At 59.7% G+C, this 56,644-nt stretch carries 51 protein-coding genes, 2 tRNA genes and 1 other RNA gene; 43 read left to right on the forward strand and 11 right to left on the reverse strand.

The window, feature by feature from the left end:
• Positions 1-546: 546 nt before the first annotated feature.
• From ssrA to HKN06_07155, 3 genes are all read right to left on the reverse strand, one after another.
• Positions 547-908: a transfer-messenger RNA gene (ssrA, locus tag HKN06_07145) on the reverse strand.
• A 96-nt stretch (positions 909-1,004) separates the two neighbouring features.
• Positions 1,005-1,487: an SsrA-binding protein SmpB gene (gene smpB, locus HKN06_07150; protein ID NNF61091.1), complete on the reverse strand. Its 483-nt coding sequence runs from the start codon at positions 1,485-1,487 to the stop codon at positions 1,005-1,007.
• A gap of 3 nt (positions 1,488-1,490) precedes the next feature.
• A complete protein-coding gene (locus HKN06_07155) occupies positions 1,491-1,793 on the reverse strand; it encodes a hypothetical protein (GenBank protein NNF61092.1) in 303 nt (100 codons plus the stop codon).
• A 110-nt stretch (positions 1,794-1,903) separates the two neighbouring features.
• On the opposite strand from HKN06_07155, the gene HKN06_07160 reads away from it, so the two are divergent.
• Both HKN06_07160 and HKN06_07165 read left to right on the forward strand, forming a co-directional pair.
• Positions 1,904-3,283 (forward strand): sodium-dependent transporter, encoded by a 1,380-nt coding sequence (locus HKN06_07160; protein ID NNF61093.1) that lies wholly within the window; start codon positions 1,904-1,906, stop codon positions 3,281-3,283.
• 5 nt (positions 3,284-3,288) lie between these two features.
• A complete protein-coding gene (locus HKN06_07165) occupies positions 3,289-3,621 on the forward strand; it encodes an RnfH family protein (GenBank protein NNF61094.1) in 333 nt (110 codons plus the stop codon).
• Here HKN06_07165 and HKN06_07170 read toward each other — a convergent pair whose 3' ends face one another.
• Positions 3,622-3,930, reverse strand: a complete 309-nt coding sequence (locus tag HKN06_07170) for an outer membrane protein assembly factor BamE (GenBank protein NNF61095.1) — start codon at positions 3,928-3,930, stop codon at positions 3,622-3,624. It abuts the gene before it with no gap.
• A 77-nt stretch (positions 3,931-4,007) separates the two neighbouring features.
• Between HKN06_07170 and fur the strand changes: the two genes are divergently transcribed.
• Complete coding sequence (fur, locus tag HKN06_07175; GenBank protein NNF61096.1) at positions 4,008-4,439, forward strand: ferric iron uptake transcriptional regulator; 432 nt, start codon at positions 4,008-4,010, stop codon at positions 4,437-4,439.
• A 53-nt stretch (positions 4,440-4,492) separates the two neighbouring features.
• Here the strand turns inward: fur and recN are convergent, their stop codons facing one another.
• Both recN and HKN06_07185 read right to left on the reverse strand, forming a co-directional pair.
• Positions 4,493-6,190: a DNA repair protein RecN gene (gene recN / locus HKN06_07180; GenBank protein ID NNF61097.1), complete on the reverse strand. Its 1,698-nt coding sequence runs from the start codon at positions 6,188-6,190 to the stop codon at positions 4,493-4,495.
• A gap of 6 nt (positions 6,191-6,196) precedes the next feature.
• Positions 6,197-7,078, reverse strand: coding sequence for an NAD(+) kinase (locus HKN06_07185; protein NNF61098.1), 882 nt, complete (start codon positions 7,076-7,078; stop codon positions 6,197-6,199).
• A gap of 132 nt (positions 7,079-7,210) precedes the next feature.
• Between HKN06_07185 and hrcA the strand changes: the two genes are divergently transcribed.
• The 8 genes from hrcA (at position 7,211) to greA (ending at position 17,928) form a co-directional block, all read left to right on the forward strand.
• The gene (hrcA, locus tag HKN06_07190) at positions 7,211-8,245 is read left to right on the forward strand and encodes a heat-inducible transcriptional repressor HrcA (GenBank protein NNF61099.1); all 1,035 of its coding nucleotides are present in this window, start codon (positions 7,211-7,213) and stop codon (positions 8,243-8,245) included.
• Positions 8,246-8,345: 100 nt separating this feature from the next.
• Positions 8,346-8,897, forward strand: a complete 552-nt coding sequence (grpE, locus tag HKN06_07195) for a nucleotide exchange factor GrpE (protein NNF61100.1) — start codon at positions 8,346-8,348, stop codon at positions 8,895-8,897.
• Between the two features lie 62 nt (positions 8,898-8,959).
• Entirely contained in the window at positions 8,960-10,885 is a 1,926-nt protein-coding gene (gene dnaK, locus HKN06_07200; protein NNF61101.1) for a molecular chaperone DnaK, read from the forward strand.
• Between the two features lie 89 nt (positions 10,886-10,974).
• The gene (dnaJ, locus tag HKN06_07205) at positions 10,975-12,120 is read left to right on the forward strand and encodes a molecular chaperone DnaJ (protein ID NNF61102.1); all 1,146 of its coding nucleotides are present in this window, start codon (positions 10,975-10,977) and stop codon (positions 12,118-12,120) included.
• 21 nt (positions 12,121-12,141) lie between these two features.
• Entirely contained in the window at positions 12,142-12,930 is a 789-nt protein-coding gene (locus HKN06_07210) for a 4-hydroxy-tetrahydrodipicolinate reductase (GenBank protein NNF61103.1), read from the forward strand.
• A gap of 164 nt (positions 12,931-13,094) precedes the next feature.
• On the forward strand, positions 13,095-14,225 hold the full coding sequence (carA, locus tag HKN06_07215; GenBank protein ID NNF61104.1) for a glutamine-hydrolyzing carbamoyl-phosphate synthase small subunit: 1,131 nt from the start codon (positions 13,095-13,097) through the stop codon (positions 14,223-14,225).
• Between the two features lie 2 nt (positions 14,226-14,227).
• Complete coding sequence (carB, locus tag HKN06_07220; protein ID NNF61105.1) at positions 14,228-17,455, forward strand: carbamoyl-phosphate synthase large subunit; 3,228 nt, start codon at positions 14,228-14,230, stop codon at positions 17,453-17,455.
• Positions 17,452-17,928, forward strand: a complete 477-nt coding sequence (gene greA / locus HKN06_07225; GenBank protein NNF61106.1) for a transcription elongation factor GreA — start codon at positions 17,452-17,454, stop codon at positions 17,926-17,928. Before carB ends, greA begins: the two co-directional genes overlap by 4 nt.
• On the opposite strand, the gene HKN06_07230 is transcribed toward greA, so the two are convergent.
• The gene (locus HKN06_07230; protein ID NNF61107.1) at positions 17,919-18,191 is read right to left on the reverse strand and encodes a YhbY family RNA-binding protein; all 273 of its coding nucleotides are present in this window, start codon (positions 18,189-18,191) and stop codon (positions 17,919-17,921) included. The two genes, greA and HKN06_07230, sit on opposite strands and share 10 nt — an antisense overlap.
• Before the next feature lie 19 nt (positions 18,192-18,210).
• Between HKN06_07230 and HKN06_07235 the strand changes: the two genes are divergently transcribed.
• The 29 genes from HKN06_07235 (at position 18,211) to pnp (ending at position 47,148) form a co-directional block, all read left to right on the forward strand.
• On the forward strand, positions 18,211-18,828 hold the full coding sequence (locus HKN06_07235; GenBank protein ID NNF61108.1) for a 23S rRNA methyltransferase: 618 nt from the start codon (positions 18,211-18,213) through the stop codon (positions 18,826-18,828).
• A 54-nt stretch (positions 18,829-18,882) separates the two neighbouring features.
• On the forward strand, positions 18,883-20,796 hold the full coding sequence (gene ftsH, locus HKN06_07240; protein NNF61109.1) for an ATP-dependent zinc metalloprotease FtsH: 1,914 nt from the start codon (positions 18,883-18,885) through the stop codon (positions 20,794-20,796).
• 28 nt (positions 20,797-20,824) lie between these two features.
• A complete protein-coding gene (folP, locus tag HKN06_07245) occupies positions 20,825-21,643 on the forward strand; it encodes a dihydropteroate synthase (GenBank protein NNF61110.1) in 819 nt (272 codons plus the stop codon).
• Positions 21,644-21,660: 17 nt separating this feature from the next.
• Positions 21,661-23,001 (forward strand): phosphoglucosamine mutase, encoded by a 1,341-nt coding sequence (gene glmM / locus HKN06_07250; GenBank protein NNF61111.1) that lies wholly within the window; start codon positions 21,661-21,663, stop codon positions 22,999-23,001.
• A 56-nt stretch (positions 23,002-23,057) separates the two neighbouring features.
• Positions 23,058-23,819 (forward strand): triose-phosphate isomerase, encoded by a 762-nt coding sequence (locus HKN06_07255; protein ID NNF61112.1) that lies wholly within the window; start codon positions 23,058-23,060, stop codon positions 23,817-23,819.
• A 5-nt stretch (positions 23,820-23,824) separates the two neighbouring features.
• The gene (gene secG, locus HKN06_07260; protein ID NNF61113.1) at positions 23,825-24,238 is read left to right on the forward strand and encodes a preprotein translocase subunit SecG; all 414 of its coding nucleotides are present in this window, start codon (positions 23,825-23,827) and stop codon (positions 24,236-24,238) included.
• Positions 24,239-24,258: 20 nt separating this feature from the next.
• Positions 24,259-24,343, forward strand: a tRNA-Leu gene (locus tag HKN06_07265).
• A 43-nt stretch (positions 24,344-24,386) separates the two neighbouring features.
• Positions 24,387-24,758, forward strand: coding sequence for an NAD(P)H-quinone oxidoreductase subunit 3 (gene ndhC / locus HKN06_07270; protein ID NNF61114.1), 372 nt, complete (start codon positions 24,387-24,389; stop codon positions 24,756-24,758).
• Complete coding sequence (locus HKN06_07275; protein ID NNF61115.1) at positions 24,728-25,246, forward strand: NADH-quinone oxidoreductase subunit B; 519 nt, start codon at positions 24,728-24,730, stop codon at positions 25,244-25,246. The genes ndhC and HKN06_07275 overlap by 31 nt, the downstream gene beginning before the upstream one ends.
• Complete coding sequence (locus HKN06_07280; GenBank protein ID NNF61116.1) at positions 25,243-25,947, forward strand: NADH-quinone oxidoreductase subunit C; 705 nt, start codon at positions 25,243-25,245, stop codon at positions 25,945-25,947. The genes HKN06_07275 and HKN06_07280 overlap by 4 nt, the downstream gene beginning before the upstream one ends.
• Positions 25,940-27,193: an NADH-quinone oxidoreductase subunit D gene (locus HKN06_07285; protein NNF61117.1), complete on the forward strand. Its 1,254-nt coding sequence runs from the start codon at positions 25,940-25,942 to the stop codon at positions 27,191-27,193. The genes HKN06_07280 and HKN06_07285 overlap by 8 nt, the downstream gene beginning before the upstream one ends.
• Positions 27,190-27,690: an NADH-quinone oxidoreductase subunit NuoE gene (gene nuoE, locus HKN06_07290; GenBank protein NNF61118.1), complete on the forward strand. Its 501-nt coding sequence runs from the start codon at positions 27,190-27,192 to the stop codon at positions 27,688-27,690. Before HKN06_07285 ends, nuoE begins: the two co-directional genes overlap by 4 nt.
• A 5-nt stretch (positions 27,691-27,695) precedes the next feature.
• Positions 27,696-28,997, forward strand: a complete 1,302-nt coding sequence (gene nuoF, locus HKN06_07295) for an NADH-quinone oxidoreductase subunit NuoF (protein ID NNF61119.1) — start codon at positions 27,696-27,698, stop codon at positions 28,995-28,997.
• Positions 28,994-31,150: an NADH-quinone oxidoreductase subunit G gene (locus HKN06_07300; GenBank protein NNF61120.1), complete on the forward strand. Its 2,157-nt coding sequence runs from the start codon at positions 28,994-28,996 to the stop codon at positions 31,148-31,150. Before nuoF ends, HKN06_07300 begins: the two co-directional genes overlap by 4 nt.
• Positions 31,147-32,205: an NADH-quinone oxidoreductase subunit NuoH gene (gene nuoH, locus HKN06_07305; GenBank protein ID NNF61121.1), complete on the forward strand. Its 1,059-nt coding sequence runs from the start codon at positions 31,147-31,149 to the stop codon at positions 32,203-32,205. The genes HKN06_07300 and nuoH overlap by 4 nt, the downstream gene beginning before the upstream one ends.
• A 9-nt stretch (positions 32,206-32,214) precedes the next feature.
• Complete coding sequence (nuoI, locus tag HKN06_07310) at positions 32,215-32,703, forward strand: NADH-quinone oxidoreductase subunit NuoI (protein ID NNF61122.1); 489 nt, start codon at positions 32,215-32,217, stop codon at positions 32,701-32,703.
• Positions 32,703-33,296: an NADH-quinone oxidoreductase subunit J gene (locus HKN06_07315; GenBank protein ID NNF61123.1), complete on the forward strand. Its 594-nt coding sequence runs from the start codon at positions 32,703-32,705 to the stop codon at positions 33,294-33,296. The genes nuoI and HKN06_07315 overlap by 1 nt, the downstream gene beginning before the upstream one ends.
• Positions 33,296-33,601, forward strand: coding sequence for an NADH-quinone oxidoreductase subunit NuoK (nuoK, locus tag HKN06_07320; protein NNF61124.1), 306 nt, complete (start codon positions 33,296-33,298; stop codon positions 33,599-33,601). Before HKN06_07315 ends, nuoK begins: the two co-directional genes overlap by 1 nt.
• 2 nt (positions 33,602-33,603) lie before the next feature.
• The gene (nuoL, locus tag HKN06_07325) at positions 33,604-35,559 is read left to right on the forward strand and encodes an NADH-quinone oxidoreductase subunit L (protein NNF61125.1); all 1,956 of its coding nucleotides are present in this window, start codon (positions 33,604-33,606) and stop codon (positions 35,557-35,559) included.
• A gap of 1 nt (position 35,560) precedes the next feature.
• A complete protein-coding gene (locus HKN06_07330; protein NNF61126.1) occupies positions 35,561-37,078 on the forward strand; it encodes an NADH-quinone oxidoreductase subunit M in 1,518 nt (505 codons plus the stop codon).
• Entirely contained in the window at positions 37,075-38,511 is a 1,437-nt protein-coding gene (gene nuoN, locus HKN06_07335; protein ID NNF61127.1) for an NADH-quinone oxidoreductase subunit NuoN, read from the forward strand. The genes HKN06_07330 and nuoN overlap by 4 nt, the downstream gene beginning before the upstream one ends.
• 49 nt (positions 38,512-38,560) lie before the next feature.
• Positions 38,561-38,637, forward strand: a tRNA-Met gene (locus HKN06_07340).
• Positions 38,638-38,891: 254 nt separating this feature from the next.
• Complete coding sequence (locus HKN06_07345) at positions 38,892-39,347, forward strand: ribosome maturation factor RimP (GenBank protein NNF61128.1); 456 nt, start codon at positions 38,892-38,894, stop codon at positions 39,345-39,347.
• A gap of 2 nt (positions 39,348-39,349) precedes the next feature.
• A complete protein-coding gene (gene nusA / locus HKN06_07350; GenBank protein ID NNF61129.1) occupies positions 39,350-40,867 on the forward strand; it encodes a transcription termination/antitermination protein NusA in 1,518 nt (505 codons plus the stop codon).
• A gap of 3 nt (positions 40,868-40,870) precedes the next feature.
• Positions 40,871-43,366 (forward strand): translation initiation factor IF-2, encoded by a 2,496-nt coding sequence (gene infB, locus HKN06_07355; protein ID NNF61130.1) that lies wholly within the window; start codon positions 40,871-40,873, stop codon positions 43,364-43,366.
• A 2-nt stretch (positions 43,367-43,368) separates the two neighbouring features.
• On the forward strand, positions 43,369-43,749 hold the full coding sequence (rbfA, locus tag HKN06_07360) for a 30S ribosome-binding factor RbfA (GenBank protein ID NNF61131.1): 381 nt from the start codon (positions 43,369-43,371) through the stop codon (positions 43,747-43,749).
• 1 nt (position 43,750) lies between these two features.
• Entirely contained in the window at positions 43,751-44,674 is a 924-nt protein-coding gene (truB, locus tag HKN06_07365; GenBank protein ID NNF61132.1) for a tRNA pseudouridine(55) synthase TruB, read from the forward strand.
• 68 nt (positions 44,675-44,742) lie between these two features.
• Positions 44,743-45,012 carry a 30S ribosomal protein S15 gene (gene rpsO / locus HKN06_07370; GenBank protein NNF61133.1) on the forward strand — a complete coding sequence of 90 codons (270 nt, stop codon included), beginning with the start codon at positions 44,743-44,745 and terminating at the stop codon, positions 45,010-45,012.
• Positions 45,013-45,066: 54 nt separating this feature from the next.
• Complete coding sequence (pnp, locus tag HKN06_07375) at positions 45,067-47,148, forward strand: polyribonucleotide nucleotidyltransferase (GenBank protein ID NNF61134.1); 2,082 nt, start codon at positions 45,067-45,069, stop codon at positions 47,146-47,148.
• 108 nt (positions 47,149-47,256) lie between these two features.
• Here the strand turns inward: pnp and phaR are convergent, their stop codons facing one another.
• From phaR to queF, 4 genes are all read right to left on the reverse strand, one after another.
• Positions 47,257-47,745 (reverse strand): polyhydroxyalkanoate synthesis repressor PhaR, encoded by a 489-nt coding sequence (phaR, locus tag HKN06_07380; protein NNF61135.1) that lies wholly within the window; start codon positions 47,743-47,745, stop codon positions 47,257-47,259.
• 95 nt (positions 47,746-47,840) lie between these two features.
• Positions 47,841-48,785, reverse strand: a complete 945-nt coding sequence (gene gluQRS / locus HKN06_07385) for a tRNA glutamyl-Q(34) synthetase GluQRS (GenBank protein ID NNF61136.1) — start codon at positions 48,783-48,785, stop codon at positions 47,841-47,843.
• 11 nt (positions 48,786-48,796) lie between these two features.
• On the reverse strand, positions 48,797-49,624 hold the full coding sequence (dksA, locus tag HKN06_07390; protein NNF61137.1) for an RNA polymerase-binding protein DksA: 828 nt from the start codon (positions 49,622-49,624) through the stop codon (positions 48,797-48,799).
• Positions 49,625-49,690: 66 nt separating this feature from the next.
• Positions 49,691-50,095 (reverse strand): NADPH-dependent 7-cyano-7-deazaguanine reductase QueF, encoded by a 405-nt coding sequence (gene queF, locus HKN06_07395; GenBank protein NNF61138.1) that lies wholly within the window; start codon positions 50,093-50,095, stop codon positions 49,691-49,693.
• 221 nt (positions 50,096-50,316) lie between these two features.
• Here queF and smc point away from each other — a divergent pair, with 221 nt between their 5' ends.
• From smc to ligA, 3 genes are all read left to right on the forward strand, one after another.
• Positions 50,317-53,826, forward strand: coding sequence for a chromosome segregation protein SMC (gene smc / locus HKN06_07400; GenBank protein ID NNF61139.1), 3,510 nt, complete (start codon positions 50,317-50,319; stop codon positions 53,824-53,826).
• A gap of 30 nt (positions 53,827-53,856) precedes the next feature.
• Positions 53,857-54,660, forward strand: coding sequence for a cell division protein ZipA (gene zipA, locus HKN06_07405; protein NNF61140.1), 804 nt, complete (start codon positions 53,857-53,859; stop codon positions 54,658-54,660).
• Positions 54,661-54,665: 5 nt separating this feature from the next.
• Positions 54,666-56,644 (forward strand): NAD-dependent DNA ligase LigA (ligA, locus tag HKN06_07410; protein ID NNF61141.1); only part of this gene is annotated, 1,979 nt, incomplete at its 3' end.

The raw sequence follows: 56,644 nt of genomic DNA on the forward strand, positions 1-56,644 counted from the left end.
CGGAAGCGACGAGCAACGAGTCGTTGGGTACGCGATTCTAAACATGCTTGCGGCAAATAACGATACTGAAGCTGCATCAATTCGCGAGGAAGCCGCGCAGTCACTGTCTGCACCACAGTTGCGCCGAGGTCAGGAAATCTCGAGGGAAATCCTGTCGGGCAATTTAAGGTCCTTAGGGTCGCTGATCGTGCAATAGGGGCGGGTACCTATCGTTCATCGATATATTTCGACGGCGTTGCAGGCACAGCCGCGACCCTTGCTGCAATTATAGTCGCGGCGAATGCAAGTGTGGAGATGTGCCCTCGACCAAACCAGGGCGCTAATGCGCTGATTACTTGGCTGGCTTGGCCGTACGAATGGCGGAATCAGTAAGCATCAGATTTTGGGGGCACTCATAAAGGGGTGAAAACAGTTGCCCCAAATGTTGCCCCGATTTGGGGGCATCTTGCAATAAACGTCACTGGATACTATAGGACAGGTCTGTCTCGTATCAGCTTGTATTGGATCATAAAAAAAGCCGTCCTGAGACGGCTTTGGGAGTGGTAATGGTGGAGGCGGCGGGTTTCGAACCCGCGTCCGCAAGCCCTACGCAACAGGGTCTACATGCTTATTCTGTCATTAATCTTGCCGCAGGCTACCCGACAGACAGGGAAGACCTACGACCAGTCCGGTACTTTTTAACGCTTCAGCCCCGAACGAGCATCCATCGCGATCCTGTGAATATGACTCCCGGGATCCGAGCGCACAGGCACGCATCGGGCGGAAGACACTAAAACTGGTTTTTAAGCAGCTAGTGCGTAGTTGTCGTCGTTGGCAACTATAAGGTTTTGCAGATGGTTTAACGAGGTAACCTGCACCTCGACATGCACCTGGAGTTTCGCGACCCACGTCGAATCCAAGTCGCCCCCAGAAAGACCAGTCTACGGCAGCAAATCAGCTAATAGCAACAAATCTGGCCGTAACGGGGTATTGAGACAACAAAATTGCGACCAGGTTCACGCCTCTTAATGACGCTTTAGCATGCGTTGTTTCTGCCGCTGCCAGTCGCGGTCTTTTTGTGTCGCTCGCTTGTCGTGTTGTTTTTTGCCCGTGGCCAGGCCGATCTCCAGCTTGGCGCGCCCTTTCTTCCAGTACAGCGTCAGGGGCACGAGCGTTTTTCCCTTGCGCTCGACGGCACCAATCAGGCGGTCAATCTCGCCACGATTCATCAGCAGTTTGCGGGTGCGGGTCGGGTCAGGGTGCACGTGCGTCGAAGCGGTAGGCAACGGCGTGATGTGCGCGCCAAAAAGCCATATCTCGTTATTCTTCACCAGTACATAACTTTCGCTGAGCTGGGCCTTGCCGGCGCGCAGGCTTTTCACCTCCCAACCCTCCAGCACAATGCCGGCTTCAAAGTTGTCTTCGATGAAGTAATCGTGCCGTGCGCGCTTGTTACGCGCGATCGGTGGTGGGGCCTTGTCAGCCGGTTTTTTTCTGCTGGCGGCGATGAGTCAGCCCTCGTCCGCCGGACTGCACGGGCCTGCTTCGTAGTAATACACAGCAGGATCCTGGCACGCCAGGCATTCATTCGGATAAGTGACTTCGTCGGTTGAGTCACACGGCGTGGTGACACAGCGCACGCCGTTGTCACGGGTAGCACAGACCGGGCGCAGTGCCTTGTGGCAGATTTTCGGTCGTGGATTCACGCATTCGGCTCGCGCGGCAGCTTTTTGCGACTCCGGCATTTCGCTGTTTACGCCGCATCCGACCAGCAGCGGGAGCATTGGCAGCAAGAGTAATAGTCTGAACGTCATGGAATTTCCAGCAGGCTTTCGCCGGATTATACGGACAACCCGGCAAGTTGCGGGGGCCTGATTGTCAGCCCCGCCAGATTGGCGCAGAATCGCGACGGCAGGGGGGTGACATGGCGACAGAAAAACGAAAATCGCTGCACGGGCAATGGTCCTCGCGTCTGACATTTATCCTGGCGGTATCCGGATCGGCTGTCGGACTCGGCAATATCTGGAAATTTCCCTATATCGCTGGTGAAAATGGCGGTGGTGCCTTTGTCATCATCTACCTGTTGTGCGTATTTGCCATTGGCCTGCCCATCATGATGTCCGAGGTGCTGATCGGCCGGCGCGGCCGGCGTAACCCCATCACCACGATGAAAATCGTTGGCGAGGAAGAAGCGGGCCAGGGCTGGTGGCAGATTGTCGGCATCAGCGGTGTCGCGGCCGGGATCATTATCCTGTCGTTTTACAGCGTCGTGGCCGGCTGGTCGCTCGCTTATGTAGTCAAAAGCGCCAGCGGCGCCTTTGTCGGCATCGACAGCGCCGGTGTCGGCGAAGTATTCGGCGGCCTGACCGGTAACTGGAAGGTGCTGATGGTCTGGCACAGCGTGTTCATGTTCATGACACTCTTTATTGTTGCGCGCGGCGTGCAGCGTGGCCTGGAGCAGGCCGTACGGGTACTCATGCCGGCGTTGCTCGTACTGCTGGTAGTCCTGTTCATTTATGCGGCCACGGAGGGCGCATTCCGTCAGGGCGCCGAATTCATGTTCGCAGCCGACTTCAGCCGGTTGACCGGTGAAAGCTGGCTGGTGGCGCTGGGCCATGCGTTCTTCACTCTCAGCCTCGGTATGGGCGCCGTCATGGCCTACGGTGCATACCTGCCGGAGGGCACTTCAATTTTTGGCACGTCGGTGGCGGTAGTGTTCGCCGATACCCTGATCGCCCTGCTGGCCGGCATGGTTATTTTTCCGATCGTGTTTGCGCACGGACTGGAAGCGGGGCAGGGGCCGGGTTTGATTTTCCAGACACTGCCGCTGGCCTTTGGCCAGATGACCGGCGGCGTAATTTTTGCAACGCTGTTTTTCGTGTTGCTGTCCTTCGCGGCATGGACGTCATCGATCGGCTTGATCGAGCCCGCTGTGGCCTGGCTGTCCGAGCGATTCCAGATGGCACGGCCGCAGGCTGCCTGGCTGGTTGGCGGCGTCACCTGGCTGCTGGGCGTCGGGTCGGTGCTTTCTTTCAACCTGCTGGCTGACCTGAAAATCTGGCGCCCTGGCAAAGAGCCCGGCACGATCTTCGGCTTTATGGATCACCTGGCCAGCAACATCATGCTGCCGTTGGGCGGGTTGCTGATATCCGTCTTTGCCGGGTGGATCATGTGCCGCAATTCGACAGCCGAAGAACTCGACCTGGGTACCGGGGTGCTTTATCTTGGCTGGCGTTTTCTTGCCCGCATCGTCGCGCCGGTGATGGTGCTGCTGATATTCCTGCGTGGTGTAGATCTGCTGTGAACGCGATGGACGCACCGGATCTCAATGCTGATGTCGAGCTGGAAGTAGAAGTAGCCTACGGGCTGCCGCAGCGCCAGCTCGTTATACGGCTCAGCGTGCCGCAGGGCACCACGGTGCTGGAAACGGTTTTATTGTCAGGGATCGCCGAGCAGTTTCCCGGTCTCGAGCCACTCGAGAGCACGCTTGGAATATTCGGTGAAGTGGTCGATCCGGCGCGCTGTGTCGAGGCAGGTCAGCGGGTGGAAATTTACCGGCCACTGCTGGTCGACCCGAAAGAGGTGCGGCGCCAGCTTGCCGCCGAGGGTCGTACGATCGGGTCGGGTAGTTCGGGCGACTAGTTATTTCTGTTCGTCAATTACCTGCGCAACACGTTCGCCGTCGAAGATAACCACAAAGTGTTGCTGCACATGGCGGCCGGTCTTGCCGCTGCGGAAATAGTAAACGTAATCCCAGCGATCTTCGTGAAACGGGTCAGCGATCATCGGCGTTCCGAGCAGGAAGCGCACCTGGCTGCGCGTCATGCCGGTCTCTACCTTGGCGACGTCCTCAGCGGTTATACGATTGCCCTGGTTTACATTCAGCTTGTAAACACAGCCAGTGCTGCAAATTGCAGCCAGAAGGACTATTGCCAGTAGTTTTCGGTTCATATTCTGCTTGTACGGCCGCCGCGCCGGGAGCAAACTATACCCGATTCCAACCCGTTCAACAGGGCCCGCGGTACCTCATGAAAGCTGATATACGCAAAGCCGGTCTGAAGGTCACACTGCCGCGACTGAAAATCCTCGAGCTGCTGGAGCGTGGCGACCAGCACCACCTTAGCGCCGAAGACCTGTACCAGCTGCTGCAGGGCTCCGGCGAGGAAATCGGGCTGGCGACCGTCTACCGGGTGCTGACCCAGTTCGAGACGGCGGGCCTGGTAACCCGGCATCGCTTCGAGGGGGGTCACTCCGTATTCGAGCTCAACCAGGGCAGCCATCACGATCACATCGTGTGTGTCGAGTGTGGCCGTGTCGATGAATTTGTCGATGAGACCATCGAACACCGCCAGGCGGCTATCGCCGAACGGATGGGCTACGAGATGACCGATCATTCGCTGCACATCTACGGCATTTGTGCCGACTGTCGCGGCGGGCGCAAGGCGGCTCCCGGGACGTAGAAGCGGCCGCAGGGGCGGCCCTGGCCGCGACATCCCCCGCGTCCGTAGTAGCGTTACATACGCGCGACTTTCTTCCTGCGTGGTTTTTTTCCGGCCCGGGCAATCATCTCGCGCGCATGATCCAGCGTGGTGTCAGTGATTTCCACGCCACCGAGCATGCGCGCCAGCTCTTCCACCCGTTCCTTTTCGCCCAGTGGCGTGAGAGTGGTGTGGGTGGTTTTGCCATCGCTGAGCTTTGTCACCCTGACATGGTTGTGTGCCTGGCTGGCGACCTGGGGCAGGTGGGTTACACAGAGTACCTGTGCGGTCTGGCCAACCTGGCGCAGCTGCTGTCCGACGATTTCGGCGGTGCCGCCACCAACCCCCGAATCAACTTCGTCAAACACCATGGTCGGCTTTGTCTCGCTGTCGGCCGCCATCACTTCGATAGCCAGGCTGATCCGTGACAGCTCTCCCCCCGAAGCCACGCGGGCCAGCGGACGCGGGTCCTGGCCGGGGTTTGCACTGACATGAAACTCCACGACATCGCTGCCGTATGCGCCACGGGTTGCGGTGTCGGTCTGGATGACCGTTTCAAAGCGGCCGCCAGGCATGCCGAGGTCCTGGATGGCCGCGGTGATGGCCTTGTCCAATGGCTTCGCTGCCTTGCGACGTGACGCCGCCAGCTCAGCCGCCAGCCGGTCGTAGTCGGCGGCAGCCTCATTCAGCCTTTCGCGCAGGCCTTCAAGGTGGGATTCGGCATCTTCCAGCCGCGCATACTCCTCGCGCAGTTCCTGCGCACGTTCGGACAACGCTGCCGCTGTTACACGGTGCTTGCGCGACAGTGACTGCACCGTGGTCAGTCGCTGCTCCACCCAGTCACGCCGGGCCGGGTCCAGGTTAAGTGCGGCGCAATAATCGGCAAGACCGGAGGCGGCTTCACTGGCGTGGATTTCCGCTTCACCAATCAGCGTGACGATTCCACTCAACGCCGGATCGATTTCGGCAAGCGGCGCCAGCGCCCGGCTGGCTTCGCCCAGCAGCTGTTGCACCGAGGCTCCGTCATCGTCATCCGCCAGCCGCTCAAGGGCGGCGGAAGAACCTTCTACCAGCCGTCCGGCATGCGCCAGACGCTTCTGCTCTTCCGTCAGTTGCTCAACCTCGTTGTCGGCCAGCCCGAGGGCATCGAGTTCATCGATATGAAAGCGCAGCAGGTCCAGCCGCGACTCGCGGTCGTTCTGCGCCTGCTCGAGCTGCTCCAGGTCATCAGCAGCCTGGCGCCAGTCGGCATAGGCGCGGGCGACATTGGCAAGCAGCCTGCGGTTGTTTGCGGCTTCGTCGAGGATGCCGCGCTGCACCGGGCGTCGCGTCAGTGACTGGTGCATGTGCTGGCCGTGGATATCCACCAGCCGCGTGGCCAGTTCACGCAGTGTCTGCAAGGTAACGGCGTGACCGTTTATCCATGCTCGCGAGCGTCCCTGGCGGCTGACGACCCGTCGCACCAGGCACTCACCATCGGCATCGAGTTCCTGCTCGCCGAGCCATTGTGCAACTGTTTCGTCAACGGCAAACGCAGCGCTGACTTCCGCCTTGTCGGCGCCATCGCGAATAACGGCGGCATCTGCGCGATCCCCCAGGACCAGGCCCAGCGCGCCGACCAGCAGTGATTTGCCCGCGCCGGTCTCGCCTGTCAGTACCGTCAGACCGCGGTCGAGTTCGAGCTCCAGGCTGTCGATAACGGCGTAATTGTTTACCTGTATTTCGCTGAGCATGGTGACCTATCGCGATCGCCGCGAGCTGTGCCCCCAGGCCAGCTTCGAGCGCAGGATTTTTGCGTAGTCGTAATTTTTCGGATGCAACAGCGTGGCGCCAAAGGGCGCTACCTCCACGGTCAGCTCATCTCCGGGATGCAGGTCGGCGTAAGGCCGGCCGTCACAGCTTATTTGTCCGCTGAGTCCCTTGCGACCGATGAGCCTGACCGTAATCTCGCTGTCGCCGTCGATCACAATCGGACGGTCGCTGAGCGTGTGCGGGCAGATAGGTACGATGGCCACCGCGTTCAGCGAGGGTTCCAGAATGGGGCCGCCGCAGGAAAGCGCATAGGCCGTGGAACCGGTCGGCGTGGCAATTATCAGCCCGTCGCTGCTGTGCGTGTTCAGATAGGTGCCGTTAACACGTGTCTCAATATCGATCAGCCGGGTATCACCGGCGCGTTGCAGGACGATGTCATTGAGTGCGTAATTTTTGCCGCTGGTGCCGCTGCGCAGTCCCGCCATGAGCATTGCACGGGTCTCACGCAGGTATTCACCGTCGAGAATGGCGTCGATAGACACGCCCAGTTCGTCAGGAGAAATGTCTGCAAGAAAACCGAGCCGCCCGCGGTTTATCCCGACCAGCGGCGTGCCGCGTGTTGCCACCAGCTGGACGGCAAACAGCATGGTGCCGTCGCCACCGACTGACATGACCAGCTCGGCGCGGTTGGCTAATTCGTCTCTGGACACTGCGACGCCGGCGGTGATTTTCTCGCCCCAGTCGTCGCCCAGAACCAGCACGTCGGTGCCGCGGCCCTTCAGGTGCCCGGCAAGGCTCTGCAGCGTCTCGGCGACGCGCTGGTCGTCCGGTGTGCCAACCAGGCCAATTGTCTTGAACTTCGCAGACATGCCGCGAGTTTACCCGCGCGTCCAAGTGCTTGACAGTGCGGCCCGGCGGCTGCGAAGCTAACGTTGGCAGTCGAGGCCAGAGAGTGCTAATACTGCGAAAAATAGCTGGTTTTTACGATTGACGGGCCACAGATGACCGACCAGGCACTAAACGAGCGTGCGCAGGTGTTGCTGAAGACGCTGGTTCAGCGGTACATCCGCGATGGCCAGCCGGTCGGCTCGCGCACGCTGTCGCGTGATTCGGCGCTGGACGTCAGCCCGGCGACCATCCGCAACATCATGGCCGATCTGGAGGAGCTTGGGCTGGTGGCGTCACCACACACCTCCGCCGGGCGCGTACCTACGGCGGCCGGCTTTCGCGTTTTTGTCGATGGGCTGATTACCTACAAGCAGCCGCAAAAGAAGCTCGCCGAGGAAATCGAGAGCAGCCTGGCCGAGGCGATGGCCAGCTCCAAGGAACTGGTCGCGACTGCTTCGAAACTGCTGTCGCAGGTGACGCACCTGGCGGGTGTGGTAACCATGCCGCGTCGTTCTCATGCGCAACTGCGGCAAATTGAATTTCTGCCGCTGTCGGATAATCGGGTGCTTGCCATCATCGTGGTCAACTCACGTGAAGTGCAAAACCGCATCCTGCACCTCGACCGGCACTACAGCGAAAGTGAGCTGCGTCAGGCCGCCAATTACCTGACCGAGCATTTTGCCGGCAATGAAGTGGACGATGTGCGTTCGCGGCTGATCGGCGAGCTCAAGCAGGCTCGTGAGACGATGAACACCATGATGCTCGACGCGATCTCGATGGCGCAGCGGGCGTTTGAGCAGGACAAGGATGATTTTGTCATCGCCGGCAAGACCAACCTGATGGATTTTGCCGAGCTGTCGGACGTCGAGAAGCTGCGCAAGCTGTTTGAGGTTTTTAACCGCAAGCGTGACATCCTGCATCTGCTCGACCAGTGCACCGAGGCGGATGGTGTGCAGATATTCATCGGCAAGGAATCAGGCTACGCGCCCCTGGACGAGTGCAGCGTCGTCAGTTCCCCGTACACCGTGGACGATGAGGTAGTCGGGGTGCTAGGGGTCATCGGGCCGACCCGTATGGCCTACGAACGGGTCGTGCCGATCGTCGATATCACCGCGAAATTGCTCGGAAATGCCTTGAAATCGGCGTGAGAAGCACCATATCGAAAAAGAGCGGCAGCCAGCAGCTGAGAATCGCTCTTAGCTAACTTATTTAACTATCTGAAAATAAAGCAATACTGCGCAGGACAATATGGCTGAGGAAACAGAAAACCCTGAACCGGCTTCGGAGTCGGAGCAGGCCGATGCGACGACGGAAGAGCTGGTCGCCGCGCTGACCGAGGCACAGGCCGAGGCTGCGGCCAATCGCGATCAGTTCCTGCGGGCGGCTGCCGAGCTGGAGAATTTCCGCAAACGCGCCGCGCGCGACGTGGAGAGCGCACGCAAGTTCGGACTGGAGGCCTTTGCCGGCGAGCTGCTGCAGGTGCGCGACAGCCTCGAGCTTGGGCTGGCTGCCACAGACGGCCAGGAAGCCTCTGTCGAGTCGCTGCGTGAGGGCACCGGCATGACGCTGCGGCTGCTCGAGCAGGTGATGGAAAAATTTGGCATCGCGCAAATCGACCCCACCGGCGAGCCGTTTGATCCCGAGCTGCATGAGGCAATGGTCATGATCGAATCAGATGCAGCGCCAAACTCGGTGGTAGAGGTTGTGCAGAAGGGTTACCAGCTTAATGAGCGTCTGTTGCGCCCGGCGCGGGTGGTAGTGGCGCGAAAGGCCGACGAGGAATCCCGGGACACCGCTTGAACCATCCGGCGTGTGTCCCCATTTAGTTTGACAGTTATGAAATTTACTTGTGGAGAAACGGTATGAGCAAGATCATCGGCATCGACCTGGGCACGACAAATTCGTGCGTCGCCGTGATGGAGGGTGACGAGCCCCGGGTAATCGAGAACAGCGAAGGTGATCGCACCACGCCGTCGATGGTTGCCTTCAAGGAAGACGGCGAAGTCATTGTGGGTCAGCCGGCCAAGCGGCAGGCGGTAACGAACCCGCAAAACACGCTGTTTGCAATCAAGCGCCTGATCGGTCGTCGCTTTGAAGACGATGTCGTGCAGAAAGACATCAGCATGGTGCCGTACAAGATCGTCGCAGCTGACAACGGCGATGCGTGGATTGATGTCGACGGCAAGAAGATGGCGCCGCCGGAGATATCCGCGCGCGTCCTGATGAAAATGAAACAGACTGCCGAAGACTACCTCGGCGAGGAAGTGACCGAAGCGGTGATCACCGTGCCGGCATATTTCAACGATTCGCAGCGCCAGGCGACCAAGGATGCCGGCAAGATTGCCGGGTTGACGGTCAAACGCATCATCAACGAGCCCACAGCGGCGGCGCTTGCTTATGGCATGGACAAAAAACGCGGCGACAAGAAAATTGCCGTGTATGACCTGGGCGGTGGCACCTTTGACATCTCAATCATCGAGATTGCCGATGTCGACGGCGAGCACCAGTTCGAGGTCCTGTCAACCAATGGCGATACCTTCCTCGGTGGTGAGGACTTTGACCTGCGCATCATTGAGTATCTCGCGAGCAACTTTGAAAAAGAATCAGGTATCGACCTCAAGAATGATCCGATGCCGATGCAGCGTCTGAAAGAAGCGGCCGAGAAAGCCAAGATAGAGCTTTCGTCATCGCAGCAGACCGAAGTAAACTTGCCGTACATCACGGCCGATGCCAGTGGCCCCAAGCATCTGAACATCAAGCTGACGCGTGCCAAGCTCGAGTCGCTGGTCGACGATCTTGTCCGGCGCACCATCGAGCCGTGCAAGGTCGCCATCAGGGATGCCGGCCTGTCGGTTAACGAAGTGGATGACGTCATCCTGGTCGGTGGCCAGACTCGCATGCCGCTGGTGCAGAAAGCGGTGGAAGACTTCTTCGGCCAGGAGCCGCGTCGTGACGTCAATCCGGACGAAGCCGTCGCTGTAGGCGCGGCAATCCAGGGTGGCGTGCTTGCCGGCGACGTGAAGGACGTGCTGCTGCTGGACGTGACCCCGCTGTCGCTCGGTATCGAGACGCTCGGTGGTGTCATGACACGGCTGATCGACAAGAACACGACGATCCCGACCAAGGCGACGCAGACATTTTCGACAGCGGATGACAGGCAGACTGCGGTGACGATTCACGTACTGCAGGGTGAGCGCGAGCGCTCGGTGGACAACAAGTCGCTCGGTCGTTTTGACCTGGCCGATATACCGCCGGCACCGCGTGGTATTCCGCAAATCGAAGTCAGTTTTGACATCGATGCCAACGGCATTCTGAACGTGTCTGCCAAGGACAAGGCTACCGGTAAGGAACAGAACATCGTCATCAAGGCCTCCAGTGGTCTTGCCGATGATGAAATCGAACAGATGGTACGCGACGCCGAAGCGCATGCTGACGACGATCGCAAGTTCCGCGAACTGGTCGACGCGCGCAACCAGGGTGATGCCCTGTTGCACGCAACCGAGAAATCGCTGGAAGAACTTGGCGAAAAAGTGACTGCCGAGGAGCGTGCGCAAATTGAGTCTGCCAGCAGCGACCTGAAAGAAGCGCTGCAGGGCGACGACAAGGCGCGCATCGAGGCCAAGACCAGGGCTCTCGGTGAAGCATCGGCGACGCTTGCCCAGCGCGTGTACGAAGAGGCGGCAGCGCAGGAGCAGAGTGCAGCCGATGACGGTGACGGCAAGGGCGACAGCGGCGATGATGTCGTCGATGCCGACTTCGAGGAAGTGAAGGAAGAAGGCAAGGGCTGAGCTGCCTGTTAAGGGTATGGCGAATGCCTGGTCGAACCGCAGTTTCCGGCTGGAGATTGCGGTTCGGTCGCGTCTAAACAGAGGTCTTTATGGCAGAGCGTGATCTGTACGAGGTGCTCGAAGTAGCACGCAATGCGTCGGATGCCGAAATAAAAAAGGCATACCGTCGGCTTGCCATGAAGCTTCATCCGGATCGCAACCCGGATGACGACGATGCCGAGGCGCGCTTCAAGGAAGTCAAAAAAGCCTACGAAGTGCTCAGCGACCAGCGCAAGCGTGCCGCCTACGACCAGTTCGGGCACGCCGGCGTCGACGGCGCGGCAGGAATGGGTGGCGCCGGTGCCGGCGGCTTCGAGGGCGGCGACGTTTTTGGCGACATCTTTGGCGATGTGTTTGGCGATATTTTTGGCGGCGGCGGACGTCGTCGCGGCAACCGGGTTTATCGTGGCGCCGATTTGCGTTACCCGCTGGAACTGGACCTCGAGCAGGCCGTTGGAGGCACCAGCGTCAATATTGATGTGCCTACGCTGGTCGGCTGCGAGCAGTGCGACGGTAGTGGCGCCGCGCCTGGCAGCAAACCGGAAACCTGTGGCACCTGCGGTGGTCACGGCCAGGTGCGCATGCAGCAGGGATTTTTCTCCGTGCAGCAGACCTGCCCGCGATGCAAAGGCAGCGGCGAGGTTGTTTCGACGCCCTGCAGCGAGTGCAGTGGCCAGGGCCGTATACGTAAAACGCGGACGCTTTCGGTACAGGTGCCGGCCGGCGTCGATACGGGCGATCGCATACGATTGACCGGCGAAGGCGAGGCAGGGCGCAACGGCGGCCCGCCAGGCGACCTGTTCGTCGAAGTCCACGTGCGGTCGCATCCGTTGTTTGAACGCGACGGCGCGGATCTGTCCAGCGAAGTACCGTTAAGTTACGCCACCGCTGTATTGGGCGGCACCGTCGAGGTGCCCACACTGGACGGCAAGGTGTCGCTGAAGATCCCGGCCGGAACCCAGTCCGGCAAGGTATTGAGGTTGCGCGGCAAGGGAGTCAGGCCGGTACGCAGCAACATGCAGGGCGATCTGCATTGCCGTGTGGTCGTGGAAACACCGGTGCACCTGAACCGTGAGCAAAAGGAACTGCTGGAGAAGTTCGAAGATTCGCTAAACGCCGGCGGCTCGCGTCATAATCCCCGTTCGAGGTCCTGGGTGGATGGCGTGAAGGCGTTTTTCGATGATCTGCGTTCCTGATATTACCTGCCGGAGTGGCGCATGCCTTTGAGAATTGCCGTGCTCGGCGCCGGTGGTCGCATGGGACAGGCGGTGTTGGCGGCAATCGCCGACAGCGACGATGCGATGCTGGCCGGCGCCCTGGTGCGTCCGGGCAGCCAGCACGTCGGTCAGCCCGCATCGGCGGATGTCGCCTATACCGACCAGCCGGTTGGCGCTCTCGATAGCGCCGAAATCGTAATCGACTTTACGCTGCCCGAGGCGTTCAACAGCAACATCAGTGCGTGTCTCGAGGCGCGTTGCCCACTGGTCGTCGGTACCACCGGCTTGTCGAGTGCACAAAGCAACCGGTTACGCGAGATCGGTCGCGAATTGCCCGTGGTGTGGTCGCCGAATATGAGCGTCGGGGTAAACCTTTGCTTTCGTCTCGCGCAGCTGGCAGCGGGTACGCTGTCGACTGACTACGATGCTGAAATTCTCGACGTGCACCATCGTTACAAGCGAGACATACCATCGGGAACGGCGTTACAGTTCGGCGAGCAGATTGCCGGAGCCAGGTCGCAGAAGCTTGACGATGTGATGGAATTTCGCACGCCGGGCAAGCATCGCCAGCGCCACCGCGGTGCTGTCGGTATGTCGGCGATCCGCGCCGGCGCCGAGCCGGGCAGTCACACTGTCTCGTTTATTTCAGAAAGCGAGACGGTCGAGATCCGGCACCGCGCCGCCCACCGGGGAGCCTATGCCGATGGCGCGCTGCGCGCGGCACGGTGGCTGGCCGGTCGGCCGGTCGGGCTTTACTCGATGGCCGATGTGCTTGGCTTTCCGGCGTAATTCGGCGCGCGGGCAGCCTGCCGCGGGCGCGGAGCTTGGGGGCCGGCGACAAGTCGCGTAGAATCCTCACCTCGGGACAGCGCCTCGTCGGCCTGTCCCGTTCGTGTATGTGCAGCCCGCGCGTGCCACGAACTTGCGGGGGAGCGGGCTTGCGAGGCAGTTAGTTGAGCAAAGCGGCAATTCTTGCTCTGGCGGACGGGAGTATTTTCCGGGGTCAGGCCATTGGCGCAGCCGGCACGGCGGTCGGGGAAGTCGTTTTCAATACGGCGATGACCGGTTACCAGGAAATTCTTACCGACCCGTCCTACGCGCGCCAGCTGGTTACATTGACCTATCCGCACATCGGCAATACCGGCGTCACCGCCGAGGACGACGAGTCCGGGTCCGTGCATGCGGGCGGCCTGATCATTCGAGACCTGCCGTTGCGGCATTCAAACTGGCGATCCGAAGGTGACCTGGCACAGTACCTGGAAGCCAATGGCATTGTGGCCATCGCCGGCATCGATACGCGGCGGCTGACACGGATCATTCGTGAGCACGGTGCGCAGGGTGGCTGCATCGCCACCGGCGAGATATCGGCCGACACCGCCGTCGCACAGGCACGCGAATTTCCCGGGCTCGAGGGCATGGACCTGGCACAGGTGGTGTCATGTTCCAGTGCTTACGAGTGGGACCAGCCACCGTGGCAGGAGACCGCGCCGGCAGTCCGGTTTCATGTGGTCGCTTACGATTTTGGCGTCAAGCGAAATATCCTGCGCCTGCTTGTTGCCTCTGGCTGCCGGGTGACGGTCGTTCCTGCCAATACGCCGGCCGCGGAAGTTCGCTCGCTGAGTCCGGATGGTGTGTTTCTGTCGAACGGCCCGGGCGATCCGCAACCTTGCGAGTACGCTATCGAGGCCATTCGCGAAATCCTCGCCGTCGGCACGCCCGTATTCGGTATTTGCCTGGGGCACCAGCTGCTGGCGCTGGCCAGCGGCGCGCGTACCGTCAAGATGAAGTTCGGTCACCACGGCGCCAATCATCCGGTGCAGGACCTTGATACCGGCAAGGTACACATCACCAGCCAGAATCATGGCTTCGCCGTCGACGAGTCGAGTCTCCCCCAGTGTCTGCGGGCGACGCATCGTTCGTTGTTTGATAACAGCCTGCAGGGAATAGAACGCAACGATTGCCCGGCCTTTGGTTTCCAGGGGCATCCGGAAGCCAGCCCCGGGCCCCATGATATTGGTGAACTGTTCATGCGGTTCCGCCAGTTGATGGCCGCTGGGCGGCCACCACAAACCATGCAGGGTTAAACATGCCAAAGCGCGACGACATCAACAGTGTGCTGATTATTGGCGCCGGCCCGATCGTGATCGGCCAGGCGTGTGAGTTTGATTATTCCGGCGCACAGGCCTGCAAGGCGCTGCGTGAGGAGGGTCTGCGCGTGGTGCTGGTCAACTCGAACCCGGCAACGATAATGACCGACCCGGAAATGGCCGATTCGGTTTATATCGAGCCGGTGCACTGGCGCCACGTTGCACGAGTCATCGAGCGGGAGAAGCCCGACGCTTTGCTGCCGACCATGGGCGGGCAGACGGGCCTTAATTGTGCGCTTGACCTGGTGCGCGAGGGAGTGCTGGAAAAACACGGTGTGGAACTGATCGGTGCTTCACGCGAGGCGATCGACACCGCCGAGGATCGCGAAAAGTTTCGTGTGGCAATGGGCGACATCGGTCTGGAAGTGCCACGCGCCCGGCTGGCGCACGATTTGGACCAGGCGTTGTCAGTGCAGCCTGAAATAGGCTTTCCGACCATTATCCGGCCGTCCTTTACCCTCGGCGGTACCGGTGGCGGTATCGCCTACAACCGCGAGGAGTTCGAGGAAATAGTCGCCCGTGGACTGGACATGTCACCGACCACCGAAGTGCTGCTCGAAGAATCGGTGCTGGGCTGGAAAGAATACGAGATGGAGGTGGTGCGCGACACGGCAGACAACTGCATCATCGTCTGTTCCATCGAAAACGTCGATCCTATGGGCGTGCATACCGGCGACTCCATAACGGTAGCGCCGGCGCAGACGCTCACCGACAAGGAATACCAGGTAATGCGCAACGCGTCGCTGGCCGTGCTGCGGCGGATCGGCGTGGAAACCGGTGGTTCCAACGTGCAGTTTGCGGTCAATCCTGAAGATGGCCGGCTGATTGTTATTGAAATGAACCCACGCGTCTCGCGTTCGTCGGCGCTGGCTTCCAAGGCAACCGGCTTTCCAATCGCCAAGGTCGCCGCCAAGCTGGCCATCGGTTACACGCTGGACGAGTTGCGCAATGAAATTACAGGCGGGCTGACGCCGGCTTCGTTCGAGCCGTCAATTGACTACGTTGTTACGAAAATTCCGCGTTTCACTTTCGAGAAGTTTCCGCAGGCCAACGACCGGCTGACGACACAGATGAAATCGGTCGGCGAAGTTATGGCGATGGGGCGCACTTTCCAGGAGTCGCTGCAAAAAGCACTACGAGGGCTGGAAACCGGTTCCGATGGTCTTGACGAGCTGCTGCGGCAGGACATGGAGCCGGGCGAGGCCGACCTGCGCCTGCGCCATGAGTTGCGCCAGCCCGGTGCCGAACGAATCTGGTACACCGCGGATGCATTCCGTCGTGGTATGAGCTTTGAAGAGATCCACCGGCTGACCTGCATCGACCCGTGGTTCCTCGCCCAGCTCGAAGACCTGGTAATTACAGAGCAGGAGTTGCAGTGCCGGTCTGCAGCAGATTTTGATACGGCCCGGTTGCGTGACCTGAAGCGCAAGGGATTTTCTGACCGGCGTATTGCAACGCTTATCGGGTCAGACGAGCACGAGGTGCGTGCGCGCCGCCACGAGCTGGATATCCGGCCGGTCTACAAACGAGTCGATACCTGCGCGGCGGAATTTGCCACCGGCACCGCCTACATGTACTCGACCTACGATGAAGAATGCGAAGCTGAGCCTACTGACAAGCGCAAGATCATGATCCTCGGCGGCGGGCCGAATCGAATAGGCCAGGGCATCGAGTTTGATTATTGCTGCGTCCATGCAGCGCTGGCTCTGCGCGATGACGGTTTCGAGACCATCATGGTCAATTGCAACCCCGAGACAGTCTCGACCGATTACGATACCTCGGATCGCCTATACTTCGAGTCGCTGACGCTGGAAGACGTGCTGGAAATTGTGCACCGTGAGCAGCCTGTCGGCGTCATCGTGCAATATGGCGGGCAGACGCCACTGAAGCTGGCGCGTGATCTGGAAAGTGCCGGCGTACCGATCATTGGCACGTCACCAGACAGTATTGACCTGGCTGAGGATCGCGAACGTTTCCAGCAGCTGATCGAGCAGCTGGGTTTGCTCCAGCCCGCCAATCGCACGGCGCGTGACAAGGAAAATGCCCTGTTGCTTGCCGAAGAAGTGGGCTACCCACTTGTTGTAAGACCTTCGTATGTACTGGGCGGTCGCGCGATGGAGGTTGTTTTCAACCAGCATGACCTGGCCGAGTACATCGATAATGCCGTTGAGGTTTCCAACGAGGCACCGGTGCTGCTCGACCGCTTCCTCGACATGGCCGTGGAGGTTGATGTCGACGCCATCTGCGACGGCGAGTCAGTAATGATCGGCGGGATCATGGAACATATCGAGCAGGCTGGCGTGCACTCAGGCGACTCAGGTTGTTCGTTGCCGCCGGCCAGTCTCAGCAAGGAGCAGCAGGAACAGCTCGGCGAACAGGTGAGGGCGCTGGCGCACGGGCTCAACGTGCGCGGCCTGATGAATACCCAGTTCGCGATACAAAACGACGATATCTACATCCTCGAGGTAAACCCGCGAGCGTCGCGTACCGTCCCGTTTGTCTCGAAAGCGACGGGTGTACCACTGGCAAAAATTGCGGCACGGGTAATGGCAGGCAGTACCCTGAGCGATCTGGGCGCAGGTGATCAGCCGATGCCGCGGTATTATTCGGTGAAAGAATCGGTGTTCCCGTTCATCAAGTTCCCTGACGCCGATCCGATACTTGGCCCCGAGATGAAGTCGACTGGCGAAGTCATGGGCACCGGCCAGTCATTTGGCGAGGCCTACGCCAAGGCGCAACTGGCATCGGGTGTCGAGCTCCCCCTGCAGGGGGCCGCGCTCCTGAGTGTGCGCGACCGGGACAAGCCGGCCGCGATCGAGCTGGGCAGGTTGCTGGTATCACGCGGCTTCGAGCTGATCGCCACTCACGGTACTGCGCAGGCTCTGGCCGAGGCCGGGTTGCGCTGCCGTGGAGCGAACAAGGTACGCGAAGGACGGCCACACATAGTTGATATGATCAAGAACAACGAAATCGACCTCATCGTCAACACGACCGAGGGCAAGCAGGCAATCAGCGAATCGGACTCGATCCGTCGCCAGGCGGTACACAACAAGGTGACTTACTACACAACGATAACGGCAGCAATTGCCACCTGTCGCGCGCTGGATTACATCGATACGGCTGATGTCAATCGGCTGCAGGACATGCATCGGGAGCTGGTGGCATGAGCAGGATTCCACTGACATCCGGTGGCGCCGATGCGCTGCGCGCCGAACTTTCCCGGCTGAAAAAAGAAGAGCGCCCGAAAATTATCCAGGCGATCGCCGTTGCCCGCGAACATGGCGATCTGAAGGAAAACGCCGAGTACCATGCGGCGCGTGAGCAGCAGAGTTTTATGGAAGGGCGCATCAAGGAGCTGGAGTGGGTCTTGTCCAATGCGCAGGTTATTGACGTAGCTACGCTCGACCCGGGTTCGCGGGTGGTATTTGGTGCCACGATAGATCTGCTGGAAATCGAAGCGAACGAGCAGGTGACCTACCAGATAGTCGGCGAGGAGGAAGCCGACATCAACCTGGGCCTCATTTCAGTCACCTCGCCAATCGCGCGGGCACTGATCGGGCGCGAGCAAGGTGACGAAGTCGAAGTTGCTGCGCCCGGTGGCAAGCGGCTGTACGAAATAGTCGAGGTGCGTTACGTCTGAGGCGGGCGCTTGCGATACAGCAGCGCGGTGTTGCCGACCCGCTGGATCAGGATGGCTGCGTTGTCATTGCAGATCCTGCCGATAACATCGTCCCGTTCAACCCGATCACCGACGCGCACTTTCACCTTTATCAGCTCATGAGCATCCAGCGCCAGGTCAATTTCAGCGTTTACCGCGGGTGTCAGTCCGGCAGCGCCGATGATGACAACTGCCCTGAGCTTGTGTCCGAGGCCGCGCAGTCGTTTCTTTTCCTGTTCTTTCATAACCCCGATTGTGTGCACCATGAAGCGCCGTAGCAAGAGCCGGCATTGGCGCAGCGCGCAGGAGAAGGACCCGTGGGTGCGCCGGGCACGCACCGAGGGCTGGCGTTCGCGCGCTGTTTACAAGCTCAGCGAACTCGATGAGCGGCAGCACCTGCTGCGGCCCGGCATGACGGTGGTCGACCTGGGTGCGGCGCCGGGTGGCTGGAGTCAGTATGCTGCGCACCGGCTGAAGGGCAAGGGACGCATCGTCGCGGTCGACCTGCTGCCGATGGATCCGTTACCAGAAGTTACATTTATACAGGGCGATTTCCACGATGCCGCAGTCCTGGAGCAGTTGATGGTTGCACTGGATGGCAAGGCAGACCTTGTTATGTCCGATATGGCCCCCAATATCAGCGGGGTGAGGGTGGTCGATCAGCCGCGATCCATGGCACTGGCGGAGCTTGCCAGGGATCTTGCATTCGATGTGCTGGGGCGTGGCGGTTCGCTGGTAGTGAAGCTGTTTCATGGTGCCGGTTTTGACGACTACGTGCGTGAGATCCGGCGCGCATTCAAGTCGGTTGCAGTGCGTAAACCTGCCGCCTCGCGGCCTGCCAGCCGTGAGACGTACCTTGTGGCGAGAAACTATAAGGTGTAGTAGTGTCTAACCAAGTGCGTCAAGGACTTACGTGCACACTTCGGAGTACCAATTTTGAGCGATCTTGCAAAAAACATCATTCTCTGGGTAGTCATCGCCGTCGTGCTGGTGTCGGTGTTCCAGAGCTTTGGTCCGGCCGCCGAGCGGATGAAGGCCATCACCTACTCAGAGTTTCTGGATGAGCTGTCGGCTAATGGCATCCAGGAAGTGCTTATTGACGACGAAACCATCACCGGCCAGCTTCGCTCAGGCCAGAGTTTTGTTACTTACAGTCCCGAAACCGATAACAAGGCGCTGATCGGCGACCTGCACGAGCAGGGCGTCAGTTTCGCCGCCAAGGAGCCGGAGCGGCAGACCTGGCTGATGCAGCTGTTTATATCGTCGTTCCCGATCCTGCTGCTGATCGGCGTATGGGTCTATTTCATGCGCCAGATGCAGGGCGGCGCGGGCGGTCGCGGTGCGATGTCGTTTGGCAAGAGCAAGGCGCGGTTGCTTGGTGAAGACCAGGTTAACGTCAATTTCACTGATGTTGCCGGCGTGGAAGAGGCCAAGGAAGAAGTAAGCGAGATCGTCGAGTTTCTTAAAGACCCCAGTAAGTTCCAGCGCCTCGGCGGCAAGATACCGCGTGGCGTGCTGATGGTGGGTCAGCCGGGCACCGGCAAGACTTTGCTGGCGCGTGCAATTGCCGGCGAAGCGCGAGTGCCGTTTTTCACTATTTCGGGTTCTGATTTTGTCGAGATGTTTGTCGGCGTCGGCGCTTCACGTGTGCGTGACATGTTCGACCAGGCAAAGAAACATGCACCATGCATCATTTTCATCGATGAAATCGACGCCGTCGGCCGTCATCGCGGCGCCGGCCTTGGTGGTGGCCACGACGAACGCGAACAGACACTGAACCAGCTGCTGGTGGAAATGGATGGCTTTGAAGGTAACGAAGGCGTAATCGTTATCGCCGCCACAAACCGCCCCGACGTGCTGGACCCGGCGCTGCTGCGCCCGGGACGTTTCGATCGGCAGGTGGTCGTGCCGCTGCCGGACGTGCGTGGTCGTGAACAGATTCTGAAAGTACACATGCGCAAGGTGCCGCTGTCCGACGATGTGCGGCCTTCCATCATTGCCCGTGGCACGCCTGGTTTTTCCGGTGCTGATCTTGCCAACCTTGTTAATGAAGCGGCGCTGTTTGCCGCGCGTGCCAACAAGCGCACCGTGACGATGGAAGAGTTCGAGAAGGCGAAGGACAAGATCATGATGGGTGCCGAGCGGCGCTCCATGGTGATGAGTGAAGATGAGAAAAAACTCACCGCATACCATGAAGCCGGACACGCAATTGTCGGGCTCAACGTGCCCGAGCACGATCCGGTATACAAGGTAACCATCATTCCCCGCGGGCGTGCGCTTGGCGTCACGATGTTCCTGCCGGAGGAAGATCGTTACAGCTACAGCAAACGACGCCTCGAGAGCCAGATTTCCAGCCTGTTCGGCGGTCGCATTGCAGAAGAGCTGATATTTGGTGCCGATGCCGTCACCACCGGTGCTTCGAACGATATCGAGCGCGCCACAGAGATTGCCCGCAACATGGTGACCAAGTGGGGTTTGTCCGACAAGCTCGGACCGCTGACGTACAGCGAAGAGGATGGTGAAGTGTTCCTCGGTCGTTCGGTCACGCAGCACAAGCATGTATCGGACGTGACGGCGCATACTATCGACGAGGAAATACGCTCGCTGATTAACGCGAACTATGAGCGTGCCGAGCGCATCCTCAACGAGAATACGGACAAGCTCCACCTGATGGCCAAGGGTCTGATCAAGTTCGAGACCATCGACGAAGAGCAGATCAAGGACATCATGGCCGGGCGGGAGCCACGGCCGCCCGAGGGCTGGGATGAGCCGGGCGCGCCACCACCGCCAGTCGAGTCCGGGCTGGGTGAACCGGACAATCCCATTGGCGGGCCTGCATCACAGCACTGACGCGCGTACTTCCGGCGTGAAGCTACTGATGCGTAACCAGGTGCTCGGCCTGGAAGAACCGGTTGTCATGGGCGTGCTGAATGTCACGCCCGATTCGTTTTCCGACGGTGGCCGTTTCGACCGGCTCGACACCGCCGTGACGCACGCGGTCGCGATGCGTGAGCAGGGCGCGGTAATTATCGACATCGGCGGCGAGTCAACCCGGCCTGGTGCCGACGCCGTGCCGGCCGACGAGGAAATTTCACGCGTTATCCCCGTGGTGAAGCAATTGCTGCAGGCTGCACCGGGACTGGTCTCGGTCGACACCAGCAAGGCGCCGGTCATGCGTGCGGCCATTACAGCCGGCGCGCACATGATCAATGACGTCGCGGCCCTGCGCGGGACGGATGCATTGCAGGTTTGTGCCGACAGCGACGTCGCCGTCTGCCTGATGCATATGAAAGGCACGCCACGCACCATGCAGCAGGCGCCTGCTTACGATGATGTAGTGACGGAAGTACGCGATTTTCTCGGCCAGCGTATCGAGGCATGCCGAGCGGCGGGCATCGCGCGCGAACGCATCGTGGTGGACCCGGGTTTCGGCTTTGGCAAGGCTCTTGAACATAATCTCGCCCTGTTGCGCGGCCTGTCACAGCTGTGCGAGCTGGGTCAGCCGGTGCTGGCCGGGCTGTCACGCAAGTCGATGCTGGGTCAGCTGCTGGATCGGGCCGTCGACGAGCGTCTGGCCGGAAGCCTGGCACTGGCAACATTGGCCGTATCCGGCGGGGCCAGTATTATTCGTGCACACGATGTCGCCGCGACAGCCGATGCAGTGAAAGTTGCTGCTGCCGTCGCCGGCGCACGATAACCAGATCGGAGTAACAGATGGGGCAGGTATTTGGCACCGACGGGGTGCGCGGCACGGTCGGCGTAAGCCCGATGACTCTGGAGTTCGCTGTGCGCCTGGCCAGTGCCGCCGGGCGCGTGCTGGCGCCAAATGGTGGCAGCGTCGCGGTTGGCAAAGACACCAGGATTTCCGGGTACATGTTTGAATCAGCCCTGGAGGCCGGATTTGTTGCCGCCGGCGTCGATGTAAAGCTGCTGCAGGTGATGCCGACGCCCGGCATTGCGTACCTGACCCGAATGCTCGGTGCTGATTTTGGTGTTGTCATCAGTGCCTCGCACAATCGCTTCGATGATAACGGCATCAAGTTTTTCGATCGTGAAGGGCGCAAGCTCGACGACGACGTCGAGCGTCAGATCGAAGCGCTGCTGGATGACACCCCGGTGACGCAGGAATCATCGCGACTCGGGCGGGCCGAGCGCCGCTACGATGCGGTTGATGCGTACGTCAACTTCTGCAGGCAGTCCACACCCGAACGGCTTGACCTGTCCGGCATGCGCGTGGTGGTCGATGGCGCCAACGGTGCAACCTACAAGATCGCCCCACGGGTTTTTGCCGATCTTGGCGCCGATGTTGTAACGATCGCGTGTTCCCCCAACGGCAAGAACATAAACGACGGCTGCGGCTCAACGGCGCCCGGCATGCTGCAAAGCACTGTTACCGCGCTGGAGGCCGACCTCGGCATTGCTTTTGACGGGGATGGCGATCGCCTGGTTATGGTCGACCATACCGGGCAGGTAATTGACGGTGACCAGCTGTTGTATGCAATAACGATGTCGCGGCGTGACGCCGGTCAGCTGCAGGGTCCGGTGGTCGGGACCGTCATGTCCAATCTCGGCCTGGAGCAGGCCATCAGGGGAATGGGGATCGAGTTTCATCGCGCAGCCGTGGGTGATCGCAACGTGCTGGCGACCTTACGCGAGACAGGCGGGGTACTTGGGGGCGAGACCTCGGGCCATATCATGTGTCTCGATCGCACAACTACCGGCGACGGTATCGTTGCGGCAATTCAGGTCCTGGAGGCTGTCCGGCGTACCCGCCTGCCGCTGGCGGAGCTGGTTGCCCCGATGCGCCGGTTCCCGCAACGCATGATCAATGTGCGGGTTGAGCGCCGTTTTCCGGTCGATCAGTCGCAGGTCGTCCAGGACGCGGTGGCAGCAACCGAGCAGGCTCTGGGGGACAATGGCCGGGTGGTTTTGCGGGCTTCGGGCACCGAGCCGGTCATCCGCGTGATGGTGGAGGGCCAGAATGATTCGATTGTCAGCAACTATGCCGAGGAGCTTGCCACCGTGGTGAGGAATGCGGCAGCGGCAGAGGCCTGACGCCCCGGCTGTTAAGTGATAACCTCTCGCGTTTATTTTGTTCCGGTGCCTCACTCATGAGAAAACCGCTGGTTGCAGCAAATTGGAAAATGCATGGTTCGCGGGAGATGACCCGCGAGCTGATCGGCGCCGTGCGCGATGGCCTGGGCAGCTCGTGGAACGTCGACGTGCTGATCTGCCCACCCTATGTCTACCTTGACGAGGCTTCGCGCCAGCTGGACGGATCGGGTATAGCCCTGGGTGCGCAGCACCTCAATCCAAATCCGGCCGGCGCCCACACCGGCGAGGTATCAGCATCCATGCTGGCCGACCTGGGCTGCAGTCATGTCATCGTCGGTCATTCGGAGCGGCGTGCCATGTATGGTGACGACGATGCGGTTGTGGCAGCAAATTTCTGTGCCGCCCAGGATGCCAGTCTGACGCCGGTGCTTTGTGTCGGAGAGTCGCTGGAGGAACGCGATGCGGGTATCACCAACAAGGTGGTATGCGAGCAGGTGCAGGCCGTGATCGACGCGGCCGGGATTGGCGCCTTTGCCGGTGCGGTGCTGGCCTACGAGCCGGTCTGGGCAATAGGAACCGGGCGGACCGCCACCCCCGAGCAGGCCCAGGACGTTCATCGGATATTGCGGGAGCTGCTTGCCGCAGAGGATGATAAAATAGCGGGCGAACTGCAGATTCTGTACGGCGGAAGCGTCAAGGGCGACAATGCCCGGGCGCTGTTTGGCATGCCCGATATCGATGGTGGACTCATCGGCGGGGCGTCCCTTAAGGCAGAAGAATTTCTGGCGATTTGTGAGGCGGCCGGCACACCGGTCTGAATGTAATGATTAATCAAGCCGTATCTATCGGTCACGTACTCCTGTCAGTCGCTCTGATCGCGCTGATTCTGATTCAGCGCGGCAAGGGTGCCGAGGCCGGCGCCGCATTTGGCGCAGGCGCATCGGGCACGGTGTTTGGTGCCGGCGGTTCGGCGTCTTTCCTGACGCGACTTACCGCGGTACTTGCGACCTTGTTCTTCGCTACCAGCATGACGCTGGCTTACATGGCCGGCAAGCAGGCACCGACGAGCGTGCTGGAGCAGGCTGTGGAACAGGCACCGGTGGAGGGTGCGCCAGATCTGCTGCCGCTGCCGGGTGATCTTCCGGACGGATTGCCGGATCAACTTCCGGAGTTGCCGGAGTTGAGCCTGCCGGTAACACCGCCGGTGGAGGACACCGGCACTGAGCCGCCGCAGTAGCGGCGCAGAAAATCGCACATGCCGATGTGGTGGAATTGGTAGACACGCTGTCTTGAGGGGGCAGTGGCGCAAGCCGTGCCGGTTCGAGTCCGGCCATCGGCACCAGAATCGTAGTCGTTTAAATTAGGGTTGGGGATCCTCGGGCAACATGCTGCAGAACTACGTTCCGATCATGATATTCCTGGCCATAGCCGGAGTGCTGGGCTCGGTCCTGCTCCTTCTGGGCTTCCTGTTTGGTCCGCGTCGCCCGGACGCGGAGAAGCTCTCGCCCTATGAGTGCGGCTTCGAGGCGTTTGAAGATACGCGCATGAAATTTGACGTGCGCTACTACCTGGTCGCGATCCTGTTCATTATCTTCGATCTCGAGATTGCCTTCCTGTTTCCGTGGGCCGTTGCGCTGGATGACTTTGCCGACAAGGGCACCCAGGTGTTTGTGCTGCTGGCAATGGCGATTTTTATCGCCGTACTGGTCGTTGGCTTTATATATGAATGGAAAAAAGGGGCGCTAGAGTGGGATTAGAAGAAACAACCACTGATTCCGCCCCAAATCGCGGGTTCGTCACGACCTCGATCGATGCGGTCATGAACTGGGCCCGCACCGGCTCGATGTGGCCCATGACCTTTGGGCTGGCATGTTGTGCGGTAGAGATGATGCAGGCTGGCGCCTCGCGCTACGACACCGACCGTTTTGGCATTATTTTTCGACCAAGCCCGCGTCAGTCCGACGTGATGATCGTTGCCGGCACGCTGGTCAACAAGATGGCCCCGGCGCTGCGCAAGGTGTATGACCAGATGCCCGAACCCCGCTGGGTCGTCTCGATGGGCTCCTGTGCCAACGGTGGTGGCTATTACCACTATTCTTATGCTGTCGTGCGCGGTTGCGATCGGGTCATACCTGTAGATGTCTATGTGCCGGGTTGCCCGCCCACCGCCGAAGCACTCTTGTATGGCCTGCTGCAGCTGCAAAAGAAGATACGTCGCACTCACACCATCGCGCGCCAGGCATGAACAAGTCGGTCGAGCAACAAACGGCTGACAGTCTGATCAGGCATTGCGGCGATGCAATCAAGGCCGCTGTAGTCGAGCATGGTGAGCTGACGGCGGAGCTGTACGATTCTGGGCGCCTGCTCGAAGTGGCGCGGACGCTGCGTGACAAGCTTGGCTTCGAGATGCTGATCGACCTGGTCGGCGTTGATTACCTCGGTTATGGCGAAGTTGAGTGGAAAACAAGCGATGCCACCGAAAGTGGTTTCAGTCGCGCGGTGCATCGGGCTGCCGACAAGGGGGTAGTCAACGAGCGACGCTTTGCTGTGGTTTACCACCTGCTGTCAATCAGTCGTAACGCACGCATACGTCTGCGTGCTTACTGCACTGACGGCAGCATGCCAATGATCGACTCGGTGGTGAATGTATGGCCCTCGGCCAACTGGTACGAGCGCGAGGCATTTGACCTGTATGGGATCCTCTTCGACGGCCACCCGGATTTGCGCCGCTTGCTCACCGACTATGGCTTTATCGGTCATCCATTTCGCAAGGATTTCCCGCTGATCGGCAACGTCGAGGTGCGATACGATCCGGAAAAAGGGCGGGTGGTGTACCAGCCGGTTTCCATCGAGCCACGCACGCTGGTGCCGCGCGTAATACGCGACGACAACCGGTATTCCGGTGAGCTGACGGACCGGCCGACAGGATCAGACACCGATGCGTGAGATTGAAAGCTACACCATGAACTTCGGCCCGCAGCATCCGGCGGCCCATGGCGTACTGCGCCTGGTGCTCGAAATGGATGGCGAGGTCATTCACAAGGCTGATCCGCACGTCGGTTTGCTGCACCGGGGCACTGAAAAGCTGGCTGAAAGCAAACCGTTCAACCAGAGCATCGGCTACATGGACCGGCTCGACTACGTGTCGATGATGTGTAACGAGCATGGCTATGTGCTGGCGATCGAAAAGCTGCTTGGCATCGAGGCGCCAAAACGCGCCCAGTACATCCGGGTGATGTTTGACGAGGTCACCAGGATCCTCAATCACCTGATGTGGCTCGGCGCCCATGGCCTGGATATCGGCGCCATGACGATGTTCCTGTATTGCTTCCGCGAACGCGAAGACCTGATGGACTGCTATGAAGCCGTGTCGGGCACCCGTATGCATGCGACCTATTACCGGCCCGGGGGCGTCTATCGCGACCTGCCGGAGCAGATGCCCAAGTATCAGCCGTCAAAATGGAAAACCCAGAAAGAAGTCGACGAGCTGAACGAAAAACGCAGTGGTTCGCTGCTGGATTTTCTCTGGGACTTTACGGAACGTTTTCCAGCCTGCGTGGATGAGTACGAAACGCTGCTTACCGACAACCGTATCTGGAAACAGCGCACGGTTAACATCGGTGTTGTTACGCCGGAAGAGGCCATGGCGCTCGGGTTTACCGGGCCAATGTTGCGCGGTTCCGGGGTGGCATGGGATTTGCGCAAGAAGCAGACCTACGAGAGCTACGACGAAGTCGATTTCGACATTCCAGTCGGCACCAATGGTGATTGCTACGACCGTTACCTGGTGCGTATGGTCGAGATGCGTGAATCAAACCGGATTATTCGGCAGTGTATCGAGTGGCTGCGTGCCAACCCGGGCCCGGTGATGATCGATGACTACAAGATCGTGCCGCCGGCCCGCGAAGAAATGAAAGACGACATGGAGTCGCTGATTCATCACTTCAAGCTGTTTACCGAGGGTTATTGCGTTCCAGCCGGTGAGGCCTATGCGGCGATTGAGCACCCCAAGGGGGAGTTCGGTTGCTACATCATCTCCGACGGTGCAAACAAGCCATTCCGGCTCAAGGTGCGCGCACCCGGGTTCGCGCATATTTCCGCAATGGACAAGATGGTGCGTGGCCACATGCTGGCAGACGTTGTAGCCGTAATCGGCACCATGGATATCGTGTTCGGCGAGATCGATCGATGAGCGGCAACCCCAAAAAGACGCGGTTGTCGGAGCATGCCCGCCAGGTCATAGATCACTGGGTGGCGAAGTTCCCGGAGGGCCGCCAGCGCTCTGCCGTGATTGAGGCGTTGCGCACCGTGCAGCACGAGAATGACGGTTTTCTCACCCCCGAACTGATGGACGCGGTGGCCGAGTATCTCGACCTGACACCCATTCAGGTCTACGAGGTTGCGACCTTTTATTCGATTTTCGAGACCAACCCTGTCGGGCGTTGCCACATTTCTGTGTGCACCAATATCTCGTGTCATCTGCGCGGCTCTGCGGAAATCGTCGAGCACATCGAGAACAAGCTGGGTATCAAGACGGGTGAAAGCACGCCCGACAGGAAGTTCTTCCTGAAACAGGAAGAAGAATGTCTGGCTGCGTGCAACAACGCGCCAATGATGATGATCGACCATGTCTATTACGAGAATCTCACCCCGGAGAAGGTCGATGAGATCCTGGAGGGGCTGGAGTGAACTGGCTGGAGAAAAAGAACCTGGTCGCATTCGCAACTTTGGGGCTGGATCAGCCGTGGAGCATCGAGACATATCGCAGTATTGGCGGCTACCAGTCTTGGGAACGCATACTGCGCGGCGAGCTTTCTCCGGAAGAAGTCATTGATATCGTCAAGGCCTCCGGTTTGCGTGGCCGCGGTGGTGCTGGCTTCCCGACCGGTCTCAAGTGGAGCTTCATGCCGCGCAACGCGCCGGTGCAGAAATACATAGTCTGCAATTCCGACGAAAGCGAGCCGGGCACCTGCCATGACCGCGATATCCTGCGTTACAACCCGCATGCCCTCGTAGAAGGTATGGCCATTGCCGGTTTCGCCATGGGCGCGACCGTCGGCTACAACTATATCCGCGGCGAGTTTTATGCCGAGCCGGTGCCGCATTTTGAAGGTGCGCTGCGCGAGGCCTACGCTGCCGGCCTGCTGGGCAAGCAACTGCAGGGATCGGGAATCGACTTTGACCTGCACATGTTTGTCGGCGCGGGCGCCTATATCTGTGGCGAGGAAACCGGTCTGCTTGAATCACTGGAAGGCAAGCCGGGCAAGCCACGTTTCAAGCCACCTTTTCCGGCGCAGTACGGGCTGTATGGCAAGCCGACCACCGTCAACAACACGTACACGCTGTCATCGGTGCCATCGATCCTGCGCAACGGTGCAGAGTGGTTTGCCGGGCTGGGCCCGGACAAGTCCGGCGGTACCGCGATTTACTCGGTGTCGGGGCATGTAGAAAAGCCCGGCAACTACGAATTGCCGATGGGCGTGCCGTTCCGGGACCTGCTGGAGATCTGCGGCGGCGTCTGGCACGGCAGAAAGCTCAAGGCAGTGATCCCGGGTGGTTCGTCGGTCCCGGTGATGCCGGCCGAGAACATATTGGACGTCAACATGGACTACGAGGCACTGCGCGAGGCCGGCTCTGCGCTGGGCACCGGTGCCGTAGTTGTCATGGACGAGACCACCTGCATGGTCAGCATGCTCGAGCGCATCTCGCGTTTTTACTTTGCCGAATCATGTGGACAGTGCACGCCATGCCGCGAAGGCACCGGCTGGCTGAACCGTGTAATACGCCGCATCATGGCCGGCGCCGGACGTCCGGAGGATATGGACATGCTGGTAGATGTAGCCAACAAGATTGAGGGCCATACCATCTGTGCGCTTGGCGATGCCGCGGCCTGGCCGGTACAGAGCTTCATGAAACACTACCGGCACGAGTTCCAGTACATGATTGAAAATGGCGGCAAGAGCATCGTCGAAACAAACGGCAAGGCAGCCGCATGAGTGACGACCAGGTAAAACTGGAGGTCAACGGCGTCGAGCTGACGGCCAGCAAGGGTGCCATGATCATCGAGGTGACAGATGATGCCGGCATTTACATCCCGCGTTTTTGCTATCACAACAAGCTGTCGATAGCAGCCAACTGCCGGATGTGCCTGGTCGAGGTTGAAAAGGCACCCAAGCCACTGCCGGCGTGCGCCACACCAGTCGCCGAAGGCATGAAGGTGCACACCAAGTCACCCGCAGCGATCGCCGCGCAGCGGGCGACAATGGAATTCCTGCTGATAAATCACCCGCTGGACTGCCCGATCTGCGACCAGGGTGGTGAATGCGAGCTGCAGGACCTGGCAATGGGCTTCGGCCGCGATATTTCCCGCTACCAGGAACGCAAACGGGTTGTACCTGACAAGGACATCGGCCCGCTGGTTTCGACCGACATGACACGGTGTATTCACTGCACACGCTGCGTGCGGTTTACCGAAGAAGTTGCCGGGTTGCAGGAACTCGGTACGCTCGGTCGCGGCGAGAACATGGAAATCGGCACCTATATCGAGCGCAGCGTAGATCATGAGCTGTCCGGCAACGTGATTGACCTGTGCCCGGTGGGCGCTCTCAATTCGCGTCCGTTTCGGTTCCGCGCCCGCTCGTGGGAAATGATCCAGCAGGCAACCGTTTCACCGCACGACAGCGTTGGCAGCAACCTCTACGCGCATGTGCTGCAGGGCCGGCTGATGCGCATCGTGCCGCGGCCAAATGAATCGCTGAACGAGACCTGGATTTCGGACCGCGATCGCTTCAGCTATGCGGGCATCTATAGTGACGATCGCCTGCAGACACCAGTGTTTCGCGTCGACGGCGAGTTTCGGCCCGTAAGCTGGTCGGCTGCACTGGATCGTGTGGCAGAACGCCTGCGCCCGACCGAGGGCGAACTGGGCGTACTGGCAGCGCCTGGAGCGACGCTGGAGGAGCATTACCTGCTGCAGAAACTGGCGCGGGACCTCGAAAGTAACAACGTCGATCACCGTCTGCGAGCGTCCGATTTGAGCGACCAGTCAAACGATCCGCAATTCCCGACGCTGGGGGTTACGCTTGCCGCACTGGAGCAGGCCGATGCAATAGCGATCATCGGCAGTAACATCCGGCACGAGGCACCAATACTGGCGCACCGCGTCCGCAAAGCGGCGCTGGCCGGTGCTCAGGTCAGCATTGTTAACCCGCCAGACTACGAGTACCTGTTTCCGGTGCATGCTTATGCAGCCGCGCCACTAACGGCACTTCACACGCAGCTGGCCGCATTGCTCGGCGCGGTTGAGCAGGCAAGCGGGCGCAGTTCCGGCTTGTCGGTCGAGCGGGGCAGTGCCGACGGGCCGATCCGTGCCATCGCGGAATCTCTGGTTAAAGGAGACAAGTCGCACCTGGTTCTCGGCGCATTGTCTTGTCGCCACCCCGGTTTTGCACAGTTGCGTGCGCTGGCCGGTGCAATTGCTGAACTGTCCGGTGCGACCGTCGGCTGCCTGCCGGACGGCGCCAATGCCGCGGGAGCATATCTTGCCGGGATGGTGCCGCATCGTGGCCCGGGCGGAGCTGCTGCGCAGGCGCCAGGCAAGACCGCGCGCCAGATGCTGTCAGAGCCTTGTGCGTCCTATGTTCTGTTCGGCTTCGAGCCCCAGCATGACACGGCAGAAGGGCAGGCCGCGATCGAGGCGTTACGCGAGGCATCGTTTGTAGTGATGTTTTCGCCATGGCTTGACCCGACGGCGGTCGAATATGCTGATGTGATCCTGCCCATCGGCACCTTTGCCGAGACGGCCGGCAGTTTTGTGAACCTGCAGGGCGACCTGCAGACTTTCTCTGGTGTTGCACGGCCGGTTGGTGAGGCGCGCCCGGGCTGGAAAGTGCTGCGGGTTCTCGGCAACCAGCTGGGATTGTCGGGTTACGAGTACCGCGACGCCGGTGAAGTGCTGGCGGCTGCCCGGGCTGATATCGGGCCGATTCGCGCCGACAGCAGTACCAGTGGCGTGCCGATGTTCAACGGTGCGCAGTACAGTGAAGACCAGATGCCCGCAGACGTGCCGCTTTATGCAGCAGACTCGCTGGTGCGTCGTTCACGACCGCTGCAGCGTACCCGCTCAGGCAGGGAAGGCGGCAGCGCATGAGCTGGCTGGAATCACTGCTGGGCTTTCTGCCCGAGCCGCTGCTGGCAACGACGTTGATCACAATAAAAATTGTGATCGTGCTGGTGCCTTTGATTCTGTGCGTGGCTTACCTGACTCTGGCCGAGCGCCGCATTATCGGTTTCATGCAGTCACGCATTGGTCCAAACAGGGTCGGGCCATACGGATTACTGCAGCCATTTGCCGATGTGCTCAAGCTGCTGTTCAAGGAAATTGTCGTCCCGCGCAATTCCAATCGCTTCCTGTTTGTCATTGCGCCGCTGCTTGCCTTGATTCCGGCTTTTGCGACATGGGCGGTCGTGCCGTTGTCGCCCGAATTCGTGCTGTCTGATATCGATGCCGGCCTGCTTTTTGTGCTGGCACTTACATCTTTTGGCGTTTACGGCGTGATCCTGGCTGGATGGGCGACCAATTCCAAGTACGCTTTCCTTGGCGCCATGCGTTCGGCTGCCCAGATTGTCGCCTATGAGATCGCCATGGGTTTTGCCCTGGTGGGCGTACTGATGGCCGGCGGCAGCCTGAATCTCGGCAAAATCGTCGAGGCGCAGGCCGGTGGTGGCCTGCTGACATGGTTCTGGATTCCGCTGTTCCCGCTATTCATTGTCTATTTCATTGCCGGCGTCGCCGAAACCAACCGCGCACCGTTCGATGTCGCCGAAGGTGAGTCGGAAATCGTTGCCGGTTTTCATGTCGAGTACTCCGGCATGGGGTTTGCGCTGTTCTTCCTGGCCGAGTACGCCAATATCATTCTAATCAGCGTGCTGGTCGCGACGATGTTTCTCGGCGGCTGGCTGTCGCCGTTCGAGAGCTGGCCGCTGGTTGGCAACACAATCCTCGGTGCGCCCGGCTTTTTCTGGCTGGCCGTAAAAACATCGTTCTTCCTGTTCTGCTTCCTGTGGTTTCGGGCGACATTTCCGCGCTATCGCTATGACCAGATCATGCGGCTGGGCTGGAAAGTGTTTATCCCCGTAACCATCGTGTGGCTTACGGTATTGGGTGTGCTGGTCGCGTTCGACGTGCCGCCGTGGTTCAACTGAGTTTTTGTAATGAGTACATTAAAGAACTGGTCAAAAACCCTGCTGTTAACCGAGCTGCGTGGTGGCCTGGCCGTCACGCTGCGCAACATGCTGCGGCCAAAAGTGACTATCCAGTACCCGGAAGAGAAGACACCGCAGTCACCCAGGTTTCGTGGCCTGCACGCACAGCGCCGCTATCCCAATGGCGAAGAGCGCTGTATTGCGTGCAAGCTCTGCGAGGCCGTCTGCCCGGCGCTTGCCATTACTATCGAATCAGACGTCCGCGATGATGGGACGCGTCGCACCACCCGCTATGACATTGACCTGTTCAAGTGCATTTACTGCGGTTTCTGCGAGGAGGCCTGCCCGGTAGATGCCATCGTCGAAACACGCATCCACGAGTACCACATGGAAAATCGGGGCGACAACATCATGACAAAGGACAAGTTGCTTGCGGTCGGCGAGAAATACGAAGCGATGATAGCGGCTGACAAAGCAGCGGACGCGGACTACCGCTAATGATCGAAACCGGAGTTTTTTACCTGTTTGCAACAATCCTGGTCGCCGCGGCCATCGGGGTGATCAGTTTTCGTAACCCGGTGTATGCGGCTCTGTGCCTGGTTCTGGCCTTTGTCACCAGCTCCGTGTTGTGGATCCTGATCGAAGCGGAGTTTCTCGGCATCGTGCTGGTGCTCGTCTATGTCGGTGCCGTGATGGTGCTGTTTCTGTTTGTGGTGATGATGCTGGACATCAACACCGAGCAGATGCGCGAGGGTTTCACTCGTTATGCGCCGCTCGGCGGACTGGTGGCTTTCATCGTAGTGGCAGAAATCGGGTATGTCTTGTTGGCGCGGACGGGTCCGGCGCCGGAAAAGGTAGCGCTGCCGGGCTCCGGCTACAGCAATACCGAAGAGCTCGGCAAGGTCCTCTATACCGATCATGTCTATGCCTTCGAGCTGGCGGCAATGATCCTGCTGGTTGCCATCGTGGCGGCTATCGCCCTGACCATGCGCAAGCGGGCAGGGGTGAAAGCGCAGAATATCAGCGAGCAGGTGGCCACCAGCGCGAAAGACCGCATCCGGATGGTGTCCATGCCGGCGGAGAAGCGCTGATGATCGGCCTGAATCATTACCTGATGCTGTCGGCGATCCTGTTCAGCCTGGCAGTAGCCGGCTTTTTCCTCAACCGGAAGAACGTCATCATCCTGCTGATGTGCATCGAGCTGATGCTGCTTGCCGTCAACTTCAATTTTGTCGCTTATGCCCGTTTTCTCAACAACATTGATGGGCAGGTCTTCGTGTTCTTTATTCTGACTGTGGCCGCTGCCGAGGCGGCCATAGGTCTGGCGATCCTGGTGGTGCTGTTCCGTAACCGGCGCAGTATCGATGTAGACGATCTCAACCTGATGAAGGGCTGACGTTGAAAGCAGCGCTACTGACAATCGTACTCGCGCCGCTACTGGCATCAGCCGTCGCGGGCCTGTTTGGCCGGCGCATTGGGCGCGCCGGTGCTCACTGGGTGACGATCCTGGCCGTCGGCCTGTCGTTTTTCCTGTCGGCATGGGTGTTGTGGCAGACCATGCAGGCCGATGGGCCAGTGTTCAACGATGCCATCTACACATGGATGGTCAGTGACGGCTTGCGGATGGAGGTCGGTTTCCTGATCGACAGGCTGTCGGCGCTGATGATGGCAGTCGTTACCTTTGTGTCGTGGATGGTGCATATCTACACCATCGGTTACATGCGCGAAGACGATGGCTACCAGCGTTTTTTCAGCTATATCTCGCTATTCACCTTCGCAATGCTGATGCTGGTGATGTCGAACAACTTCCTGCAGCTGTTCTTTGGCTGGGAGGCAGTCGGTGTCGTCAGCTACCTGCTCATTGGCTTCTGGTACAAGAAGCCCACCGCGATCTTTGCCAATCTGAAGGCTTTTCTCGTCAACCGCGTGGGCGACTTTGGCTTCGTGCTGGGTATCGCGGCCATCGTCTATTTCACCGGCAGCCTCGACTATGGCGAGGTGTTCGCAGACTCGGCCAGCCTTGCGTCGGGGACCCTGGAGATTTTCTCCGGCACGCAGTGGTCGGCGATCACGGTGGCCTGCATCCTGCTGTTCATCGGCGCGATGGGCAAGAGTGCCCAGATTCCGCTGCACGTGTGGCTGCCGGATTCGATGGAAGGCCCCACGCCAATCTCGGCATTGATACACGCGGCGACCATGGTCACAGCGGGCATCTTTATGGTTGCACGCATGTCGCCGCTGTTTGAATTATCGGAAGTGGCCCTGGTGACGGTGCTGACGATTGGCGCACTGACAGCATTCCTGATGGGCCTGGTCGGTATCGTGCAAAACGACATCAAGCGCATCATTGCCTATTCGACCCTGTCGCAGCTCGGCTACATGTTTGTCGCGTTGGGTGTGTCGGCCTATGCGGCCGGCATCTTTCACCTGATGACACACGCCTTTTTCAAGGCACTGCTGTTCCTGGCCGCCGGCTCGGTGATCATCGGCATGCACCACGAGCAGGATATTCGCAAGATGGGCGGTCTCCGCAGGCACATGCCGATTACCTACTGGACCTCGCTGCTGGGCAGCCTCGCCCTTATCGGGTTTCCCGGGTTTGCCGGATTCTTTTCCAAGGACGCGATTATCGAGGCGGTGCACCTGTCGTTACTGCCGGGCGCAAATATTGTTTACTGGGCAGTCCTGAGCGGCGTGTTCATCACCGCGTTGTACAGCTTCCGGCTGGTCTTTCTGGTGTTCCACGGCCCGGAGCGCTTTGATGAGCACACGCGATCGCATTTGAAAGAGAGCCCACTGGTGGTGACCGGGCCACTGATTCTGCTGGCTATCCCGTCGGTAATCATTGGTGCGCTGACCATCGGTCCGTTGTTATTCGAGGGCTGGTTCGGCGGCGCAATATCGGTGCTGCCAAAACATGACGTCCTGACCGAGCTGGGCAAGGGCTGGCATGGCCCGCTGGGCATGATCACTCACGCAATACAGACGCCGCCGCTATGGTTTGCGCTGGCTGGCGTGTTTGTCGCCTGGTTCCTGTACCTGCGCAGGCCGGAGTTGCCAGGTCGCATTGCTACTGCCATAAGCCCGCTTTACCGGCTGCTGGACCGGAAGTATTACTTCGATGAGCTCAACCAGCAGGTCTTTGCCAACGGTGCGCAGCAGGCCGGACGCCTGTTCTGGCGGGTCGGGGACGAAACTTTGATTGACGGGGCAGTGGTCAACGGTTCTGCCAAAACGGTCGGCTGGATTTCCGGCGTGATGCGCGGCATCCAGTCCGGTTTCCTGTATCACTATGCATTTGCCATGGTCATCGGGCTGGCAGCCTTGCTGGGCTGGCTGATAGTGCGGGGCTGATATGGACTTCCCGATACTCAGTACGCTTACCTGGCTGCCCATCGTCGGCGGTATTGCCGTATTACTCGCTGCCCGTGGCGGCGAGGCGCTGCCGCGGCAACTCGCGCTGGGTGTCTCGATCATTACTTTCGCCATCAGCCTGCTGCTGTGGCAGCCATCGCTGTTTTCCTCGGCCGCCATGCAGTTCGAGGAATTCGTGCCATGGATCGATACTTACAACGTTAATTATCATCTCGGTATCGACGGTATCTCGCTGCCGCTGATCCTCCTGACCACCTTTATGACAGTGCTGGTTGTCATTGCCGGCTGGGAGGTCATCAAGGACAAGACCGCACAGTACATGGCAGCCTTTCTGATCATGGAAGGCATCATGATCGGCGTTTTCTGCGCCCTCGATGCAATGCTGTTTTACGTGTTCTGGGAGGCGATGCTGATTCCGATGTTCATTATCATCGGTGTCTGGGGCGGGCCCAATCGTGTGTACGCCACCATCAAGTTTTTCCTGTACACCTTTCTCGGTTCGGTGTTCATGCTGGTCAGCCTGATCTACCTGTACTTCCAGGCCGGCAGTTACGAAATACTGGATATGCACGCCGTCGGGCTGGGTCTGCAGGAGCAGAAGTGGATTTTTCTTGCTTTCCTGGTGGCGTTTGCCGTCAAGATCCCGATGTTTCCGGTGCACACCTGGCTACCGGATGCTCACGTCGAAGCGCCGACAGGGGGCTCGGTTATCCTGGGGGCCATCATGTTGAAAATGGGTGGCTACGGTTTTCTGCGTTTCAGTCTGCCGATCACGCCCGATGCCAGCCAGAGTTTTGACTGGCTGCTGATCCTGCTTTCCCTGATTGCCATTGTCTATATCGGTTTTGTTGCACTGGTGCAGCAGGACATGAAAAAGCTCATTGCCTACTCTTCGATCGCGCACATGGGTTTTGTCACGCTGGGCCTGTTCATCCCGTTTACCATCCTGCGCAGCACCGGTGGCCTGAGTGGCGTCGCGCTGGGCCTGGAAGGCGGCATGGTGCAGATGATTTCCCACGGGCTGATTTCCGGGGCGCTGTTCCTTTGCGTCGGCGTAATGTACGACCGGATGCACTCGCGCCAGATAGGCGATTACGGTGGCGTGGTCAATACCATGCCAAAATTCGCCGCTTTCATGGTTTTGTTCGCCCTGGCCAATGCCGGCTTGCCTGGTACCTCCGGTTTTGTCGGCGAGTTCATGATCATCCTTTCCAGCTTCAAGGCCAATTTCTGGTTTGCGTTTCTGGCGGCAACGACGCTGATACTGGGCGCGGCCTACATGCTGTGGCTGATAAAACGCACGATCTTCGGGGAAATCGCCAACGAAAAGGTGGCGGCGCTCACCGATCTCAACCGGCGCGAGTTTTTTGTGCTTGGCACGCTTGCAGTATCGGTTATTGCGCTGGGTGTCTGGCCGGCCCCGCTTGTTGATGTCATGCACGGAACGATCGATAACCTGATCCAGCACATGATGCAGTCGAAGGCAGGTGCCATATGACTATGCCTGACCTCACGCACGTCTGGCCGGAAATTTTCGTTGCCACGATGGCGTGTCTGGTGCTCGTGGTGGACCTGTACGCTGACAAGCGGCGCAACTATACGTACTGGCTGTCGATGTTGACGCTCGTTGGTGCCGCAGCACTGACACTCATCTTTCGCAGCACCGGGCGCGAGCTGACGCTGACCGGCAGTTTCGTCGCCGAGCCAATGGCCGACGTTCTGAAAATGGTCGCTTACGGCATCATCGCGCTGGTGTTCCTGTATTCCCGCGATTACCTGCGGGCACGCCAGTTAATGAAGGGCGAATATTTCGTGCTGGGGCTGTTTGGCCTGCTTGGCATCATGGTGATGATCTCGGCGCACAATCTGATCACGCTGTATCTCGGCCTGGAACTGCTGTCGCTGTCGTTGTATGCCATGGTTGCCTTTGACCGCGACTCGACAATCTGCGCCGAGTCTGCCATGAAGTATTTTGTGCTCGGAGCCATAGCCTCGGGCACGCTGCTGTACGGCATGTCGCATATCTATGGTGTTACCGGCAGCCTGAACCTGCAGGAGATTGCCACCGCAGTGTCGGCCAATCCTTCCGACCTGCGTCTGGTTGTGGCGCTTTCCTTCCTCCTCGTTGGTGTTGCATTCAAGCTTGGCGCCGTGCCTTTTCATATGTGGTTGCCGGATGTTTATCACGGTGCGCCAACCTCAACGACACTGTACATAGGCAGCGCGGCAAAGCTTGCGTCGTTTGCGCTTGTCATCCGGCTCATCAGCGAAGGGCTTATCGGGCTGGAATCGACATGGCAGGACATGCTTGCAGTGCTGGCAGTACTGTCGCTGGCTGTCGGAAATATCGTTGCGATTGCCCAGACCAACCTGAAGCGCATGCTGGCTTACTCAACTATTTCTCACGTCGGTTTTATTCTGCTGGGGTTCATCGCCGCAGACGCCCAGGGTTATCAGGCGGCGCTGTTCTATACCATCGTGTATGTGCTGATGGCAGCCGGCGCCTTCGGCATGATTATCCTGTTGAGCCGGGCTGGCTTCGAAGCTGATGAGCTGGCTGATTTCAAGGGTCTCAACAATTACAGCCCGTGGTTTGCGCTGATCATGCTGTTGCTGATGTTCAGCATGGCGGGCGTACCGCCGCTGGTTGGTTTCTATGCCAAGCTGGCCGTCATTTCGGCCGTGCTCGATGCCGGTTACCTCTGGCTGGCTGTGACCGCAGTCGTGTTCTCCGTAATTGGCGCGTTTTACTACCTGCGCCTGATCAAGCTGATGTATTTCGATGCTCCGGACGGCGAGGGCCGCATCGATGCGGCGCTGGGCATGCGGGTAGTTCTGAGCGCTAACGGGCTCGCCATGCTTGCGCTGGGACTATTTCCGGGTGCGCTGCTTGCCCTGTGCGGGCAGGTGATTCCCTTGGGTCTGCGCTGAGAAAGGCCTTGATATCTGCCTCGCCGGTTCTGTAGTATGCGCGCTCTGGTGCGGGGTGGAGCAGTCTGGCAGCTCGTCGGGCTCATAACCCGAAGGTCGCAGGTTCAAATCCTGCCCCCGCTACCACTTACAACGATGCCGCCCCCTGGGGCGGCATTTTTTTTGACGGTTCCCGGCCGGCTTGCTGCCCGGTCGCCGTTTAAACTATAATGCGCGCCGCAAGCGGGGCTGGCGTGGTGCGCACAGCTCTGTCCCGGCAGCGCCGGGACAAAGGTTGAAGGCCCCGTCTGGGGCTTTTTCTTTGGCCGGATGGGTCAGAGCGGAGATGAAGAATAAGTGGGCCGAAGGCCCACTTTTTGTTTGGAAACAGTAAGTTGGTGATGAAGCAGGCACTTTTGGACCTGCTCGAGCCGGCCATAGAAGGCCTCGGCTACGAGTTGGTCGAGCTGGAACACCGGGCCGGAAATCGTGGTCTGGTGCGGCTGTATATCGATCACCCGGATGGTATCGGGCTCGATGATTGCGAGCAGGTCAGCCATGAGGTGAGTGCCTTGCTGGACGTAAGCGACCCGCTGCCGGGCAAATACGTGCTGGAAGTGTCATCGCCGGGTGAGGACCGGGTGCTGCGTAAACCGCAGCACTTCGCCGCATTTACCGGCGAGAGGATCAGGGTCGAGCTCACGACAGAGCATGAGGGCCGGCGCCGCTACACCGGCAGCCTGGTCGGTATTGAGGATGAGGAAGTTCTGGTCGAGAGCGACGGAGAATTAGTGAGGCTGCAGCTGGGCGCTATTGCCAGGGCAAGGCTTGCGCCGCTGCACAACACAGGTAAATGAGCATGAACAAGGAAATACTGCTGGTCGCAGACGCCGTTTCTAACGAAAAGGGCGTGGACCGCGAGATCATTTTCGAGGCAATCGAGGCCGCGCTGGCATCGGCCACGCGGCGCCGCCATGGCGACGATATAGACGTGCGTGTGGCGATCGATCGCGAGTCGGGCGAGTACAGCACTTTCAGGCGCTGGCTCGTGTTTGCCGATGACTCAACCGAGCTGGAATTTCCCGATCGTGAGCTGCGCATGCAGGATGCGGTCGACTACGATGCCGACGTGGAGCCGGGCGGCTACGTCGAGGAACCGATGGAGTCGGTTGAGTTTGGCCGGATCGCAGCGCAGACCGCCAAACAGGTCATCGTGCAGAAGGTGCGGGAAGCCGAACGCGCGCAGGTCGTGGAGGAATACCAGGAGCGCGTCGGCGAGCTGGTCGGTGGTATCGTCAAGCGTGTTGATCGTAACGGCGTTTACATCGATCTGGGCGGCAATGCCGAAGCATTTATTGCCCGCGACGAGCTGATCCCGCGCGAGCCGGTGCGGCCGCAGGATCGCATAAAGGGGTACCTGCGCGAAGTTACTGCGGAAACGCGCGGCCCACAGCTGTTCCTGACCCGGACGTCACCGGAGTTCCTGATCGAGCTGTTCAAGCTGGAGGTGCCGGAAGTCGGGCAGGGTCTCATTGACATCCTCGGTGCTGCACGCGACCCGGGTTTGCGGGCAAAAATTGCCGTCAAGAGTAACGACAAACGTATCGATCCGGTTGGTGCCTGTGTAGGCATGCGTGGTTCACGCGTGCAGGCCGTATCGAACGAGCTGGCCGGTGAACGTGTCGACATTATTCTGTGGGACGATAATTCGGCCCAGTTTGTCGTTAACGCCATGTCTCCGGCCGATGTGCTGTCAATCGTTGTCGATGAAGACTCTCACAGCATGGACCTGGCTGTAGAGGAAGACAAACTGTCACAGGCAATTGGCGCGCGTGGCCAGAATATCCGGCTGGCCAGTGAACTCAGCGGCTGGACGCTGAACGTAATGACCGAGGCCGATGCCGAGCAGAAAAGCGACGAGGAGCTCAAACAGCTTGTTGAACTTTTCGTCAAGCAGCTCGATGTGGACGAAGAAGTTGCCAGCATCCTGGTGCAGGAAGGCTTCTCCAGTATCGAAGAGGTTGCCTATGTGCCGGCCTCTGAACTGCTTGCAATCGAGGAGTTTGACCAGGGCGTCGTGGACGAACTGCGTAACCGTGCGCGCGACAACCTGCTGACCCAGGCCATTGCCCAGGAGGAGACGCTGGATGCCGGCGGCCCGGCCGACGACCTGCTGGAGCTGGACGGCATGAACAAGGAGCTGGCATTCAAGCTGGCCGAAAACGGGATTACTACCCGCGAAGAGTTGGCCGAGCAGGCCGTGGACGACCTGCTCGATGTAACCGACCTTGAGCAGGAGCAGGCCGCCGAGCTGATTATGGCTGCCCGGGCGCACTGGTTCGAGGACGAAGAGCAGGCCGAGAGTCAGGAGGCTTAATTGATGTCAGACGTAACAGTTGCGCAATATGCAGACGTGCTGAAAGTCTCCGTGGAGAAGCTGTTGTCACAGCTGGATGAGGCAGGCATTTCCCTATCGAGCGCCGACGACACCATCAGCGAGGAAGCCAAGATGGAGCTGCTGTCGCATCTGCGGCGGTCGCACGGTCGTTCGGAGTCTTCTGCGGCACCGCCAAAAATTACTCTTAAACGCAAGTCGCAGGGTGAACTGCGCCTGTCCGGCGCGCAGGGGCGTTCGCGCACTGTCAGCGTAGAAGTGCGGCGCAAACGCACCTACGTCAAGCGCGATGTACTCGAAGAGGAAGCGCGTCAAAAGCAGGCGGAACTTGACGAGCGTCGCCAGGCAGACGTAGAGCAACGCGAGGCGCAGGAACAGGCGGTTGCGGACAAGCGCCGTGAATCTGAAGAACGTGAAGCACGCGAAGAAGCCGAACGGGTCGAAGCCGCCGCAGCGCAACGCGAGGCCGACGAGAAGGCTCGCCAGCAGGCCGAGGCGGCAGCGCGCGAGCGGGCGGCTGCTGCCGAGCGCAAGCGCGAGGAAGAAGCGCGCCTGGCTAAGCAGAAAAAGGACCGGCAGCGCGACAAGCGTTCTACCCGTTACGGCCGCGAGGAGTTGCACGTTGCCTCCGCCGGCAAGCGCCGACGAAAGAAAACCACGCGCCGCCGGACCGTCAATGTAAACGTCGAGTCCAAGCATGGTTTCGAGCGGCCGACTGCGCCGGTAATTCGCGAAGTTGAAATTCCCGAGGCGATTACCGTCGCCGAGCTGGCACAGAAGATGGCCATCAAATCGACCGAAGTCATCAAGGCGATGATGAAAATGGGCGCGATGGTCACCATCAACCAGTCGATCGATCAGGACACCGCGGCCATTGTCGTCGAGGAGATGGGCCATACGCCGATACTACTCAAGGAAAGCGAGCTGGAAGACCAGCTGCTCGGCGAAAAGGTGGAGCAGGAATTTGACGAACAACCGCGACCGCCTGTCGTGACGGTGATGGGGCATGTCGACCATGGCAAGACCTCGCTGCTCGACCACATCCGGCGCACGCGTGTTACTGCTGGTGAGGCTGGCGGGATCACCCAGCACATCGGTGCGTACCGTGTCGAAACTGACCGGGGCACCATTGCCTTTCTGGATACGCCGGGCCACGAGGCATTTACCGCAATGCGCGCCCGTGGTGCAAAAGTAACCGACATCGTCATTCTCGTTGTGGCAGCCGACGATGGCGTCATGCCGCAGTCAATCGAAGCAATCCAGCATGCCAAGGCTGGCGACGTGCCGATTGTCGTCGCGGTAAACAAGATCGACAAAGCCGATGCTGACGTGGAGCGTGTACGCACCGAGCTGGCACAGCATGAGGTCATCCCGGATGACTGGGGTGGCGAAAACATGTTCGTCAACGTTTCGGCAGAAACCGGCGAGGGCATTGATAACCTGCTGGAAGCCGTCTTGCTGCAGGCTGAGGTGCTGGAGCTGAAAGCACCGTCCGACGGAGCCGCAAACGGAGTTGTGCTTGAGTCGTCACTGGAAAAAGGCCGCGGTGCAGTTGCAACGTTGCTGGTCAGCAGCGGCAAACTCAGCCAGGGTGACGCAATTCTTGTCGGCCAGGAATACGGACGCGTGCGTGCGATGTTCGACGAGCAGGGCGACCCGATCACGGAGGCAGGCCCGTCGACCCCGGCAGTTGTGCTGGGGCTGTCCGGCACACCAAATGCCGGTGACGATTTCATGTCGCTCACCGACGATCGCAAAGCGCGCGAGGTGGCCGAACTGCGGCAGGAACGGCAGCGTGAGGCAGCGCTGGCAAAACAGCAGGCCAGCCGGCTGGAGAATGTCTTCGAGCAAATGGCAGAGGGCGAGCTTGCCTCGGTCAAAATACTGCTGAAAGCGGACGTGCAGGGCAGCGCCGAAGCCCTGCGCGATGCCCTGACGAAGCTGTCCAACGACGAGGTCAAAGTGAAGGTGATCTCGAGTGGAGTCGGCGGCATCACCGAGTCGGACGTAAACCTGGCGGCAGCGTCAGGGGCCACCGTGATCGGCTTTAACGTTCGCGCCGATGCGTCAGCGCGGGCAGCCGTCAAGGACTCCGGTATCCAGCTGCGTTATTACAGCATCATTTACGAAGCCATCGATGACGTGAAAAAAGCGCTGTCCGGGCTGCTTGCACCCGAAATCAGGGAGCAGATTACCGGGCTGGCAGAAGTGCGCGAAGTGTTTCGTTCGCCGAAGTTTGGCAACGTCGCCGGCTGCATGGTTATCGACGGGCTGGTCAAACGCAACCTGCCTATCCGGGTGCTGCGCGAGAACGTTGTTATCTACGAAGGTGAGCTCGAATCGTTACGGCGCTTCAAGGATGATGTGCGTGAAGTACGGGCCGGCACCGAGTGCGGTATCGGGGTGCGTAACTACAATGACGTGAAAGCCGGCGACCAGATAGAGTGCTTCGAGCGGATCGAGGTTGCTCGCACGATCTGATCATGGCCCGGGAATTTCATCGTAGTGATCGCGTTGGTGAGGAAATCCAGCGCTCGCTGAGCGAGATCATTCGTGATGAACTGGATGATCCGCGGCTGCGGCTGATAACGCTTACCGAAGTGCGGGTAACCCGTGACCTCGGTCATGCGCGGGTATTTTTTACTTCGCTGGACGATGGTGAGCACGAGCCGCTGGTTAAAGCTCTGGAGCGTGCCTCCGGCTTTCTGCGCGGTGAACTCGGCCGGCGACTGGTTATTCGCGCCGTGCCGCAGTTGCATTTCGAATACGACGTCAGTCTCGAGCAGGGGCAGCGATTGCGGTCCTTGATCGACCAGGCTGTTGCCGACGACCGCGAGCGGGCAGCCGGCGACGAAGAGGACTGAGATGGCGGCCCGGCGCGGACAACGTGACGTGCACGGCATTGTTCTGCTGGACAAGCCGGTTGGGGATACCTCGAACCGTGCGCTGCAGCGCGTAAAACGACTTTACCAGGCAAAAAAAGGCGGCCATACCGGTAGTCTCGATCCTCTTGCCAGCGGGCTGCTGGTTATTTGCCTCGGTGAGGCCACCAAAGTTTCGGCCTACCTGCTCGATACCAACAAGCGTTACACGGTTTCTGCCAGCCTGGGACGCAAGACCGATTCAGGCGATGCCGCCGGCAAGGTGACGGCGGAAACGACCACGATTGCCGGCAGGTCCGAGATCGAAGCCGTGTTGCCACGGTTCCGCGGCAAGATCAGCCAGGTCCCGCCGATGTACTCGGCACTCAAGCACCAGGGGCGCAGGCTTTATGAGTTGGCGCGGGAAGGCGTCGAGATCGAGCGCAAGGCCCGCACCGTGACAATTTTCCACCTCGAGCTGACCGGCTGCGACGAGCAAGGGTTCGAGCTGGAGGTTGCCTGCTCGAAAGGCACCTATGTGCGGACGCTGGTCGAGGATATCGCCGAGGCGGCCGGCAGCCTGGCCCATGTCAGGGCCCTGCGGCGCACCGCCCTGGGACCGTTCAGCGCGGCCGAAATGCTCAGCATGGAGCAGCTGGAGACAGCGGCGCACGAGGGGCTTGAGACGCTCGACAGCAAGCTGGAACCGATAGACAGGGCCATCTCTGCATGGCCGGCTGTCAGGCTTGGTCAGGATGCCTCCTGGTACCTGCAGCAGGGCCAGCCGGTGACCGTGCCACGGGCACCCGCAGAGGGCTGGGTGAGGCTGTATGCGGCCGAATCGCGGTTCATCGGAATCGGCGAGGTGATTGCGGACGGGCGGATTGCGCCGCGGCGCCTTTTCAGGCTGGGAAACAGTTGTTTATAACGGGGCGGCGAGGGTAGAATCTGCCGCGCGTAAAAAGGGCTAAATAGTAAGATCAGGAGTTTTGGCAAATGCCTCTTTCCAGTGAGCAAAAATCGGGGGTTATCTCCGAGTATCAGAAATCATCTGGCGACACAGGGTCGCCCGAAGTGCAGGTTGCTTTGCTGTCGAAGCGAATCAACGAGCTGTCCGATCATTTTTCGGAGCACAAGAAAGACCATCATTCACGCCGTGGCCTGTTGAAAATGGTCAACCAGCGGCGCAAATTGCTTGATTACCTCAAGAAGAAGGACCTGAAACGTTATCAGGACCTCATTGCCCGGCTCGGCCTGCGCCGATAACGGCTGATCGCGACGCGACAGCTGCTTTCTGAAGTTACCTACAGGATTATTAACGTGGAAACGTTCAAAAAGACGTTCCAGTATGGAACGCACACTGTTTCTGTTGAAACGGGCGAGATGGCTCGCCAGGCAGACGGCGCGGTGGTTGTCACCATGTCGGATACCGTTGTTCTGGTCACTGCGGTGGGCGCGCGCGAGGCTGATGCCGGCCGCGGGTTTTTCCCCCTGACCTGCAACTATATTGAAAAGACCTATGCTGCCGGCAAGATTCCGGGCGGGTTTTTCAAGCGCGAGGGACGTCCCAGCGAGAAAGAGACGCTGACCTCACGGCTGATGGACCGGCCGATCCGGCCGCTGTTCCCGAAGGGCTTCATGAACGAAGTCCAGGTGATAGCCACCGTTGTGTCGATGAATCCGGATGTTGATCCGGATATACCGGCCATGCTCGGTGCAGGTGCCGCACTGGCCCTGTCCGGCATCCCGTTCAGCGGCCCGGTTGCCGCTGCGCGCGTTGGCTACATCAATGGCGATTACGTGCTCAACCCGACAAACACGGCGCTGGTCGACTCCGACCTGGAGCTGGTGGTGGCCGGCACCAAAGAAGCGGTGCTGATGGTTGAATCACAGGCGCGTGAATTGCAGGAGGATGTAATGCTGGGCGCCGTCATGTACGGCCACGAGCAGATGCAGGTCGCAATAGACGCCATCAACGAACTTGCCGCAGAAGCGGGTAAGCCGGCCTGGGAGTGGACGGCACCACAGGCCGACGAACAGCTGGCAAGTGCTGCAGCGGAACTGGCGACCGGGCCGATTGGCGAGGCTTACCGGATTCCGGAAAAAATGGCGCGACGCGAACAGTTGCGACTGGCCAAGAAAGCCGTTGTCGAACAGCTGGTCGAGCGCAATGAAGAGTGGGCCGGCTCGGCCGGCAGTGCGGTATCTGCCGTCGAGAGCCAGATCGTGCGCTCGCGGTCGCTGAGTGGCGAAGCGCGTATTGACGGCCGTGACGACAAGACAGTGCGGCCGCTGAATATTCGCACCGGAGTCCTGCCACGCACGCATGGCTCGGCGCTTTTCACCCGCGGCGAAACCCAGGCGCTGGTTACCACGACGCTGGGAACCGGCCGCGACGCGCAGATCATCGACGCCCTGGAGGGTGAGCGCAAAGATCCTTTCATGCTGCATTACAATTTCCCGCCGTTTTGCGTTGGTGAAGCCCGTTTCATGACCGGCCCGAAGCGGCGCGAAATCGGACACGGTAACCTGGCCAGACGCGGCATCGCCGCTGTCCTGCCCGATATGGATGAATTTCCTTACGTCGTCCGCGTCGTTTCGGAAGTGACCGAGTCGAATGGTTCGAGTTCGATGGCAACCGTCTGCGGCACCAGCCTGGCGCTGATGGATGCCGGCGTGCCGATCAAGGCACCGGTAGCCGGTATAGCCATGGGCCTGGTCAAGGAAGGCGACAACTTCCGTATCCTGACCGACATCCTGGGTGACGAAGATCATCTGGGCGACATGGATTTCAAGGTGGCCGGAAGCAATGACGGTGTTACCGCCCTGCAGATGGATATCAAGATTCAGGGTATCGATCGCGAAATCATGCAGCAGGCCCTGGCGCAGGCACGCGACGCGCGCATGCACATACTCGGCGAGATGAACAAGGTGCTCGAGAATCCGCGCGAGAAGATGTCCGAATGGGCGCCGAGCATCGTCACGATAAAGATCGATCCCGAGAAGATCCGCGACGTTATCGGCAAGGGTGGCAGCGTGATCCGTGCCATAACGGAAGAGACTGGCGCGACGATCGACATCGACAACGACGGTACGGTCAAGATCGCTTCAGTTGATGGCGCATCCGGCCGGGAAGCGCTGAAGCGGATCGAGATGATTACGGCCGAAGTCGAAGTCGGCAAGATCTACGAGGGTAAGGTCGCTCGCCTGATGGATTTTGGTGCCTTTGTCACCATACTGCCTGGCAAGGATGGCCTGGTACACATCTCGCAGATCTCCAACGAGCGCGTGGAGAAAGTCAGCGACAAGCTCAATGAAGGTGATGTCGTCAGGGTCAAGGTGCTCGAAGTTGATCGCCAGGGGCGTGTCAGGCTGAGCATGCGCGACGTCGACGCGGCCTGAGCAAAAGCAGAAATCGGCCACGAAAAAAGCCCGGCATTGCCGGGCTTTTTTTGTATTTGCGTTGCGAGAATTGGATGTTCGCGGCTAAAGCCGCTCCTACAGCCGCTGCTACTTGCTGTTTGAGCCCATCAACGTCTTGAAAATTTCTTCCTGGGCTGATTTCCAGCGATTGTAGTTTTTCAGTGTGATGTCGGTGACGATGCCAACCGGATCGATGCCGACGACGCTGCGAACCCGCTCACGCACCTGGTGCTGCTGCGACATGAACAGCTTCATGCTCTGCTCAAGGTAGCTGCTGGCTACGTTCTGCAGGCTGCTGCCGTAAGAACGAATCACCTGAGACAGGAAATCACGACTCAGAATCGGGTCGCCTTCCTGCTCCTGTTCGCTGATTACTTGCAGCAGGATGCAGCGGGTGATGTCCTGCTGCGACTTCTTGTCGATGACGACAAAGTCCACCTGGTCCATCACCAGTCGCCGAACGTCGGCCAGGGTGATGTAGCGGCTTTCCTCGGTGTCGTACAGGCGCCGATTCGGGTACTTCTTAATGATTCTCGATTCGGTTTCGCGAGTCTCTGATTCTGCGGCAGTTTGCATTTAGATTGTCTCCAGATTGCGGCGGCCCCCGAAATCCCCCACGGGCTGCTGCGGTGCAAGGTAGGAAACATCTTACGCCCGCTTTGCAATGTCATTCAACTGTCAAATCGCTGCTGGATCACTGCTCCGCGAATCACTTCGGTCGGTTGCAGCTTTTGGTCAAGCTGCAATGCAGAAATGCCATGCAACTTATTGATATTCCAGTTTGTTTGTGCCCAGTCAATTACCTCGGCAACCGGATGATCCGCCAGCTCCGGGGGAGGATCCTGGCGCAGGACGACCAGGGCATCGAACATAACCCGGCCCCGCCTGTCCTTTGGCAGCCCTGCCGCGCCAAATGACTTGCTCAACTTGTTGCCGTCCGGGTCCAGCGCGAGGGGCAGATGGGCATGGCGCGGCTCGGGCAGCGACAGCGATTTACGCAGCCAGCTTTGCCGTGGCGTGGAGTCGAGCAGGTCGCAGCCGCGTACGATATGGGTGATTCCCTGCGCTGCATCATCGATGGTGACGGCCAGCTGGTACGCGTGCAGACCGTCCCTGCGCCGGATGACGAAGTCTCCCGTTTCGCTTGCCAGACGCCACGAGAAGCGGCCCTGCACGGCATCGTCGATAGTCACGGGCTCATCGCTGGTTACCAGCCGGATAGCATGCTCTTCGCTGGCTGATATCGCGGCTTTCCGGCAGGTCCCGGGGTAGATCCCGCCGGGGTGGGCGGCGACCATGCGGCGCGTGCAGCGGCACCGGTAGGCCAGACCCTCGTGTAACAGGCGGCCGATAACATCGCAGTACCTGTCCAGGCGGCGGCTCTGGTAGACGAGCGGGCCGTCCCAGTGCAGCTGGTAATCGTCCAGTGTGCGCAGGATTAAGTCGGCCGATCCGGGTACCTCGCGTGGCGGGTCGAGGTCCTCAATACGGACCTGCCACTGCCCGCCAGCCCGACGGGCCTCCAGAAAGCTGCCGAGCGCTGCCAGCAGCGAGCCAAAATGCAGTGGCCCGGTGGGAGAGGGGGCAAACCGGCCGACGTAGGGCACACCGCTCATTGCGGGGGCACTCAGCCGCGCATCTGTTTCTCGCGGATCTCGTCCAGCGTCTTGCAGTCGATGCACAGGGTGGCCGTGGGGCGCGCCTCCAGCCGGCGTACGCCGATTTCCACGCCGCACGATTCGCAGTACCCGTAGTCGCCCGAGTCCATAGTCAGCATGGCCTCGTCGATTTTCTTGATCAGCTTGCGCTCCCGGTCTCGGGTGCGCAGCTCGAGACTGAACTCCGATTCCTGTGTCGCCCGGTCGTTGGGGTCCGGGAAGTTGGCCGCCTCGTCCTTCATGTGATGCACGGTGCGGTCGACTTCTTCCATCAACTCATGCTTCCAGGCATCAAGAATCATTGTGAAGTGTTTGAGTTGACGGGCATTCATGTACTTTTCTTTCGCCCGCAACTTGTATGGCGCTATCCCCGCAACCGGCCCGTTAACCAGCAGGTCTGCGCGGCTGGCCTTGCCCCGGCCGGTTTTTTTCGTCACAGCCTTGCGTGATGCCGTCTTCTTCGTCGTTTTTTTCCGGCTGGTGGTCTTCTTCGCCGGCTTTGCGCGGCTGGCAGTTTTCTTTCTAGCCGCTTTCTTCGCGGGCTTCTTGCGCCCGGTCGTCTTCTTTTTTGCTACCTTTTTCTTTGCCGTCTTTTTGCGGCCGGCAGCCTTCTTTTTAGCTACCTTTTTCCTGGCAGTCTTTTTGCGGGTGGTTTTTTTCTTTGCCGTCTTGCGGGCAGTGGCCTTTTTCGTCGTTTTTTTCCTGCTCGCGGCTTTTTTCCGCGTGGCTTTCTTGCGGGCGCCGCGGCTGGCGGACGCCTTTTTCGTGCGGGCGGAAGACTTTTTACGTGTCGCCATCGGTACACCTCGGGCCGGAGAAAACGCGAGATTCTAGCGTTTTCCAGCCGGTTTTGCAGCCACCGTTCAGGGCAGGGACACTGCCGGCGGTGCTTCCCAGTCTGGCTGACGATGTTCAGCAACTACGGTCGTATAAATGCCGCCTCGTACATTAAATTCCGCTCGTAATCGCATGAACTTTGGTTCAATTGCCCCGGTCAGATCAGCAAGAATCTGGTTGGTGACGGCCTCGTGGAAGGCCCCCTCATTGCGGTATGACCAGACGTACATCTTCAGCGCCTTCAACTCCACGCACAGCCCGTCGGGGACGTACTCGATGTGAAGAGTCGCAAAATCAGGCTGGCCGGTTTTCGGGCAGAGGCAGGTGAACTCTGGAATCGAAATCCGAATGGTATAATCGCGGCCAGGTTCCGGGTTGGGAAAGGCCTCGAGTTCACGACTGGGCTGCGGCTTTTCACTGGAGAAACTCATACTCGGTCACCGGTACATTGTTGCAGTGGAGTTGATTGTACTAGTTGCATCGCGAGGATAAAGCGGAACCGACCAGACTGGCGCCCGGCAGTAAAGCGCCCGACTCCCGCCTCCCTCTGTTTTACAAGTTTGCCATTGTTCAAATTCAATTGCGGTTCGCGCTTACGCGTAGCCGGGGATTACTTTAAACTATCGCTTTTACAGGAATGCGTCTGCCTTAAATGCGTCTGAGCAAAATCAAGCTGGCTGGCTTCAAGTCATTTGTCGATCCAACGACCCTCGAATTTCCCGGTAACCTGCTGGCAGTCGTCGGTCCCAATGGTTGCGGTAAATCGAACGTCATTGATGCGGTTCGCTGGGTCATGGGCGAGAGTTCGGCCAAGACCCTGCGTGGTGATTCACTGGCCGATGTTATTTTCAACGGCTCGACGTCACGCAAGCCGGTAGGCACAGCAACAATCGAACTGATATTCGACAATTCCGACGGCGCCATCGGTGGGCCGTATGCCAATTACAACGAAGTGTCGATAAAGCGACTGCTGTCACGCGATGGCACCTCGCAGTATTTTCTGAATAACACGCGCTGCCGACGCAAAGATATCAAGAGCATTTTTCTTGGCACCGGCCTCGGTCCACGCAGCTACGCGATTATCGAGCAGGGCATGATCTCGCGGTTGATCGAGGCACGGCCCGAAGACCTGCGTGTTTACCTGGAGGAAGCGGCCGGAATATCCAAATACAAGGAGCGCCGGCGCGAAACAGAAAATCGTATGCGCCACACGCGCGATAATCTTGATCGGCTGAATGACCTGCGCGAAGAGGTGGAGGCGCAGCTGAAACACCTGCAGCGCCAGGCAAGCGTCGCCGAGCGCTACAAGACTTACAAGGACGAGCAGCGCCGTTCAGCAGCGGAGCTGCTGGTTCTGCGGATGCGCGAACTCCAGGCTGGCATGGCGGCCGAACGGCAGAAGCAGATGGAATGCGAGACGGCCCTGGAGGCTGCAATCTCACAGCAACGCTCGATCGAGGCCGACATAGAGAAGGCGCGTGAGCGCCAGGCCGGCAATACCGATGCAGCCAACGCGGTGCAGGAACGCTTCTACACAACCGGTGCCGAGATTGCCCGTCTGGAGCAGCAAATCCAGCACAGCCGTGAGATGCGCAAACGCCACGAAGATGACCTGGTGCAGACGCGTTCGGGTCTGGAAGAGCTCGACGTGCTGATCAATCGCGATTCTGGTGAACTCAAGGACCTCGAAGGGACGCTGGGTTTGCTCGAACCGGATCTGCAGCGGGCGCGTGAAGCCGAATACGGTTCGGCAGCCGGACTGCAACAGGCTGAGTCAGCCATGCAGGCGTGGCAGCAAAGCTGGGACGAGCATGCCGAGAAACGCAACGCGGCACAGCAGACGCTGGAGGTCGAGCAGGCGCGTATCGAGCATCGGGAACAAGCACTGCGTGACTACCGCAACCGCAGCGAGCAATTACAGACGCAGCGCGAAGAGCTCTCTGTAGCTGCATTGAAAGAGCAGATCAGCGGCATTTCCCGCGAGGAGTCTGCCAAGCGGGTCATGCTGGAAGGTCTGCACAGCGGGCTTGCCTCAATCATCACTGAGGTTGACGGCCTGCGTGACGAGGACAAACGCCTCGCGGCACGGCTGGACGAGAGCCGTGTCGAGCTGCACCAGCTGCAGGGCAGGCTGGCTTCGCTGGAGGCGCTGCAGCAGGCGGCGCTGGGCGAGAACAAGAAGGCGGTAATGCGCTGGCTGGAAGGCAGCACGTTTGCCGGTCAACAGCGGCTGGGCCAGGTGCTGTCAGTCGAGCCGGGTTGGGAGCGGGCGGTCGAAACGGTTCTTGGTGATTACCTGGAAGCGATCTGTATAGATGGCATGGACGCTGTTGAGGCGGTACTCGGTGAGTTGCCCGACTTTTCGCTCGGCTTCGTCGTAACCGGCAAGCCTGGCAAATCAGGCTGGTTCAAGGCCGGCGAGCCGCTGGCAACAAAAGTCAGCGGCGATATCCGCGTCGATTCGCTCATGTCACAGGTTTTCGCTGCTGACTCGTTGAGTGAGGCGCTGGGTATGCGCAGCCGGCTGGGCGCCGGTGAGTCTGTTATTACGCGCGACGGCGTCTGGATTGGTGCCGACTGGTTGCGGGTGAGCCGGGATGAAGAGGCACACGCCGGCGTACTCTCGCGCGAGGATGAAATCCGCCGTTTGCGGCTGCGCTGCGACACGCTGCAAAGGGAAGTGTCCGAGCTTGGCGAAAAGCACGATGCGGCACGCAACCGGATTACCGCACTCGACAAGAAGCGCGACCTGGCGCAGGTCGAGGTCAACCAGGTTGGCAGCGTTCATGCCTCGCTGCGAGCGAAGCTGGAGGAGCGCCAGGAAAGACTTGAGCACCAGACCCGGACGATCGATTCGCTGGCCAGCGAAGCCGGCAGCGTCGGTGAGCAGGTGCGTGAAATCGAGGAAGCGCTGCGCCAGTCCCGCATCCTGGTCGATGAAACCAGGCGGCAGCTGGCCAACCTGGAAGAGCAGAAACACGAGCTGGTCGCGCAGCGTATCAGCCTGACCGAGAAGCTGGCGCAGGCCCGCGACGCCGCGCGCGAAGACCGTGAGCGTACCCAGCAGCTGGCGATTGAAGTCGAATCGCGTCGTTCGACCCAGCAGACCGCCAGCGGCAGCATTGAGCGCATGCGGCGGCAGCAGGAGCAACTGCAACAACGCATCGTAGAGCTGGGCCAGCAAATCGAGGCCAGCGTTGCACCTCAGGCCGCGAACGACGAGCAACTGCAGGCATTGCTGCAGTCACGCATTGCCATCGAGAAGGAGCTGGGCGATGCACGCAGCAAACTCGAATCGGTGGAAGATGAACTGCGCAAACTGGACGAAACCCGTTTGCAGCAGGAACAGGAAGTCCAGAGACATCGCGATGCACTGAACGAAGTACGGCTTAGCGGCCAGGAAGTACGAGTGCGGCACGAGACGGTAGCTGAGCAGTTTGCTGAAACCGCCTTCGATCTCGAAACAATGCAGGGGGAATTGCCGGAGGACGCGGCAGCAGCCGACTGGGAGCAGCGGCTGGAAAAACTCGACGCGAGAATCTCCCGGCTGGGCGCTATCAACCTTGCCGCTATCGACGAATATCGCGAGCAGTCCGAGCGCAAGGAATACCTGGACTCCCAGCATGACGACCTGAACGAGGCGCTGGAAACGCTCGAGCGGGCTATTCGGAAAATTGACAAGGAAACCCGGGCACGGTTTCGTGAGACCTTCGAACAGGTTGATGCGGAGTTCCGCCGCCTGTTCCCACGCCTGTTTGGTGGCGGCACCGCCTTTCTCGAACTTACCGGAGATGACCTGCTGAACTCAGGCGTCACGGTTATGGCGCGCCCGCCAGGCAAGCGCAACAGCACTATTCACTTACTGTCCGGTGGCGAGAAGGCACTGACTGCCGTCGCGATGGTGTTTGCGATATTCGCTCTGAACCCCGCACCGTTTTGCATGCTCGACGAGGTCGACGCCCCGCTGGACGATGCGAACGTCGGAAGGTTCTGCGATATCGTTCGCGAGATGTCTGAGACCGTTCAGTTTATTGTGATTACGCACAACAAGACCACCATGGAAATGGCCAACCAGCTGATGGGCGTGACCATGCAGGAGCCGGGCGTATCGCGCCTGGTCGCGGTGGATGTTGACGAAGCGGTGCAAATGGCTGCGATGTAATGGCTGTCTGGCCAGCCGTCGGGTACAAAAATGACTGAACTCAGGATGATTCTTCTGGCCGTAGGCGTCGTCGTGATCGCCGGTATCTACTGGTTTACCCGCCGGGAGAAACGCGCAAAAGGGAGCGGCGGTGAGCGGCGCGAACCGAGCTTCGAGACCTTTGTCAGTGAATCTGATTCTGTGCCGTCGACCCGCGCTGCAGACTTCGCCAGACAGTCCAACCCGGTGGCCGAGGCAGCCGACGTGACCAGCAGCATTGCGGATGCGCCGGCTAGTGCCCGGCAGGCGTTTACTGCGCCAGCCGACGCGCCCGTTTCACCGGCCGGGCAGCCATTCCAGCAGGCTGACCTGCCGCTGCCTGAGGAGCTGCGCCCGGAACCGGAGGCGCAACTTGGCGCCGACTCCTCAGCATCTTCGCCAGACCAGAAAGAAATGGTCATCGTGATCAACGTGTCGGCCAAGGGCGGCAAGCGTTTCGGCGGCCCGGAAATCGTCGATGCGTTGCGGGCCGAGCAGCTGGAATTGGGCGAACTCGATATTTTTCATCGGCGCAGCGGTGGGCGCTCGATGTTCAGCGCAGCGAGCATGGTTGAGCCTGGCACGTTCGACTTATCCACGATTGATCGCTTTTCCACACCCGGTGTCAGCCTGTTCCTGGTGTTGCCGGGGCCTGACAGCCCGGTGGCGGCCTTCACCGAGATGTTGTCAGTTGCCCGCCGGCTGGCCACGACACTTGGGGGTGAAGTGCTGGATGAAAGCGGCAGTACGCTCAGTCGCCAGGCCGCCAGCCATTTGCGCGAACAAATAATCAACTTTGCCCATCGTATCCGGTAACCGCCATGGCGGTGCCGCAGAAGATCAAGCGTCGCGCCGCGAAGTTGCGCGCGGAAATAGAGCAGCATAATTACCGGTACTACGTACTGGACGATCCGGAGGTAGCCGATACCGAGTACGATCGCCTGTTACGTGAGCTTGTTGAACTGGAGCAGCAGCATCCGTCGCTGGTAACGCCGGAATCGCCAACCCAGCGTGTCGGCGCGGCACCGGCGGCTCAATTCGATCAGGTGCAGCATGAAGTTCCTATGCTGTCACTGGGGAATGCTTTTGATGAGTCGGAGTTGCGTGCTTTCGATCGCCGTATTCACGAGCGCCTGTCAATCGAAGACGACATCGATTACACCGCCGAGCCCAAGCTGGATGGCCTGGCCGTAAACCTGCGCTACGAGGCCGGACTGCTGGTGCGTGGGGCAACCCGTGGCGACGGGCAGCACGGCGAAGACGTTACTCATAATATTCGCACCATTCCTTCGGTTCCTTTGCGGCTGCGGGGAACCGGATTCCCGCCCGTGGTAGAGATCCGTGGCGAGGTTTACATGCCCAAAGCCGGTTTCGCGCGGCTGAATGCGCGTATGGCGAAAGAGGGCGGCAAGGTGTTCGTAAACCCGCGTAACGCAGCAGCCGGCAGCCTGCGGCAGCTGGATCCAAAGCTGACTGCGGAGCGACCGTTGCAGATCTTCTGCTACGGCGTCGGGTTTGCCAGTGAAACGACGCTGCCCGCTACTCATGGCGAGATCCTGGAGGCGCTGAAAGAGTGGGGCTGCCGGGTCTGCCCGCAGGCCGAGGTTGTATCCGGAGTCGACGGATGCCTGGAGTACTACGGCAAAATTGGGCAAAAACGCGAGAAATTGCCGTACGAGATTGATGGTGTCGTTTATAAGGTGAATCGTGCCGATTTCCAGGAAAGACTCGGCTTTGTCTCACGTGCGCCACGGTGGGCAATAGCGCACAAGTTTCCAGCGCATGAGGAAATGACGGTTGTGAATGACGTGGAGTTCCAGGTAGGCCGTACCGGTGCCCTGACGCCGGTGGCTCGTCTGGAGCCGGTTTTTGTGGGCGGGGTGACCGTAAGCAATGCCACCTTGCACAACATGGACGAGCTGCACCGCAAAGATGTCCGGGTTGGAGACAAGGTGATTGTGCGACGTGCCGGAGACGTAATTCCAGAGGTCGTTAAGGTGGTCGGCAAACGACGCAAGCGACCACGCCCGGTGCAGCTGCCAAAGAAGTGTCCTGAATGCCGGTCGGCAGTGATGCGTGCCGAAGACGAGGCAGTCGCCCGCTGTACTGGTGGATTGTTTTGCCCGGCGCAACGCAAGCAGGCCATTGGTCATTTTGCCTCCCGCCGCGCCATGGACATCGATGGGCTCGGCGGAAAGCTCATCCAGCAGCTGGTCGAGGCGGAGCTGGTGCGTACGCCGGCAGACCTGTACCGGCTGGAGAAATCGCAGCTGCTCGGGCTGGAGCGGATGGGAGAGAAATCCGCTGACAATTTGCTGGCGGCAATCGACCGCAGCAAGAACACTACGCTGGCACGCTTTCTGTACGCTTTGGGTATTCGCGAGGTGGGAGAGGCCACAGCAGCAGCGCTGGCAGCCTATTTTGGGTCGCTCGAGCCACTGCTGGAGGCAGATGCAGAGGTTCTCGTGGAAGTGCCCGATGTCGGCCCCATAGTGGCAGGCCGCATCGTCGGGTTTTTCAGGGAATCGCATAACCGGGAGGTGGTGGAAGAGTTGTGCCAGCTGGGTATCACCTGGCCCGTCGTGGAAAGACACGCCGACGATTCCGGTCCACTCGATGGCCTTGTATTTGTGCTAACTGGTACCCTGAGCGACATGACCCGCGAGCAGGCAAAGGAGCGCATCATGGAATTAGGCGGACGCGTATCCGGCAGTGTCTCCAGGAAGACTGACTATCTCGTCGCCGGCGCCAAAGCCGGCTCAAAACTAAAGAAAGCCGAGAAGTTGGGCGTGAAAATACT

It is taken from the genome of Gammaproteobacteria bacterium, assembly GCA_013003425.1.
In the GTDB taxonomy this organism is placed as follows: Bacteria; Pseudomonadota; Gammaproteobacteria; order Steroidobacterales; family JABDKV01; genus JABDJB01.

Coding starts and splice junctions, on each gene's coding strand:
- HKN06_07155 (NNF61092.1), bottom strand. CDS start 1,793: ATGACGTTCAGACTATTACTCTTGCTGCCAATGCTCCCGCTGCTGGTC.
- HKN06_07160 (NNF61093.1), top strand. CDS start 1,904: ATGGCGACAGAAAAACGAAAATCGCTGCACGGGCAATGGTCCTCGCGT.
- HKN06_07165 (NNF61094.1), top strand. CDS start 3,289: ATGGACGCACCGGATCTCAATGCTGATGTCGAGCTGGAAGTAGAAGTA.
- HKN06_07170 (NNF61095.1), bottom strand. CDS start 3,930: ATGAACCGAAAACTACTGGCAATAGTCCTTCTGGCTGCAATTTGCAGC.
- fur (NNF61096.1), top strand. CDS start 4,008: ATGAAAGCTGATATACGCAAAGCCGGTCTGAAGGTCACACTGCCGCGA.
- recN (NNF61097.1), bottom strand. CDS start 6,190: ATGCTCAGCGAAATACAGGTAAACAATTACGCCGTTATCGACAGCCTG.
- HKN06_07185 (NNF61098.1), bottom strand. CDS start 7,078: ATGTCTGCGAAGTTCAAGACAATTGGCCTGGTTGGCACACCGGACGAC.
- hrcA (NNF61099.1), top strand. CDS start 7,211: ATGACCGACCAGGCACTAAACGAGCGTGCGCAGGTGTTGCTGAAGACG.
- grpE (NNF61100.1), top strand. CDS start 8,346: ATGGCTGAGGAAACAGAAAACCCTGAACCGGCTTCGGAGTCGGAGCAG.
- dnaK (NNF61101.1), top strand. CDS start 8,960: ATGAGCAAGATCATCGGCATCGACCTGGGCACGACAAATTCGTGCGTC.
- dnaJ (NNF61102.1), top strand. CDS start 10,975: ATGGCAGAGCGTGATCTGTACGAGGTGCTCGAAGTAGCACGCAATGCG.
- HKN06_07210 (NNF61103.1), top strand. CDS start 12,142: ATGCCTTTGAGAATTGCCGTGCTCGGCGCCGGTGGTCGCATGGGACAG.
- carB (NNF61105.1), top strand. CDS start 14,228: ATGCCAAAGCGCGACGACATCAACAGTGTGCTGATTATTGGCGCCGGC.
- greA (NNF61106.1), top strand. CDS start 17,452: ATGAGCAGGATTCCACTGACATCCGGTGGCGCCGATGCGCTGCGCGCC.
- HKN06_07230 (NNF61107.1), bottom strand. CDS start 18,191: ATGAAAGAACAGGAAAAGAAACGACTGCGCGGCCTCGGACACAAGCTC.
- HKN06_07235 (NNF61108.1), top strand. CDS start 18,211: ATGAAGCGCCGTAGCAAGAGCCGGCATTGGCGCAGCGCGCAGGAGAAG.
- folP (NNF61110.1), top strand. CDS start 20,825: ATGCGTAACCAGGTGCTCGGCCTGGAAGAACCGGTTGTCATGGGCGTG.
- glmM (NNF61111.1), top strand. CDS start 21,661: ATGGGGCAGGTATTTGGCACCGACGGGGTGCGCGGCACGGTCGGCGTA.
- HKN06_07255 (NNF61112.1), top strand. CDS start 23,058: ATGAGAAAACCGCTGGTTGCAGCAAATTGGAAAATGCATGGTTCGCGG.
- secG (NNF61113.1), top strand. CDS start 23,825: ATGATTAATCAAGCCGTATCTATCGGTCACGTACTCCTGTCAGTCGCT.
- ndhC (NNF61114.1), top strand. CDS start 24,387: ATGCTGCAGAACTACGTTCCGATCATGATATTCCTGGCCATAGCCGGA.
- HKN06_07275 (NNF61115.1), top strand. CDS start 24,728: ATGGAAAAAAGGGGCGCTAGAGTGGGATTAGAAGAAACAACCACTGAT.
- HKN06_07280 (NNF61116.1), top strand. CDS start 25,243: ATGAACAAGTCGGTCGAGCAACAAACGGCTGACAGTCTGATCAGGCAT.
- HKN06_07285 (NNF61117.1), top strand. CDS start 25,940: ATGCGTGAGATTGAAAGCTACACCATGAACTTCGGCCCGCAGCATCCG.
- nuoE (NNF61118.1), top strand. CDS start 27,190: ATGAGCGGCAACCCCAAAAAGACGCGGTTGTCGGAGCATGCCCGCCAG.
- HKN06_07300 (NNF61120.1), top strand. CDS start 28,994: ATGAGTGACGACCAGGTAAAACTGGAGGTCAACGGCGTCGAGCTGACG.
- nuoH (NNF61121.1), top strand. CDS start 31,147: ATGAGCTGGCTGGAATCACTGCTGGGCTTTCTGCCCGAGCCGCTGCTG.
- nuoI (NNF61122.1), top strand. CDS start 32,215: ATGAGTACATTAAAGAACTGGTCAAAAACCCTGCTGTTAACCGAGCTG.
- HKN06_07315 (NNF61123.1), top strand. CDS start 32,703: ATGATCGAAACCGGAGTTTTTTACCTGTTTGCAACAATCCTGGTCGCC.
- nuoK (NNF61124.1), top strand. CDS start 33,296: ATGATCGGCCTGAATCATTACCTGATGCTGTCGGCGATCCTGTTCAGC.
- HKN06_07330 (NNF61126.1), top strand. CDS start 35,561: ATGGACTTCCCGATACTCAGTACGCTTACCTGGCTGCCCATCGTCGGC.
- nuoN (NNF61127.1), top strand. CDS start 37,075: ATGACTATGCCTGACCTCACGCACGTCTGGCCGGAAATTTTCGTTGCC.
- HKN06_07345 (NNF61128.1), top strand. CDS start 38,892: ATGAAGCAGGCACTTTTGGACCTGCTCGAGCCGGCCATAGAAGGCCTC.
- nusA (NNF61129.1), top strand. CDS start 39,350: ATGAACAAGGAAATACTGCTGGTCGCAGACGCCGTTTCTAACGAAAAG.
- infB (NNF61130.1), top strand. CDS start 40,871: ATGTCAGACGTAACAGTTGCGCAATATGCAGACGTGCTGAAAGTCTCC.
- rbfA (NNF61131.1), top strand. CDS start 43,369: ATGGCCCGGGAATTTCATCGTAGTGATCGCGTTGGTGAGGAAATCCAG.
- truB (NNF61132.1), top strand. CDS start 43,751: ATGGCGGCCCGGCGCGGACAACGTGACGTGCACGGCATTGTTCTGCTG.
- rpsO (NNF61133.1), top strand. CDS start 44,743: ATGCCTCTTTCCAGTGAGCAAAAATCGGGGGTTATCTCCGAGTATCAG.
- phaR (NNF61135.1), bottom strand. CDS start 47,745: ATGCAAACTGCCGCAGAATCAGAGACTCGCGAAACCGAATCGAGAATC.
- gluQRS (NNF61136.1), bottom strand. CDS start 48,785: ATGAGCGGTGTGCCCTACGTCGGCCGGTTTGCCCCCTCTCCCACCGGG.
- dksA (NNF61137.1), bottom strand. CDS start 49,624: ATGGCGACACGTAAAAAGTCTTCCGCCCGCACGAAAAAGGCGTCCGCC.
- queF (NNF61138.1), bottom strand. CDS start 50,095: ATGAGTTTCTCCAGTGAAAAGCCGCAGCCCAGTCGTGAACTCGAGGCC.
- smc (NNF61139.1), top strand. CDS start 50,317: ATGCGTCTGAGCAAAATCAAGCTGGCTGGCTTCAAGTCATTTGTCGAT.
- zipA (NNF61140.1), top strand. CDS start 53,857: ATGACTGAACTCAGGATGATTCTTCTGGCCGTAGGCGTCGTCGTGATC.